Annotated in this window: 50 protein-coding genes, 1 tRNA gene and 3 rRNA genes (1 of these 54 only partly in view); 10 read left to right on the plus strand and 44 right to left on the minus strand. The window is 35.8% G+C overall.

Annotated features, from left to right (window positions below):
- Positions 1-206: 206 nt before the first annotated feature.
- From QJV49_RS06365 to QJV49_RS06375, 3 genes are all read right to left on the minus strand, one after another.
- Positions 207-842: a DUF421 domain-containing protein gene (locus tag QJV49_RS06365; RefSeq protein ID WP_225512509.1), complete on the minus strand. Its 636-nt coding sequence runs from the start codon at positions 840-842 to the stop codon at positions 207-209.
- Between the two features lie 16 nt (positions 843-858).
- Positions 859-1,290, minus strand: a complete 432-nt coding sequence (locus tag QJV49_RS06370; RefSeq protein WP_010906308.1) for a DUF3290 domain-containing protein — start codon at positions 1,288-1,290, stop codon at positions 859-861.
- 113 nt (positions 1,291-1,403) lie between these two features.
- On the minus strand, positions 1,404-1,781 hold the full coding sequence (locus tag QJV49_RS06375; RefSeq protein WP_225512508.1) for a pyridoxamine 5'-phosphate oxidase family protein: 378 nt from the start codon (positions 1,779-1,781) through the stop codon (positions 1,404-1,406).
- A 204-nt stretch (positions 1,782-1,985) separates the two neighbouring features.
- On the opposite strand from QJV49_RS06375, the gene QJV49_RS06380 reads away from it, so the two are divergent.
- On the plus strand, positions 1,986-2,852 hold the full coding sequence (locus tag QJV49_RS06380; protein ID WP_058204413.1) for an RluA family pseudouridine synthase: 867 nt from the start codon (positions 1,986-1,988) through the stop codon (positions 2,850-2,852).
- A 37-nt stretch (positions 2,853-2,889) separates the two neighbouring features.
- Here QJV49_RS06380 and QJV49_RS06385 read toward each other — a convergent pair whose 3' ends face one another.
- From QJV49_RS06385 to rlmH, 21 genes are all read right to left on the minus strand, one after another.
- Positions 2,890-3,699, minus strand: a complete 810-nt coding sequence (locus QJV49_RS06385; RefSeq protein ID WP_014570791.1) for a metal ABC transporter permease — start codon at positions 3,697-3,699, stop codon at positions 2,890-2,892.
- Entirely contained in the window at positions 3,692-4,429 is a 738-nt protein-coding gene (locus QJV49_RS06390) for a metal ABC transporter ATP-binding protein (RefSeq protein WP_012898617.1), read from the minus strand. The genes QJV49_RS06385 and QJV49_RS06390 overlap by 8 nt, the downstream gene beginning before the upstream one ends.
- Positions 4,430-4,605: 176 nt before the next feature.
- A complete protein-coding gene (locus QJV49_RS06395) occupies positions 4,606-5,448 on the minus strand; it encodes a metal ABC transporter substrate-binding protein (protein ID WP_225512507.1) in 843 nt (280 codons plus the stop codon).
- Positions 5,445-5,882: a zinc-dependent MarR family transcriptional regulator gene (locus QJV49_RS06400; protein WP_010906313.1), complete on the minus strand. Its 438-nt coding sequence runs from the start codon at positions 5,880-5,882 to the stop codon at positions 5,445-5,447. Before QJV49_RS06400 ends, QJV49_RS06395 begins: the two co-directional genes overlap by 4 nt.
- Positions 5,883-5,963: 81 nt before the next feature.
- Positions 5,964-6,239, minus strand: coding sequence for a competence protein ComGG (locus tag QJV49_RS06405; protein WP_225512506.1), 276 nt, complete (start codon positions 6,237-6,239; stop codon positions 5,964-5,966).
- A gap of 47 nt (positions 6,240-6,286) precedes the next feature.
- Positions 6,287-6,733, minus strand: a complete 447-nt coding sequence (gene comGF, locus QJV49_RS06410; RefSeq protein WP_370632039.1) for a competence type IV pilus minor pilin ComGF — start codon at positions 6,731-6,733, stop codon at positions 6,287-6,289.
- A complete protein-coding gene (gene comGE / locus QJV49_RS06415; RefSeq protein ID WP_225512504.1) occupies positions 6,696-6,992 on the minus strand; it encodes a competence type IV pilus minor pilin ComGE in 297 nt (98 codons plus the stop codon). The genes comGF and comGE overlap by 38 nt, the downstream gene beginning before the upstream one ends.
- Positions 6,964-7,395, minus strand: coding sequence for a competence type IV pilus minor pilin ComGD (comGD, locus tag QJV49_RS06420; protein ID WP_225512503.1), 432 nt, complete (start codon positions 7,393-7,395; stop codon positions 6,964-6,966). The genes comGE and comGD overlap by 29 nt, the downstream gene beginning before the upstream one ends.
- On the minus strand, positions 7,355-7,624 hold the full coding sequence (gene comGC, locus QJV49_RS06425) for a competence type IV pilus major pilin ComGC (protein ID WP_281449176.1): 270 nt from the start codon (positions 7,622-7,624) through the stop codon (positions 7,355-7,357). Before comGC ends, comGD begins: the two co-directional genes overlap by 41 nt.
- A gap of 127 nt (positions 7,625-7,751) precedes the next feature.
- Entirely contained in the window at positions 7,752-8,825 is a 1,074-nt protein-coding gene (comGB, locus tag QJV49_RS06430; RefSeq protein ID WP_225512580.1) for a competence type IV pilus assembly protein ComGB, read from the minus strand.
- Positions 8,719-9,657 (minus strand): competence type IV pilus ATPase ComGA, encoded by a 939-nt coding sequence (comGA, locus tag QJV49_RS06435; protein WP_225512501.1) that lies wholly within the window; start codon positions 9,655-9,657, stop codon positions 8,719-8,721. The genes comGB and comGA overlap by 107 nt, the downstream gene beginning before the upstream one ends.
- A 119-nt stretch (positions 9,658-9,776) precedes the next feature.
- Positions 9,777-14,693, minus strand: coding sequence for a PolC-type DNA polymerase III (locus QJV49_RS06440; protein WP_225512500.1), 4,917 nt, complete (start codon positions 14,691-14,693; stop codon positions 9,777-9,779).
- Between the two features lie 171 nt (positions 14,694-14,864).
- A complete protein-coding gene (locus tag QJV49_RS06445; protein ID WP_225512499.1) occupies positions 14,865-15,401 on the minus strand; it encodes a hypothetical protein in 537 nt (178 codons plus the stop codon).
- A gap of 6 nt (positions 15,402-15,407) precedes the next feature.
- On the minus strand, positions 15,408-16,739 hold the full coding sequence (locus QJV49_RS06450; protein ID WP_225512498.1) for an FAD/NAD(P)-binding oxidoreductase: 1,332 nt from the start codon (positions 16,737-16,739) through the stop codon (positions 15,408-15,410).
- 15 nt (positions 16,740-16,754) lie between these two features.
- Positions 16,755-18,605: a proline--tRNA ligase gene (locus QJV49_RS06455; protein WP_225512497.1), complete on the minus strand. Its 1,851-nt coding sequence runs from the start codon at positions 18,603-18,605 to the stop codon at positions 16,755-16,757.
- Between the two features lie 69 nt (positions 18,606-18,674).
- Positions 18,675-19,961 carry an RIP metalloprotease RseP gene (gene rseP / locus QJV49_RS06460; protein WP_225512496.1) on the minus strand — a complete coding sequence of 429 codons (1,287 nt, stop codon included), beginning with the start codon at positions 19,959-19,961 and terminating at the stop codon, positions 18,675-18,677.
- 18 nt (positions 19,962-19,979) lie between these two features.
- Positions 19,980-20,783: a phosphatidate cytidylyltransferase gene (locus tag QJV49_RS06465; RefSeq protein WP_225512495.1), complete on the minus strand. Its 804-nt coding sequence runs from the start codon at positions 20,781-20,783 to the stop codon at positions 19,980-19,982.
- Positions 20,783-21,517, minus strand: a complete 735-nt coding sequence (locus QJV49_RS06470; protein WP_225512494.1) for an isoprenyl transferase — start codon at positions 21,515-21,517, stop codon at positions 20,783-20,785. The genes QJV49_RS06465 and QJV49_RS06470 overlap by 1 nt, the downstream gene beginning before the upstream one ends.
- 364 nt (positions 21,518-21,881) lie before the next feature.
- On the minus strand, positions 21,882-22,214 hold the full coding sequence (gene yajC, locus QJV49_RS06475; RefSeq protein WP_003130588.1) for a preprotein translocase subunit YajC: 333 nt from the start codon (positions 22,212-22,214) through the stop codon (positions 21,882-21,884).
- Between the two features lie 94 nt (positions 22,215-22,308).
- A complete protein-coding gene (locus QJV49_RS06480) occupies positions 22,309-23,007 on the minus strand; it encodes a DNA alkylation repair protein (RefSeq protein ID WP_225512493.1) in 699 nt (232 codons plus the stop codon).
- 23 nt (positions 23,008-23,030) lie between these two features.
- Positions 23,031-23,510 (minus strand): 23S rRNA (pseudouridine(1915)-N(3))-methyltransferase RlmH, encoded by a 480-nt coding sequence (gene rlmH / locus QJV49_RS06485; protein WP_003130585.1) that lies wholly within the window; start codon positions 23,508-23,510, stop codon positions 23,031-23,033.
- 375 nt (positions 23,511-23,885) lie between these two features.
- On the opposite strand from rlmH, the gene QJV49_RS06490 reads away from it, so the two are divergent.
- The 5 genes from QJV49_RS06490 to QJV49_RS06510 all read left to right on the plus strand — a co-directional run bounded on the left by QJV49_RS06490 (position 23,886) and on the right by QJV49_RS06510 (position 29,170).
- On the plus strand, positions 23,886-25,112 hold the full coding sequence (locus QJV49_RS06490) for a S1C family serine protease (RefSeq protein ID WP_225512492.1): 1,227 nt from the start codon (positions 23,886-23,888) through the stop codon (positions 25,110-25,112).
- A 125-nt stretch (positions 25,113-25,237) separates the two neighbouring features.
- Positions 25,238-26,236, plus strand: a complete 999-nt coding sequence (locus QJV49_RS06495; RefSeq protein WP_225512491.1) for a glycosyltransferase family 4 protein — start codon at positions 25,238-25,240, stop codon at positions 26,234-26,236.
- A 125-nt stretch (positions 26,237-26,361) separates the two neighbouring features.
- Positions 26,362-27,702: a glycosyltransferase family 4 protein gene (locus QJV49_RS06500; protein WP_225512490.1), complete on the plus strand. Its 1,341-nt coding sequence runs from the start codon at positions 26,362-26,364 to the stop codon at positions 27,700-27,702.
- Between the two features lie 107 nt (positions 27,703-27,809).
- Entirely contained in the window at positions 27,810-28,034 is a 225-nt protein-coding gene (locus QJV49_RS06505; protein WP_003130579.1) for a YkuJ family protein, read from the plus strand.
- A gap of 134 nt (positions 28,035-28,168) precedes the next feature.
- Entirely contained in the window at positions 28,169-29,170 is a 1,002-nt protein-coding gene (locus tag QJV49_RS06510; protein ID WP_225512489.1) for a hypothetical protein, read from the plus strand.
- A gap of 40 nt (positions 29,171-29,210) precedes the next feature.
- Here QJV49_RS06510 and QJV49_RS06515 read toward each other — a convergent pair whose 3' ends face one another.
- Together QJV49_RS06515 and polA are read right to left on the minus strand one after the other, a co-directional pair.
- The gene (locus QJV49_RS06515; protein ID WP_225512488.1) at positions 29,211-29,963 is read right to left on the minus strand and encodes a tRNA1(Val) (adenine(37)-N6)-methyltransferase; all 753 of its coding nucleotides are present in this window, start codon (positions 29,961-29,963) and stop codon (positions 29,211-29,213) included.
- A gap of 148 nt (positions 29,964-30,111) precedes the next feature.
- Positions 30,112-32,745, minus strand: a complete 2,634-nt coding sequence (polA, locus tag QJV49_RS06520) for a DNA polymerase I (protein ID WP_225512487.1) — start codon at positions 32,743-32,745, stop codon at positions 30,112-30,114.
- Positions 32,746-32,982: 237 nt separating this feature from the next.
- On the opposite strand from polA, the gene QJV49_RS06525 reads away from it, so the two are divergent.
- Together QJV49_RS06525 and QJV49_RS06530 are read left to right on the plus strand one after the other, a co-directional pair.
- Entirely contained in the window at positions 32,983-33,795 is an 813-nt protein-coding gene (locus tag QJV49_RS06525; RefSeq protein ID WP_225512486.1) for a Cof-type HAD-IIB family hydrolase, read from the plus strand.
- Positions 33,792-34,715, plus strand: coding sequence for a LacI family DNA-binding transcriptional regulator (locus QJV49_RS06530; RefSeq protein WP_225512485.1), 924 nt, complete (start codon positions 33,792-33,794; stop codon positions 34,713-34,715). Before QJV49_RS06525 ends, QJV49_RS06530 begins: the two co-directional genes overlap by 4 nt.
- Positions 34,716-34,810: 95 nt before the next feature.
- Here the strand turns inward: QJV49_RS06530 and rrf are convergent.
- The 8 genes from rrf to rpsB form a co-directional block, all read right to left on the minus strand.
- A 5S ribosomal RNA gene (gene rrf / locus QJV49_RS06535) occupies positions 34,811-34,926 on the minus strand.
- Positions 34,927-35,009: 83 nt separating this feature from the next.
- Positions 35,010-37,910 (minus strand): 23S ribosomal RNA (locus tag QJV49_RS06540).
- Between the two features lie 138 nt (positions 37,911-38,048).
- Positions 38,049-38,121: transfer RNA gene (locus QJV49_RS06545), tRNA-Ala, on the minus strand.
- 93 nt (positions 38,122-38,214) lie between these two features.
- A 16S ribosomal RNA gene (locus tag QJV49_RS06550) occupies positions 38,215-39,761 on the minus strand.
- Together the 16S, 23S and 5S rRNA genes with 1 tRNA gene alongside form the textbook arrangement of a ribosomal RNA operon.
- Positions 39,762-40,126: 365 nt before the next feature.
- Entirely contained in the window at positions 40,127-40,618 is a 492-nt protein-coding gene (locus tag QJV49_RS06555; protein WP_225512960.1) for a sigma-70 family RNA polymerase sigma factor, read from the minus strand.
- A gap of 255 nt (positions 40,619-40,873) precedes the next feature.
- Positions 40,874-42,604, minus strand: a complete 1,731-nt coding sequence (gene ezrA / locus QJV49_RS06560) for a septation ring formation regulator EzrA (protein ID WP_225512961.1) — start codon at positions 42,602-42,604, stop codon at positions 40,874-40,876.
- A gap of 204 nt (positions 42,605-42,808) precedes the next feature.
- Positions 42,809-43,837, minus strand: coding sequence for a translation elongation factor Ts (gene tsf, locus QJV49_RS06565; RefSeq protein ID WP_225512962.1), 1,029 nt, complete (start codon positions 43,835-43,837; stop codon positions 42,809-42,811).
- A 123-nt stretch (positions 43,838-43,960) separates the two neighbouring features.
- Positions 43,961-44,728 carry a 30S ribosomal protein S2 gene (rpsB, locus tag QJV49_RS06570; RefSeq protein ID WP_011836067.1) on the minus strand — a complete coding sequence of 256 codons (768 nt, stop codon included), beginning with the start codon at positions 44,726-44,728 and terminating at the stop codon, positions 43,961-43,963.
- A gap of 357 nt (positions 44,729-45,085) precedes the next feature.
- Between rpsB and QJV49_RS06575 the strand changes: the two genes are divergently transcribed.
- A complete protein-coding gene (locus QJV49_RS06575) occupies positions 45,086-46,111 on the plus strand; it encodes a lactonase family protein (RefSeq protein ID WP_225512963.1) in 1,026 nt (341 codons plus the stop codon).
- A 232-nt stretch (positions 46,112-46,343) separates the two neighbouring features.
- Complete coding sequence (adhE, locus tag QJV49_RS06580) at positions 46,344-49,055, plus strand: bifunctional acetaldehyde-CoA/alcohol dehydrogenase (RefSeq protein WP_225512964.1); 2,712 nt, start codon at positions 46,344-46,346, stop codon at positions 49,053-49,055.
- Positions 49,056-49,139: 84 nt separating this feature from the next.
- Here the strand turns inward: adhE and QJV49_RS06585 are convergent, their stop codons facing one another.
- The 10 genes from QJV49_RS06585 to lmrP form a co-directional block, all read right to left on the minus strand.
- On the minus strand, positions 49,140-49,997 hold the full coding sequence (locus QJV49_RS06585) for an Rgg/GadR/MutR family transcriptional regulator (RefSeq protein ID WP_225512965.1): 858 nt from the start codon (positions 49,995-49,997) through the stop codon (positions 49,140-49,142).
- Positions 49,998-50,107: 110 nt separating this feature from the next.
- Positions 50,108-51,247, minus strand: coding sequence for an MFS transporter (locus tag QJV49_RS06590; protein WP_012898644.1), 1,140 nt, complete (start codon positions 51,245-51,247; stop codon positions 50,108-50,110).
- Positions 51,244-52,137 (minus strand): KxxxW cyclic peptide radical SAM maturase, encoded by an 894-nt coding sequence (kwcM, locus tag QJV49_RS06595; RefSeq protein ID WP_225512979.1) that lies wholly within the window; start codon positions 52,135-52,137, stop codon positions 51,244-51,246. The genes QJV49_RS06590 and kwcM overlap by 4 nt, the downstream gene beginning before the upstream one ends.
- Positions 52,138-52,143: 6 nt before the next feature.
- Positions 52,144-52,551, minus strand: a complete 408-nt coding sequence (locus QJV49_RS06600; protein WP_225512966.1) for a hypothetical protein — start codon at positions 52,549-52,551, stop codon at positions 52,144-52,146.
- A gap of 67 nt (positions 52,552-52,618) precedes the next feature.
- Positions 52,619-52,732, minus strand: a complete 114-nt coding sequence (locus QJV49_RS06605) for a KxxxW-cyclized peptide pheromone (protein ID WP_011836076.1) — start codon at positions 52,730-52,732, stop codon at positions 52,619-52,621.
- A 321-nt stretch (positions 52,733-53,053) separates the two neighbouring features.
- Positions 53,054-54,082 carry a SepM family pheromone-processing serine protease gene (locus tag QJV49_RS06610; RefSeq protein ID WP_225512967.1) on the minus strand — a complete coding sequence of 343 codons (1,029 nt, stop codon included), beginning with the start codon at positions 54,080-54,082 and terminating at the stop codon, positions 53,054-53,056.
- Positions 54,069-54,566 (minus strand): pantetheine-phosphate adenylyltransferase, encoded by a 498-nt coding sequence (gene coaD, locus QJV49_RS06615; protein ID WP_010906348.1) that lies wholly within the window; start codon positions 54,564-54,566, stop codon positions 54,069-54,071. Before coaD ends, QJV49_RS06610 begins: the two co-directional genes overlap by 14 nt.
- Before the next feature lie 47 nt (positions 54,567-54,613).
- Positions 54,614-55,153 (minus strand): 16S rRNA (guanine(966)-N(2))-methyltransferase RsmD, encoded by a 540-nt coding sequence (gene rsmD, locus QJV49_RS06620; RefSeq protein ID WP_225512968.1) that lies wholly within the window; start codon positions 55,151-55,153, stop codon positions 54,614-54,616.
- A gap of 170 nt (positions 55,154-55,323) precedes the next feature.
- The gene (locus tag QJV49_RS06625; RefSeq protein WP_225512969.1) at positions 55,324-56,544 is read right to left on the minus strand and encodes an MFS transporter; all 1,221 of its coding nucleotides are present in this window, start codon (positions 56,542-56,544) and stop codon (positions 55,324-55,326) included.
- A gap of 81 nt (positions 56,545-56,625) precedes the next feature.
- Positions 56,626-57,671 carry the 3' portion of a multidrug efflux MFS transporter LmrP gene (gene lmrP / locus QJV49_RS06630; RefSeq protein ID WP_225512970.1) on the minus strand. It continues 181 nt past the right edge of the window, so the window shows 1,046 of its 1,227 coding nt (coding positions 182-1,227); its start codon lies beyond the right edge, outside the window; the stop codon is at positions 56,626-56,628.

Here is a 57,671-nt window from a genome sequence, read left to right on the forward strand (position 1 = left end):
CGAAAGGGATTTATATTTTATTATAAAGATTTCTCTGGATTTTTCAATCGTTTTACTTCTAGTATCAAAATTCTATTTATAAATTTTATATCTTTATTATCAATATAGCAACAATAAATAATAATTTTTGAGACTTTTATCATTTGTAAATCCATGTATAATTTAGCTCATTCCAAATTAAAAAGAAAGGATTCGCTTTTTAATACCTACTTTGTGTATCCGTAGAGTTTAAGTTCACCTGATAAGTATTCTCCCAAATAAATTTCCTTAATTTGGTTATATCCTTGCAGATTAATTTGTTGTTCAAGCCAATTTTCATCTTTATCAATTAATTCGAGAACATCAAGATTTGCTTGTCCATCAACAATAATTGGATATTTAATATTTTCACCACCAAATTCAATCAATGTCAATTGGCCATTTTGCTCCAAAATAGCTCTTTTAACATTATGTATCTCATAAATACCGTTGGAACGTAATTTAAACATTAATTCATTAGCAGAAATTCCATTTCTGAGACATTCATTTACTCTCACTTTTCCATCTTGAATTAGAGTCAAGGGTTTACCATCAACGATTAATTTTACATAGCGATTGTGCTCCTTTGCAAATTTTAAAATTAACACTAACAGTGTCCATATGATTAGAACCAAGACAAATTGTAAGACCGTAATAGAATCATTATAGATGACTCCACCAATAATTCCTCCTAAAACATAGTTTTGAACTTGATCCATTGCTGATGAGGGAGCAAGATTACCTTTCCCCATTAAATTTATTTGAATAATTAAACAAATAATACCTAAAGCAAATTTTAATATTATTGGGCTGTATAATTGCATTATAACTCCTAATTTTTTATTTTTCGGGATTAATCAAGTAACTTTTGGTAAGAGTATATGATTGCTGATCAGCACTAAGATTAACTTTATAATAATCACCTTTTATCTTTACAATCACACCATCAGCTAATTGTGTGGAATTAACAAAAATATTATTTTTATTCGTTCTTTCATTTTTAGCAACTCTTTCAATAAATCCAACCATCTGTGAAGATTGAGTATGCTTAGATTGATTAATTTGATAATTTGAATATTGTATACCAATCTCTAAAATAATAAATAATAATAAAATAATACTAAGATCTCTATATTTTGTTTTAATTCTATGCTTAATATATATAGCAAATACAATAACAAGAACTACAAGACTCCCAAAAATAAAGATATATCGAAGATAATCGCTAAGTCCAGCTTGCGATTTTAAAAATTCGATATCATAAAATTTCATATTCTTCACCCCTTAATAACTATTATATTAAAAAAATGATTAATAAATCATTTTATAATTATTCAAAACTCATTTAATTTTATAAACAAAACTTCTAAGATGAAATATTATCTTTATAATAGTTGTTCTACTTCCGCTGGAGTAAGTTCAAGAACTGCTCGCAAAAATGGATACTTTTCTTTCATCATTTCAAATTCTGGACCATTTGAAATAAGTTTTGCTTTAGCACTCACCCTAAAGCCAATCCCTTGATAGCCATTTTTACCTTCGACTTCTCTAACCCCAAGCATCAGATAAATTGTATCATTCACTTTAATATCCTCTTCTAAATAATGCATCCCTGCTGCTGGTGCCAATATTCGTTCATCACTGGTTAGCTGTAAATAAGAAATCCATGTTCCTGTAACATGAGGACTTTCCTCTGCTCCCCATGAAGTGAGGGAAACTGAACCTTCATATTTTAATGTTTCTTTAAATTTTTTTGTTAGCATTTCTTTCTCTTTCTATAATTCACTCATAATATTTATTATTTTTTACATTTTGAGTTATCTTTATTACGTATTTTTAAGAAGATACTTTGATTATAACAAACCTAGAGTTAATTGAAAAGTAATTCTCTTGATAATCCCGATGCTGTCACCCTTTCAGTTTCTTATATTTTTGGGCCAAATAAAAACTTATAGTATAATGTGAATATGGAATATAACTTCATTTTACCCGAAAATTTTATAGAACAGCCTGTCTCTGATTTACTCGAAAAAACTTGGTTCATTCCTCGTAAACAAAGACACTTTCTAAGAATGAAAAAACATTGCTTAGTCAATAACAAGCTTATTAACGAAAATCAGCTCGTCCATGCTGGAGATAAAATCACTCTTATTTTTGATAATGAGGATTTCTCTAATTTATCTCTAAAATTCGGTTCAGCAAATTTAGCTGACATCCTTTATGAAGACGAACATTTGATTGTTGTCAATAAACCTGAAGGAATGAAGACCCACGGAAATACGGCTGATGAATTAGCCTTACAAAATCATGTTGCAGCGGCAATCAACCAAGAAGTTTTTGTTGTCCATCGCCTGGACCAAGCAACATCTGGTGCTGTTTTATTTGCAAAAAATCAATTTGTTCTCCCTATTCTTGGTAAAATGTTTGAAGAAAATAAAATTCATCGTGAATACTTGGCACTAGTCAAAGGTCATTTCCCAGAAAATCAATTTACCATTAATCGGGCCATTGGTCAGAATCGCCATGATAAAAATAAACGAATCCTTTCCGCAAAGGGTCAAAAAGCAGTGACTCATGTTGAGATTATCAAAAAATTTACTGACAAAACTCTTGTTAAATGTACCTTAGATACTGGAAGAACTCACCAAATACGTGTCCATTTATCTTCATTAAATCATCCTATCATTGGTGATGCTTTGTATGGTCAAAAATCACAGGAGAGAATGATGCTTCATGCTGGTAAAATTATTATTCCTCATCCGTTTGAAAATAAAATTTTAGAAATTTCAGCAATTAGTACTAGCTTCCTTGACATTTTAAATAAAACAAAATAAAAAGAAGTGATTTTTACCACTTCTTTTTATTTATTTCTTAGGCTCGAATCAATCGTTTTAAACTTGAAGTTACCAAGAAAAGGACGATGAAAATTAAAGTAATTGCGGCAGATGCTGGAGCATCCATATAGTAAGAGGCAATCAAGCCAGCATTTAAACCAATAAAACTTACAATAACCGAGATAAACAACACAGCTTTAAAAGATTTGCCTAGACGCATCGCAATTGAAGCAGGTAAAACCATAATTGCCGAAACAAGTAAAGCCCCCGCTGCAGGAATCATCAAGGCAATAGCAACCCCCGTGACAATATTAAATGCAATCGAAATCCATCGAACAGGAAGTCCATCAACAAAAGCTGTATCTTCATCAAAAGTCATCACGTAAAGCGGACGTAAAAAGAGAATAAATCCAAGTAAAACGACAGCTGCTAAAACAAAAAGCATAATCACTTGCGATAAGGAAATTGTGATAATTGAGCCAAATAAATATTGCTCCAAACTAACACTTGTTGCTCCTTTTGAGGAATTCAAAATCAAAAGGGCAATGGCAAGTCCTGCTGACATCAAAATGGCCGTCGCAATTTCCATATAGTTATGATAAATTGTTCTTAAATACTCTAGAAAAACAGCCGCAATTACAACTGTAATTAAAGTTGTAATCGTTGGATTCCAACTTAAGAGAACCCCAAAAGCGACACCGGCTAATGATACATGTGATAATGTATCTGACATTAAACTCTGTCTACGTAGTACAAGAAATACGCCAAGCAAAGGAGAAAATATTGAAATAGCGGTTGCTGCTAAAAGAGCGTTTCGCATAAAATCATACTGAAATAATTCAAACATCAGTTTCCTCCTTTAATTCTTGTTGCTTTTCTTGAGCTACTCTATCGCGGTCTGTATGCAAATCAAAGCAAGCAAATTTCCCATTTTTATCTTTCAATAAATGGATATTTCGGTCAGCATAATCTTTCACTTCTTCCGGATCATGAGTGACCATTAAAACAGATTTTCCATGTTTATGAGCCGCATGGTGCATCAATTCATAAAAGTCACTACTTGATACATCATCCATTCCTGTTGTTGGCTCATCAAGAATAAATAAGTCAGGATCACTAGCAAACATTCTTGCAATAGCAATTCTTTGCTTTTGCCCTCCAGAGAGTTCACCAATACGCTTATTTCTGTAGTCCCACATTCCTACTGAGTCAAGGGCTGCCTTAACGTGTTCTGAGTCGTGAGCTGTCATTTTTTTAAACCAACCTTGTCTCGGATAGCGTCCGCTCATAACAAATTCATGAACCGAACTTGGAAAACCAGCATTAAAACTTGCAACTTGCTGGGGAAGATAAGCAATCCTTAATTTTTCGCCTCGGTTGTTTTTGGGAGAAATTTTTATTTTACCTTTTTTAGGTTTTAAAATTCCCAAAGTTGTTTTTATAAGAGTTGATTTGGCAGCCCCATTCTCACCTGTTAATGTGACAAATTCACCAGAATCAACATGATAGCTGATATTTTCTAAAACTGGCTCTCTATCGTAATAGAAAGTCAAGTTTTCAACATTGATATATCTCATTTTTTCTCTTTATATCTCTAATAGTAATTCTTATTTCGGAGTTTATCTTACTAATCTATTTTTATTTCAAAAACACGAAACTCCCGTTCATAAGAACGAGAGTTTCAAGGAGTTTTATGAAAAGATTTTTTGGAAGAAATTCATTATAAATCCTTCATCTTAATTTTTCCTTAAACTCACTTGATAGTTTTCTTTAAAGCAGTCAAATTATCTTGCATCAGCGTGAGATAATTGTCGCCATTTTTTTTCTGCTCGTCAGATAATCCTTCGACAGTATTGATACCAATAAGGTTTGCACCTACTGATTTTGCTAAAGTCTCAGCAATTTTACTGTTAGCATTTCCTTCAAAATAAACATTTTTTAGTCCTGCTTTTTCCATTTCAACTTTTAAATTAGCTAGCGTTGATGCTGAAGGTTCTACTTCTGGGTCTAATCCAGCAATAGCAATTTCTTTCAAACCATAATCACGACTTAGATAAGCAAAAGCTTCATGTTGAGTAATAAATGTTTTTTGTTTAGCATTTTTCAAAGTATCAAATTCACTGTCTAGCTTTTTCAATTTAACTACATAACTTGCTGCATTTTTTTCAAAAGTTGCTTTATCATCTGGGAATTTTTTTCCAAGCTCAGAGGCAATGGTATTAACTTCAATAATTGCTTGTTTTGGACTAATCCAAGTATGAGGGTCGCCAGATATCTTATCAACATCCTTGCTGGCTTCTATTTTAATTCCCTTGCTGTTTACATTTTTCGCCCATTTTTCGAGGTCATTAGAATTATAAACAATAGCTTGGGCATTTGTCATTGTCGCAACTTGCTTTGCACTTGGTTCAAATTCATGAACTTCCTGATTAGCAGGTACAATATTTTCGACATCGACTTTGTCACCGACAATTGCCTTCGTAAACTCGTACATTGGCTCAAAAGTTGTGACAACTTCTGGCTTACTGGCTGATTTTTGACAACCTGCCAAGAGTAAAACTGCTGGAATAGCAAGTAACATCAATATCTTTTTCATTGAAATTCCTCCGTAAGTGCTGATAAGAATTTACTTATCACTTCTTGTTCTTCGTCAGTAAATTTGTTCCCTAATTCCTGGTAAGTACTCAGAGTTTTCTCGTGATGAGTAGCATGCTCCTTAGCAACCGGAACCGCTTTTTCTGTCAAACTCCAAAGGACCACGCGTTCGTCATTTGTGGCTCGACTTGATTTAATTAGTTCTTGCTCTTGTAATTTCTTTAGAGCTTTAGTTACTGCTGCTGGAGAAATCTTTAGTTTTTCGGCAATTTTAGCATTTGTCGATATTTGTTCTGCCAAAAGCATTAAAATATGTTCTTGAGTGCTTGTTAGTTTTACATCACTTTCACACTTACCAAGTAATATTTCATGCTTATTTTCTGCAAATTGCATGATTGTACCAAGAAACTGGTCGATTTGATTTGCTAAACTCATCGTATTTCGTCCCCCATAATTAGTTTACTGGTTAATTATATAGTAAAGAAAAAATAATGTCAACCAGTTAACGTTATTTTTTTAATTTTTTATTTGAAAGTTTGTGCCATCTTTTAGATGGATACTAAATTGATAAGTTTTTTCATCACTTGAATGGTCAGTAATTTTTGAACTGGCTGAAGAATCTGTCAGTAAATTGTAGGACAAATTCCCTGAATCAAAATGAATTTGACCTTGAGATTTTAAATCAGTCTTTAGAGCTACTGATACCATTAATTCAGCAGTTAGCTGCTCCTTTTCACGTCTTAATTGTCGAGCATCAGCTACTTGTGTCTGCAAATAAAACTGAAGAAACATTGAAAACATCAATAATAAGACCAGCGTATATAGAAGTATTCCTCCTCTTACTTGTCTTCTGGAAATTGATAAATAAATGTTCTTTCACCTCCTTGATTAAAATCAATTCTTATGGTTATTAAATTTTTAGTAGCTTGAATCTTAGCCGTTTTTATATTATAAAGCATTGGCTGATAACCCTGACCTTTGTCATCAGTCTTACGGAAATCATCACTCATAAAACCAAACCTTAGTTTTTTATCTTTAGTTACATACAGAAAATTCTGTTCTACTTTGTCTAATTTTGTTCCTGAGAGTTCAAAACGCATTTGCTGACAGAAAATTTGCCAATCTTTTATGCTATTACTTTGACTAATCGCCATTTGTTCTTTCAACATTTTTGTTAAACCTGAGATGACAAGGACTGATCCAGAAATTGCAAGAAGTGCCACCAAACACTCCAACAAGGTAAATGCCCTAACTTTGAAGTTCAAGTCGCAAAATTTCCTTTCCATGATTACTAATAATCAGTAAATTTTGGTTTTCATTTATCTTTATATCAGAACCGTTTATTGATAATTCTGTTAAGTGACTTTCAATCGCCATTTGTGCCACGTTTAAAGCTTCAATCTTTTGATTCTCTTCCGTATCTTTTTGTCTTACTTGCACAAGAGAGCTTATGATAAAGCTGACTAGAAAAGCGAGTAGAGCTATACTAATCAAACTTTCCAAAAGCAAATAAGCTTTAACTGATCTTCTTTTTAAATTTTCCACTGCCTATCTCCAATTGATAAGTGATGAGTTTTTTTTCGTAAGGTAAAGAAATTGTGAGTTTTTGTAAGCTAGAATTCTCTCCCTTATCGTCAAATTTAACTGTAAACTCTTTGACTTCTACCTCCTTTGGAATTGTTATTCTTCTATCTTCACAGTTTAATTCGTGATTTTTAACAACTAAACTTTCAGATTTTTGAAGCAGTGCAGCATCTTCTTGACTTCTTTTATAGAAGTCTTCAAACTGAAGAACAAACAATTCTCCCTTAAAAAGACGGACTGTTTGTATGATTTCTAAAGAAAAAAGAGTTGTGATAAAAGAAATAATCAGCAAAACTAGAAGAGACTCTAGCAAAGTAAATGCTTTAGTCATTAAAATTTCGTTCTTCATTTTTATTTTGTTCATAATAATTATCATAGGCAGAGATTTGTTTTTGAGTAATCATCCCAGCACCGAATAAGTCCGAAAGACTCGGTTTCTCATCATTATGATCTAATTCATAAAGTTGAGCCTGACTTTCAACTACTTTTACAACTGCTGACTCCCCTGTTTTTTGAACTTGTGTTTTTTCCTTAATTAAATTTGGAACAAAAAGTAATATCAAAATACTAATAATAGCCAGGACAATCAGCATCTCTATCAAAGTAAAAGCCTTTTGTTCTTTCTGATAACATTTTTTTCCCCAAACTCTAAAAATTAAAAATATTTTTTGAATTCTCTTTAAAATATAATCCTTTTTCTTTATCATCTCTTTTTCCTTTCTATATTCCGGAACCCATATTAGAGTAGATAGGCAATAGCATGGCTGCATATAATAAAACGATCATTAAAGCCACGAACACAAAAATGAGAGGTTGAATTAATTGCATTAACCAATCTATCTTTGTAAAAAATTGTTCCCAACATTCATCTGCATACAACGAAAGCTCCAAACCTAATTTATCCTTGATAGCTCCATATTCAATCATTAAAGAAAGCTCTGGTAAAAAAAGCTTAAGATTACTGACAGCTTGTTCAAAAGACCGACCAGCATTCAAGTCTAAATCAAGTTTCTCACCAACTTCTGAAAAAATTCTACTTTTTTGTTTTTTCATCAAGTTGATAATTTGTCGTAACTCGACACCTTGAGTAATTAGATTTCCCCATTCTCTTGAGAAGTAAGCGGTTAAGTATAAACGAATAAAAGGATGAATCAGTGGTAATTTAGCAAGAAATGTAAAATTCGTTATTGCTGATTTACGCTTGAAAAGAGTTACTGACAAAGCTGTCAGTAAAAACATAAAAGCTCCAAATGAAAAAAATACCAAGGGTAAATGATTAATTAACAGCGTAGTAAAGTTACTACCACTATTAAGTTGTGGTAATAAATAGTTTTTTAAGCCCCACATAATTCCAACCAAAAAAATTAATAACAATACTGGATAAGTGGCAACTTCCACTAATTTCTTTTTAACTTTAAGTTGCTTTTTTAAATGAAGTTCAACCAACTGCATTGTTCCTGACAAGTTACCATGCACTTCTACCAAAGCAAGTTGTGTCACTACATTTTTAGAAAATAAAAGACTTTCTAAAAGCTCTGATAAAGATTGACCAGAAGCGAGACCTTCTTTCATTTTCAAGGTAAATTCTTTTTCCACAAGTTTTGATAAAGATAAGAAATTTATCACTTCTCCTAAATTAAATCCACTATTCAAGAGATTTCCCATCAGTTGGATAAGTTTGGCTTGTTTAATCAGTCCTAATTTTTTCCCTCTTGGCTTCATTAGGTGTGAGATATCCATTTGTAAGTAGCTGATCAATTTTTTTATTCCAATTTTCTGATGACCAAGACTCAAATTCGTTTTTGGCAATGTCTAATATTCCTTTCCCAGCTATTAAACGCTGATAAACAACACTTGATAAAGCATTTTTTATTTCCCAATGACTTAAACCCAGCTCTGATAATCTCTGAATGACACCTCTAACAGAAGCGGCATGAACAGTTGAAAACACTGTATAGCCTGTCAAACTAGCCCGTAAAACTGCTTGAGCGGTCAATTTATCACGAATTTCACCAACGATTAACAAATCTGGACGATGCCTCAGTGATAATTTAATTAATTCATCATAACTGTTACCAATCACTTCGTTGACTTGTAATTGAATAAAATCAGAATCAATCAACTCAACGGGTTCTTCAATAGTGATAACTTGTAAACCTGTAAAATGACGACGCGCTAAATCAAACATTAAAGATGTTTTGCCCGAGCCTACTGGACCAGCAAAAAGATGCAATCCTCTTTTACAATCATAATTATCTAGTTCTTCATCAAACCAAAAATCAAGTTCTTTGTTTTGATCATGCAAGAGACGTATCACTAAAGATTCATTACCCTCGAAATCCCCCACCGTTGAAAGACGCAAACGTTTTGCATTACTTTCCTCTAATTCATACCAACAAGCTCCCAATTGAACTCGTCTGCGTTCACCCGTATTCATCCCAGCTAGAAACTTAAAGTGAGTAAGTAATGCTAAACCAACTTCTAACTCAATTTCTTCCACCAGAACACGCGCTGTCATTTGTCGAAAATAAAGTTTATACTTTTCTTTTGAAGCAATCAGATAAATATCTGATGCACCTCTATCAATTGCTTTTTGAATTAATTCTTTTGCCATTTTTGGTATCATACTAGACTATACGCAAATAATCAGTTAATGTAACAAAAAAGCCGAAGTTTTTTCGACATTTTGTTATTTCTAAAAATAAAAATACTCTCATCATTTAAGATAAGAGTATTTTATGAAAATCAAAAGAAATCATCAAATAGACTTAATTGATTATCATCAGGCATTCCTTCAAGAACACCCATATTGGTCATGTTTTCAATAATCGTTTGTGAAACACCACCACGCTTACGAAGTTCCATTTTACTTAAAAACTCACCTTCAGCTCGCGCTGCAACAATTTGTTTTGCTACGTTTTCACCCAATCCATCCATTGTTACAAATGGTGGAATTAAAGTATCGCTATCAATAACAAACTCAGTAGCCTCCGAACGATAAAGATCAATTTTACCAAAAGTGAAACCACGCTCTAACATTTCATTACATAGCTCTAAAGTCGTATAAAGGTTAGTTTCAACATTTGTTGCATCGAAACCTTTATCTTTAATTTCTTTCATTTTGGCTTTAACTGCTTCAAGACCTGCTCCCATAACCCCAATATCAAAGGCAGTCGCTCTAATAGAGAACCATGCGCAGTAATAGTAAATAGGATAATGGACTTTGAAATAAGCCACCCGCAAAGCCATCATGATATAAGCTGCCGCATGGGCTTTAGGGAACATGTATTTAATCTTTGAACAAGACTCAATATACCATTCAGGAACATCATGCTCTCGCATGGCTTCTACATATTTTTCACGTTCTTCAGCGGGAATTTTATTCCACATTCCCTTACGCACCCGTTCCATAATTGTAAAAGCAAGACCATTTTCTAGCCCCTTATGGATAAGATAGACCATAATATCATCCCGACAACCAATGACACTCGATAAGTCGGCAATCCCTGAACGAATTAAATCTTGAGCATTTCCTGACCAAACGTCCGTCCCGTGTGAAAGTCCAGAAATTTGGAGTAAATCTGCGAAGTTTTTCGGTTTAGCTTCGGCAATCATGTTCATTGAGGTGAAGGTTCCCATTTCAGGAATTCCCAAAGTTCCTAATTTTACCCCTAATTGTTCTTCAGTTAAGCCCAAAGATTCTGTCCCAGTGAAAAGCTTCATTACTCCTGGGTCATCCATTGGGATATCTTGAGGAACAATACCAGAGAGACTTTGTAATTTTCGAATCATTGTGGGGTCATCATGTCCAAGTATGTCAAGCTTTAAGATGTTGTCATGAATCGCATGGAAATCAAAGTGAGTCGTTTGCCATTCGGCATTAACATCATCGGCCGGAAATTGAACAGGAGAAAAATCATAAACATCCATATAATTTGGAATAACGATTATCCCACCTGGGTGTTGTCCTGTTGTTCGCTTAACACCGGTTGATCCCGCAGCTAAACGGTCAATTTCTGCATTTCCATAATATTGATCATAATCACGTTCATAACCTTTGACAAAACCAAAGGCAGTTTTTTCAGCAACCGTACCAATTGTTCCCGCCCGAAAGGCATAATCTTCGCCAAAGATATCTCGAACGTCCAAGTGAGCAAGGGGTTGATCATCACCAGAGAAGTTCAAATCGATATCGGGAACTTTGTCTCCCTTGAAACCTAAGAAAGTTTCAAAAGGAATATCATGTCCATCTTTGATGAGTTTATGATTACATTTAGGGCAATTTTTGTCTGGCATATCATAACCAGAACCGAAAGATCCATCATCATAGCATTCAAAATATTGACATTCCGGACAACGATAATGTGGAGCCAAGGGATTTACTTCGGTAATCCCAATCATTGTCGCAACAAGTGATGAACCAACAGAACCCCGTGAACCAACAATATAGCCTCGGTCATTAGAACGTTTTACAAGCTCTTGTGAAATAATATAAACAACCGAGAAACCATTTCCTAAAATCGATCGAAGTTCTTTTTCAAGTCGTGCGTCAATAATATCTGGCAATGGATTACCATACCACTCATGTGCTTTTTCATAAGTTAAGCGAACAATCCGTTCTTCGGAGGTTTCTCCTCCATCAAAAACCATCTTAGGTGTGTATAAATCATCCCGAACTGGAGTCAATACATCAAATTCATCAGCCATCTTTTGCGTATTGTCAATGACAATTTCACGCGCAGTCTTCTCATCAAGAAAACTAAAGGCCTCAAGCATTTCATCAGTTGTTCTAAAATGAGCTTCAGGTAATGGAAGAGGTTTGGCATGCTCCCCGTGCCCTTGAGTCCAGTTAATTTCAGCTCCAAGACCAAGTGAGCGGACAATAATTTCTCGATAAATAGCATCTTCTGGGTTCAAATAATGTAAATTACCTGTTGCCAGAACTGGTTTGCCTAAAGTCTTACCAATTTTTATCAAATCTTTAAGCGTTTGTTCTAATTCTTTTTCTGATTTGAAAGAACCACCGACAACGAGCGAACGATAAAGAGCTGGTGGAAATACTTCGATAAAATCATAAAACTTGGCGATTTCAAGCGTTTCTTCAAATGTTTTATTGATTGCTGCGTCAAAAACTTCACCAATTTCGCAGGCCGATCCGACTAACAATCCTTCGCGGTTGGCTTCTAAAACAGAACGTGGAACCCGAGGAAGACCAGCATAATATTTAACATTCCCAAAACTAACAATTTTGAAGAGATTTTTTAGACCTTCTTGCGTTTTGGCATATAAGGTGACATGTTTTGGACGAACTTTTTTATAAGAATCTTCACTGACCAATTTATCATTAAGTTCTAAAAGACTTGTCCATCCTGTATTTCTAGTACGTAATTCTTCCAAAAACACAAAGAGCAAACGTCCGGTTGCTTCCGCATCAAAATTGGCCATATGGTGATGTTCAAGTCCGATTTGGAATTTCTTAGTCAATTGACCCAAACCAAAACGTTTCATTTCGGGATAAAGATTACGGGCAAATTCGAGGGTATCAACCACCGGTTGCGTGATAATCGGCAAACCGTTTCGTGAATAGTTCATATTCATGAAGCCCACGTCAAATGTTGCATTGTGCGCAACAAGAATTGTTCCTTCACAAAACTTTTGGAATTTTGTTAGAACTTCATATAATGGTTTGGCATTTTTGACATGGTCATCTGTAATTCCGGTTAATTCTGTTGTAAATTCGCTCAAACGATATCCTGGATTGATAAATTCATCAAATTCATCAATTGGATTTCCTTTGTGCATTTTTGTTGCCGCAATCTGAATCAGATCATTATGAACTGCCGAAAGTCCTGTTGTTTCCACATCGAATACAACATAAGTTGATTCATACATATCAACGTCAGTTTCATTGTAAACAATCGGAATTTTATCTTCAACAAGATTGGCTTCGACGCCATAGATTATCTTGACACCATTCTTCTTTCCAGCCGAGTGAGCCTCAGGGAAAGATTGCAAACCACCATGGTCAGTAATTGCAATAGCTTTATGTCCCCATTTAGCAGCTTGAGCAACCAAACTAGAAGCAGAAGGAATGGCATCCATTTGACTCATATTAGTATGCGCGTGAAATTCAACACGTTTTTCATCTGATTTGTCTTCACGAACATTTTGTGTCGGAATTTCAATCAAATCAGTCAATTGTAGGACTAGATCATTTTTGAAATTGTCCCGTTGAACATTCCCGCGGACACGACACCATAGTCCCGCTTTAATTTGTTTGGCTAGCTGAATTTCTTCTTCGCCACGTAGCCATTTCTGAACGTAAAAACTTGAAGTGTAATCAGTCATCTCAAATTCAAGAAGATAACTAATATTTCCTGTTTTACGTGATTTAATTTCACGGAGTTCGCCTTTAAAGACATATCCTTCAAAAACAACTGGTCCGTTAGTCGAAAATTCACTGACAGAACGCATCGGAGTGACGGGCTCATTATTTTTGATTTCACGACCTAATTGAATTTTATCTGATTTTACAGCCTTGATTTGAAGAGCAACACGATCAATGGTTGGTTTAGGTTTAATTTCCACAACCGCATTAGCGGTCATCACCAAATCATCTTTGTATTTGTCGTGTTCAATATTTCCTTGCACACGTAACCAAAGAGCATCAGATAAGCTGTCAGTAAAATTATCTTCTCCATCAGTACGGTCAGTTATAATTTTTTCATTCATAGCTTTGACAGTGCTGACAATTTGGTCAAATTGTGCAATTTCTTCATCCTTACGACCCCATTTTGAAATCATAAAAGTTGAAGTTTCATCAGCCATTTTTAATTCTAAAATATGATTGACTTTTCCGGATTCTTTTCCCGTAAACTCACGGTGTGCGGCTTCAAAAACAAGTCCCTCAAAAATAACCCCAAAACCTTCACCAGCAATAAAAGACATGCTAGTAATTGGGCTTTGTCCACTAATTTTTCGACCAAAGAAAATCCCGTCAGAAAGTGCCGTTTCCACAAATTCTGGTTTTGCTTCTCTAGTATTTTTGCTTTCTCGTTCTTCTGAACGTTGTTTTTTGATTTCAGAAATTTGGGCTTGTTCTGCAGTTTGAGCTGCCAAGCGAGCCGCAACTTTTTCAGCGTGAGCAGCTGCTTGTGTTTCTGTCAGCTCTTGGTCAACTATAGGGGCTATTCTTAATTCTCCAAAACCGAAAGACTTAAATTTTTCCTCGAGAATTGGAAAATATTTTTCCACAAAAAAGTCCATTTGCGGATTATCTTCCACCATTAAGTGAATTTTTTCCTCTTCTTTTTCAAGATGATACTTCTTAAAAATACTTGAAAAAGCAGAATCGCATAATTCTGGAAGTGTAAGTGCATATTGATAATAATCATTAAGATTTTGCTCATCAATATTTTGATTTCGACTGCTGACAGAAATTTCTGTACGAGCAATTGTAGAAAAAGCAGTTTCTGTCAGTTCTGTCAGTAATTTATATGTATCAATTGGTAAAATCTCATCAAAAATTAACTGAAAGTGCCATAGCTTACTTGCCGTATGCACTTCAACATTTTCAATATCAGCATGCTCAAATTGGCTAGAACGACGCAAATTTGGTGGCATTTTGATTTGTTCCATCAATTTTTCAAACAGATTTTCCATGTTTTTTGACCCTTTATCTTATTTTTTCTATCCTTAGCAAATAGAATTTCATTTCTCATTATAGCATAAAAAAATGTTGCTTTTCACTCTTTTTCAAGAATAAAATAACTGACAACTCTGTCAGTTATTTTATTTTAGAATCAATAGTTATTGACGCCTTTGTCAGTAACTTTATTTACCAGCTGAATGTTTGGTCTCATCCATTTTCCAAAAATAGAGAGCTTCTTCAATATTTTGTGCTTCGCCACGTTTCATGTAGCGAATCATATGACTTACGACCTCTGTTGTTTTAAACTGTGAGGGAATTCGATTGAAATGATTTAGTTCAGTTTGAATTTTTATTTCTTCTGCTTTAAGCTTATTCAAATCAGCATTTAAAGATTTCATTTTTAGAGAAGTTCCGCCCCCTAAAGCTAATTTTTCTTTAAACTTTTTGGAATCATATCTGAACAAAAGACAAAAAATGAATAAATAGACAACTGAAATCACCAACAAAAGAACTAATGATAACTTTAAAAGTATTCCTACTCCTAAAATAATAAGAAAAATTATTAATTTTAAAATCAATGATAGAGTTTGATGAGTATGAATTTTTTGCTTATCGGAGTATTCAGCAAAAGATTCAATGCTTTGTTGAACTTTCTGCAAATCCTCAAGTAAATGAAGTACTTTTTGACAATAAATTATCTCTTTATTAGTCGGTTCCACCAGAATCTACCTTTCATTCTCCCTTACCAGTCGAGCCAGTATGCGATTGAAACCACGTGGGTCTTTATAACCATGTTCGAAATAAAAATCTGTAAACTCAATCTCTTCAATTTTTAGCTCTTGCTGAATCGCTAGTGAGAAAATATTTACATATTCCGCCATATCACTGGTTTTCCCAATACATTGTAAGCCAAGAATTCGATGAGTACGTCTTTCATAAATCATCCAAATATTACTTGGCGAATGTCCATCCAAATGTTCATTTAGTAAATGAACTGCATCTGCATCATAACCAGAATCAACCGCCTGTTTTATTGTAATCCCAGTCATAGCCATCACTAAATTTTTCATCGGAACATGGTATGTCCCCTGAGTACTATTAATTTTTTGATGAGGAGTAAGCAAATTAATCGCCGCAATTTCACCATCACGCACAGCATCAGACGCATGTGGAAGATAATAGTTTTTTCCCAACAAATTAACATAACTTGTCGAAACATCTCCTACAGCAAAAACGTCTGGACAACTTGTTTGCATGTACTCATCAACGACGACTGCTCCCTTATCGCCTAATTCAACCTGTTGATTAAGCAGATAAGAATTTGGACGAAAACCAATCGTAAATATTACGCCATCAGCAGCTATTTCTTGACCTGTCGCTGTATGAATGACAGTATTCTCTCTATCAGCTCTGATTTCTGTCACCTCCGTATTCAAAAGAAGACGCGTTCCCTCAGCATTCATCCAACTTTCCAATAAATGACTTGCTGGTTCATCAAAATAATCATTCAAAAGATTTTTATTGCGATGAATAAGTGTTGTTTGAATCCCTCTTTCTTGAGTAATTCGCGCAACTTCAACTCCAGTCATTCCTCCACCAATTACCACAACATTTTTAGCCGCCTTTAGGAATTCATCTGTTTTTATCGCATCATCCATACTCTTTAAAAAGAAAAGTTTACTTTTTTCATCAAAAGGAACTGAAGTCATCGCTGGATAAGAACCTGTGGCTAAAATTAATTTATCATAGGGAGCACGTTTTGTCTTTTTAGAATCTACTCTCCGATAAAATAAGCTTTTATTTTTTGTATCAATCTCTTCAACGAAAGTTTCTAACTGCATGTTTAAACCAGCATTTTTTAGTTCTTCTACCGAAGAGTAACTAGATTGATAAAGGACAGATTTTTGACCCGCCAGATAAGAAATAATTCCTTGAGAAACAAAAGAAACCTGATTACGCTTATCATAAAGCGTAATTTCGGCTTCTGGATATTCTTCAAGCGCCCGTAATCCGGCACAAATTCCGGCGTGGGAGCTTCCAACAATAACAATTTTCATAGTAAATCTCTTTTATTATTTACTTAAAATTTCAATGGTATTGACAAGTTCATCTTTGTTAATTTCAACAACTTCACCTGTTGCACGAATTTTAACTTCAACAACGCCCTCGGCAGCTTTTTTACCGATTGTCACACGAACTGGCAAACCAATCAAATCGCTGTCAGCAAATTTAACACCTGCACGTTCATTGCGGTCATCTACTAATACTTGATAACCTTTGCCACGCAATTTTTCTTCAAGTTCAGAAGTCAATTCCATTGCTGCTTCATCTTTAACATTAACTGGAACAAGATGAATATCAAATGGTGCTAATTCTTTAGGGAAATTAATTGACCAGCTAAATTTAAATTCTTCTCTTGGTGTTTTTTCAACATAGATACGAGCAAATTGTTCCAAAATAGCTGAAAGCAAACGACTTACACCGATTCCGTAACAACCCATGAGCATTGGAATTGAACGACCATTTGCATCAAGAATAGTGGCATTCATTGCTTCTGTATAGCGGGTACCTAATTTAAAGATATGTCCAATTTCAATCCCACGCGCAAATTTCAAAGTTCCACGGCCATCTGGTGAAATTTCTCCTTCATTGACTATACGTAGATCAACAAATTCTTCAACCTCAAAATCACGTCCAAAGTTAGCATTTTTATAATGGAAACCATCAACGTTAGCTCCAACCACAGCATTTTTAATTTGTTCAACTTTGCGGTCAGCAATAATCTTGACATTTTCAAGTCCGATTGGTCCAAGTGAACCAAAATGAGCTCCAAATTTTTCTTCAACTTCTGCTTCACTTGCAGCTTCAATAAACGATGCTCCAAGATAATTGGTCAATTTTACTTCGTTAAGTTGATCATTACCATTTAACAAGATAACCACTAAGTCATCATCTGCGTGGTAAACCAATGTTTTAACTGTTTGTTCTTCATCAATTTCAAGGAATTTTGAAACTTCATCAATTGTTTTAGCACCTGGTGTCGCTACTTTTTCAAGTTCAAGTTCTTCAGTATAAGCTACATTTGGTTCAAATTGACTTGTTGCCATTTCAATATTTGCCGCATAATCGCCACCTTCAGCATAGACAATTGTATCTTCACCGGCTATCAACCATTTGCCAAGTTCTTCTTTGATTTCTGAAAGGACAGATTCTGGAATTTCTTCGATTGATGTAATATTCTTACTCAAAACGATCCATTTTTCAAGATTAATTCGGTCATCTGTAATGGCAATAAATTCTTGACTATCTTTACCACCCATAGCCCCAGCATCGGCAATAATTGGTTTAAAGTTTAAGCCAGCACGTTCAAAGATTCTTTCGTAGGCTTTTTTGTAATCATTATAAGTCTCATCCAATGAATCTTGGTCAGCATGGTAGCTATAACCATCTTTCATCAAAAACTCCCGACCGCGTAATAGTCCATAACGTGGACGTTTTTCATCACGGAATTTTGGCGCAATTTGGTAAACATTAAGTGGTAATTTTTTATAAGAAGTAATTTCATCACGGACAAGAGAAGTCATTGTTTCTTCATGTGTTGGTCCTAAAATAAAATCAGAATTATCACGGTTTTTTAATTTATATAAATCTTCACCGTATGTATCATAACGGCCAGATTCACGCCAAAGGTCAGCTGTCAAAAGACTTGGGGCAAGAAGTTCTACTGCACCAATTTCGTCAAACTCTTCACGCATGATATTTTTCAACTTTTCAAGTACGCGGTTTGCTAATGGCAAGTAAGCATAAATTCCTGCTGAAACTTGACGAACATATCCTGCGCGCATAAGTAAAGCATGGCTGATAACCTGGGCATCAGAAGGCATTTCCCGAAGTGTTGGTATAAGCATTTTTGATTGTTTCATAATTTTAAAATTTCCTTTATGAGTATGGTTCAGCTTCTTTCCTTTTGAAATAGAAGACGAATAGATATATTAATTTACAAAGGCTCGGAGAATATCATTCCATGTTACTGCTACAAAGAGCACAAGCATGAAGACAACTCCCAGCATTGTGATGATTGATTCCTTTTCTTGTGAGAGTGCTTTGCCACGAATTGCTTCAATAATATTTAAGACAATTTTTCCACCATCAAGTACTGGAATAGGGAAAAGATTGACAATCCCTAAATTAATTGAAAGCATAGCTAAAAGATAGACAATAGCTGGAAAACCTGCTCTTGCAGCTTGACCACTCAGCTGATAAATAGCAACTGGGCCACCAAGTTTGTCAAGACTCGGTCGTGCAATCAAACTTCCTAAAGCTTTAAAGATTGCTGTAGCTGATTGGCCTGCTTGAACAAAGCCACCTGTAATCTTATCAAAGAAACCTGTTTTCATTGATTGCATAATGCCAACACGGTAACTTCCGTCCATTTTTTTAGGTGTAACTGATAAGGTTTCCGATTTGCCTGAACGGCTAACTTCAAGTTTTAATTCTTTTCCTTTAGAACCTGAAATTTCAGTAACAACATTGTTCCAATCTGCCGTTTTAGTTCCATTGACTGCTTCAATTTTATCACCAGCTTTTAAGCCTGCATTGTAAGCGGGTGTTCCTTTTTCAACTTGGCCAATAGCATTAGTAGTTGAAGGAACGCCTCCTTGAACAAAGGTTAGGACGATAAAAGCAATGGTTCCTAAAATAAAGTTATTCAAAGGACCACCGAAGTTTGTCAACATTTTATGAAAGATACCGGCTGATTGATATTGAACATCGAGTGGTGCAATCCGAACTTCTGTTCCATCTTCTTCAATGATTGTTGCATCATGATCAACAGAATAACGTTTGATTTCCCCAAAAACTTCTCCTTCAATGAAAAGTTCTTTTTCAAAATCATATTCAGTAATCAACATTGGAATTGCTTCTTCTAATTCAACATGTTCTGACAGATTAATTCTTCTGACGATATTACTGACAGAATTTTCAGCTTCTAGATTTATTACTTCAGAGTTACTGACAACAAGACTTGCAGCTTGTCCTTTTTTGATTTCAGTCTTGTCATCACCCCAACCAGCCAAACGAACATAGCCACCGAGGGGAAGAATTCTTATCGTGTAAAGTGTCCCATCTTTTGCTTGGTGAGCAAAAATTTTCGGGCCCATTCCAACGGCATATTCACGCACTAAAATTCCTGAACGTTTTGCCCACCAAAGGTGGCCATATTCATGGATAGCGACAATAATACCAAAGATAATAATAAAAGTAATCAGTGTTTCTATCAATCGACTTCCTCCTTAAAATTAGAATAGTCCAAGTAGATGCATAATCGGGAAAACAAAAATCAAATTGTCAAAGCGGTCAAGAATTCCACCATGACCTGGTAAAATTTTACCTGAATCTTTTACGCCAAAATGACGTTTAATACTTGATTCCACAAGGTCACCAATTTGACCAACCACTGAAAAGATAATTGTAAAGATGACAAGTTTTATGTAGCCAATTTGCGGTAGCTCTTTAGTAAATAAGAAATACATGACTAAGGCAACGACAACTGCTGAAACAATTCCTCCAACTGAGCCGATAACTGTTTTATTTGGTGAAACAGACGGTAAAAGTTTTTGAGGGAATCGGTCTTTAAGTGAGCGCCCAAAAGCATAGGCCCCAATATCTGTCGCCCAAACGATAAAGAGAGCTAAAAAGACAATGTAAACACTTGTTTGACGTGCTGTCAGTAAATTTTGAAAACCAATTCCTATATAAAAAGCAGAGAGGAAAGGAAAGCCTGCGTCAACAAAGGAATATTTCCCATTTGAAAGTACCATTCCTGTTAACATTGCAAACAAGAAAAGCGTAAAGAGCATCACTCCGCCATCAACATTCAGCCCTAACCAATGTTTACCAACTGGTAAAGCAAGTGAAAGAGCGGCTAAAGTGGCTAAAATCCCTTCAAATGATAATAATTGAAGCTTGTACATCCGAAACAACTCTTGCATCGCAATGATAACAAGCAAAGCGACTAAGATTTGAAAGTAAGCTCCTCCTAGAAGCAAGAGGGCTAAAAAAATTCCTCCTGCAACTACACCTGTAATAATTCGTTGCATCATTATTTGACTCCTCCATATCTGCGGTCACGCTTTTGGAAAGCAGAAATAGCCTTGTCCAATTCTTCTTCATCGAAATCTGGCCAAGCAGTTTGCGCAAAATATAATTCACTATAGGCTGACTGCCAAGTCAAGAAATTAGACATTCTTTGTTCACCAGATGTTCTAATAATCAGGTCTGGGTCACGAAGATTTTCAGGCAAAACAGCAGTTTGTAAATGTTTTGACAACTCTTCTTCTGTCAGTGAACTTAAATCCTGACCACTTTTAGCAAGTGCTTGAATGGCTAAAACAATATCACGACGGCCACCATAATTCATTGCAAAATTCAAAATCATTCCGTTGTTTTCATAAGTTTCTTCAGTCGCACGGTCAATTGAATCTAAAGTTGCTTTTGGCAACCCTTCACGTTCACCAATCATCCGAATCTGAATATTTTCTTCTTTTAAAACTGGAACATATTTACTGTAAAAATCGATAGGTAAACTCATGATAAATTTTACCTCATCCACTGGTCTTGTCCAATTTTCTGTGGAAAAAGCATAAACAGTCATCACTTTAATTCCACGTCTTGCACCATGAATGGCAACATCTTTCAGAGAATCCATTCCAGCTTTGTGACCAAAAATTCTTGGTTTACCCTTCTTTTTGGCCCATCGTCCATTACCATCCATGATAATCCCGATATGCTCTGGAAGTAATTCTTCTTTTTCTTTATTTTTTAAGCTATTAAACATAGTACCTCACATGAGAATTTTATGCAAAAATATTTTCATAAATTCACCATTATACGCTTTGGTTGTTAAAGTTTTATTAATCATAAGTTTCTGAATAAAAGATTTATCTTTCTTATCCTTCACTTATTTAATCCAAACCTTTCTCTACTCTTCTTCTCAAAAAAGACAGTATTACCTTTCCATTTTACCATATTTTAATATAGATTTGTATCTCCAATTTTCTTGGTCAGTAATAATATATTATTCTATTAAGTAAATTCAACTGACTGACAAGTCTGTCAGTAAAATATGTTATAAAAAATCCTGTCAATTACTGACAGGAAAATAAATTTAATCCTTTTTTTCATTAAAAACAGAAAAGAGATTAGTTTTCTTCAATTGGGCTTTCCACTTTTGTTTCAGCTGGTGTTTCTTCAACAACAGTTGTTTCTGGTGTTACACCACTTTTAACAGTTTTTACGGCTGCACGGTCGAAAGTCAAAATCACACCTTCACAATCAAGTTCAATTGTTCCTTTTGCTGAATCAATGCTTGAAAGAATTCCGTGTAATCCACCAATTGTTACGATTTCTGAACCTGGTTGCATAGCATCCAATTGTTCTTGGCGTTTAGATTGTTGTTTCTTTTGTTGACGGTTCATGAAGAACATCATCCCACCCATAACGACAACGATAAAAATAAGAGATAAGCCTGACATTTCTGTCTCCTTTATAAGTTTTATTCAAATTTAAGTTCATTTTCGAACATTCTTCTTATTCTATCATAGTTTGAAAACTCTGTCAAATCAAGCTTTAGAGATGTTTACTTGCTTCTCGAATTGAAAGTTTCGCCATTTTATTTTCATGTTCTTCAATAAATTTTCTGACCCAAGCAGAATTTGTTTTTGCCAAATCTCGCAAAGCCCAACCTATTGCTTTCGTAATAAAAAATTCATCAGCAAAAGAACTTCCTAAAAGATTTTTTTCAATATTATATGAAAGTAATTCTAAATCTGTTTGATTTTTAAAGCTTAATTGACAGTCAATTGCAATTCGTCGAATCCAAAAATTTTCGACTTGAGCCCATTCTTTTACGAGAGACTTGACCTGTTCATAAGCAGTTGAGTCATTTTCGGTCGCTTGTTTACGACCTGTCAGTAAAAGCTGACCTACCAATTCATCTAAAGCGTCAACCGTATCCCACCATGATTTACTGACAGTCAATTTTTTTATCTTTTCCATGTCATCAAAAATAAGCCATTTCTTCATTTGATGAAGATAATCTAAAGCCAGATATTGAAATTCACGCTCAGGCAAATTCCAAAATTCAAAAACAAGCTCCCAATCAATTTGCTTATCTGCCTTTTTTTCCTTTAGAAAATCTTTTGACAAAAGACGTCTTTCTGGCGTTTTTAAACCAATAAATTCAAACTGGTGACGCAAATATGCTGCTTGTTTTTCAGCATTTTCTTCATTCTTATGTTGGCGAAACTCTTCTATAATATTAATCATTTCATTCCTTTCCTTTCAAATTTTTACTTATGATAAGCCGAACCTCGATTAATCATTTGTGCCCGATAAATTTGTTCTACTAAAACCAGACGCATTAGTTGATGAGGAAGTGTCATCCGCCCAAAAGAAATTTGCAAATCACTTCGTTGATAGACTTCCTTTGAAAGTCCTAAAGAACCACCAATTACAAAAACAAGATTTCCTGTTCCGTAAACTTCAGCTTTCTTCACAAAATCAGCCACTTCCTCTGATGACATTAATTTTCCTTGAATGGCTAAAATCGCTAACTGATCTCCTGCTTGAATCCGTGATAAAATTTTCTCACCTTCACGTTTTTTTAAAGCCTCTGCTTCTTTTTCAGAAGCATTATCTGGAATTTTCTCATCTGCTAGCTCAATAATTTCAAGTGGCAGCATCGTTCCCATTCGTTTAACATATTCAGCAATTCCATCTTTTAAATACTTTTCTTTAAGTTTTCCAACAACTACTAATTTAATCTTCATTTTTATTTTTCTCTCTAAATTAAAACTTTATTACTTAAAAATTAACAACTTTTCCCCAGTTTTTTGATTACTTTTACACTTTCAAGAATAAAAACATTTATAAATTCTTAAATTTATTTTATAATTTTACCCTTTTCCCCCATTGAAAACAAGATGAAAACATGATTTATCAACATTTTTTTACTTTTTTCCACTTTTCTGTGGAAAACTTTATTAAAATATCCACTTATCCTCATTAATTTTTAGATTATCCACAAAAATGTGGAAAAACTATATTAGTTTGATTTTTGTTACTATTAAGGTATTATTAAGTGAGAGTAGATATAATTACATCATAGAAATGCTACAAAGAGTAATAATTGAAAGGAATTATTTATGGCAAAAGCTAATATAGGAAAATTGCTATTAACAGGTGTCGTGGGCGGAGCCATCGCACTTGGAGGAAGTGCAATCTACCAAAGCACTACAAATCAACTAGGGAACAATAGTCGTTCTAACACCACAAGTACCAAGGTTAGTGATGTTTCGGTAAATGTCAATACCGATGTTACCTCTGCAATTAAAAAAGTTTCAAATTCTGTCGTTTCTGTTATGAATTATCAAAAAGATAACTCACAAAGTAGTGATTTCAGTTCAATTTTTGGCGGAAATAGTGGTTCAAGTTCATCAACTGATGGCTTACAGCTTTCTAGTGAAGGCTCTGGTGTGATCTACAAGAAATCTGGTGGAGATGCCTACGTTGTAACTAATTACCACGTAATTGCTGGTAATAGCTCACTTGATGTTCTGCTTTCTGGTGGACAAAAAGTCAAAGCTTCTGTAGTTGGTTATGATGAATACACAGACCTTGCTGTTCTTAAAATCAGTTCTGAACATGTCAAAGATGTGGCGACATTCGCTGATTCTAGTAAATTAACAATTGGTGAACCTGCCATTGCCGTTGGCTCACCTTTAGGTAGTCAATTTGCTAACACCGCAACTGAAGGAATTTTATCTGCAACAAGCCGTCAAGTGACTTTGACCCAAGAAAATGGTCAAACAACTAATATCAATGCAATACAAACAGATGCTGCCATTAATCCTGGTAACTCTGGAGGTGCTTTGATTAATATTGAAGGACAAGTTATTGGAATTACTCAAAGTAAAATTACAACCACTGAAGATGGTTCGACTTCTGTCGAAGGTTTAGGATTTGCTATCCCTTCTAATGATGTTGTAAATATTATTAATAAACTTGAAGCCGATGGTAAAATTTCACGTCCTGCTTTGGGTATTCGAATGGTTGACCTTTCACAATTATCAACAAATGACAGTTCACAATTGAAATTACCAAGTAGTGTAACAGGTGGGGTTGTCGTTTACTCCGTCCAATCTGGCCTTCCTGCTGCCTCAGCTGGTTTGAAAGCCGGGGATGTAATTACAAAGGTTGGCGATACGGCAGTAACTTCTTCAACAGACTTGCAAAGTGCTCTTTACTCACATAATATCAATGATACAGTAAAAGTTACTTATTATCGTGATGGTAAATCAAATACAGCAGATGTTAAACTTTCTAAATCAACCAGTGATTTAGAAACAAGCAGTTCATCTTCTTCTAATTAATAACTTAATAATTTAATAAAAGTCTTCTGTAAATAGAAGGCTTTTTTCATACTAAAGTCTGAAATTTTTAAAAATAATAAATTTCCATTTTTCTTTTATTGATTTATGGTAAAATAAAGTTAAGCATGAAAATTTTACTTTACTTAGAAGCCGAACAATTTTTGAGACATTCAGGAATTGGTCGTGCAATGAAACATCAACAACGCGCCCTTGATTTAATGGGCATTGACTGGACAAAAAATCCTGAGGATGATTATGATATCCTCCATTTAAATACTTATGGCTTTAGCAGTTGGAAAATGTTAAAGAAAGCAAAAAAAGCTGGAAAAAAAGTAATCTTTCATGGTCATTCGACCAAAGAAGATTTTCAAAATTCCTTTATTGGCTCAAATATTGCTGCACCTTTCTTTAAACAATATTTAATGCACTTTTATCGTGCTGCTGATTTAGTCATTACACCAACTGATTATTCTGCTAGTTTGCTCCGTTCTTATGGAATTAAATGTCCAATCTTACCGATTTCAAACGGAATTGATTTGGCTAAATATTCTCGAAGTGAAGCCAAAGAGCAAGCCTTCCGTGAATATTTTTCACTAAAAGCTGAGCAAAAAGTTGTCGTGACAGCTGCCCTTTATTTTAAACGTAAAGGGATAGATGATTTTATTAAAGTGGCTGAAAGAATGCCCGATGTGACTTTCATTTGGTTTGGTTATCAAAATCTTTGGACTATTCCAGGTTGGATTCGTCGAATTGTTAAAAAAAATCATCCGAAAAATGTTCTTTTCCCAGGTTATATCAAGGGAGATATTTTTGAAGGAGCCATGTCATCTGCAGATGCCTTCTTTTTCCCTTCTCGAGAAGAAACTGAAGGAATCGTTGTTCTTGAAGCACTTGCTAGTCACCAAAAAACTGTCGTTCGAGACATCCCAGTTTATCATGGCTGGCTTGATTCAACTTGTGTAAGTATGGCAACAGATGTTGAAGGTTTTGTCAATCAACTTCAGGATGTTTTAGATGGAAAGGTTGACAAGACAAAAGAGGCTTATCAAGTAGCTGAAAGTCGGACAATTGAAAAAGTTGCCCAACAATTAGCTGATGCTTATCAGCAAACTTTAGAACTTTAATTTTTAAAAATTACTGACAGAAAGAAAAAGTAGTTGCTGACCAAGCTGTCAGTAAAATTTTCTTACTAAAATTCTTGTCAGTAAAAAAATAAAAAATTTACAGAAATATAAACGGGAATTTATTTATGAGAGTTGGACTTTTTACAGATAGTTACTTTCCACAAATCAGTGGAGTAGCAACAAGTATTCGCACTTTGGCCCTAGAGCTTGAAAAATTAGGGCATGAGGTTTTCATTTTTACAACAACAGATCCAAATGCTGATGTGGATCACGAACGTAATATTATTCGGCTACAATCCATTCCTTTTGTGAGCTTAGCTGAACGTAAAATTGTCCTCAAAGGTGTTTTTGCTGCTTATTTGATTGCTAAAGAATATGATTTAGATATCATCCATACGCAAACTGAATTTGGAATGGGAATTTTAGGTAAAATGGTTGCTGCTCAATTGCGCATCCCTGTCATTCATACCTTACATACCAAATATGAAGATTATGTTTATTACATCGCCAAAGGACGCTTAATCCGTCCAAGTATGGTTAAGTACATTATTCGTAATTTCTTGCGTGGAACTGAAGCGATTATTTGCCCAAGTGAAATGGTTTTGGAAACTGTTAACAGTTACGGTATCACTCTTCCTAAACGTGTCATTCCAACAGGAATCGAAATTGATCGCTTTAAACGCGATGACATTAAGCCTGAAGAAACAGCAAAATTAAGAGCCGAGCTTGGACTGATAGAAAATGAAATCATGTTGCTCAGCCTCTCACGGATTGCGGCTGAAAAAAATATCCAAGCTGTGATTCATGCACTACCGGATATTTTAGAAGAGTTTCCCGTGAAACTTGTAATTGTTGGTCATGGACCATATACCGAAAATCTTAAAGAATTAGTCAAAGAACTTAAACTTACTGATAAAGTTGTCTTCACAGGTCCTGTTGAAAATGAGAAAACAGCCTATTATTATAAAGCTGCTGACTTTTTCATTTCTGCTTCTACTTCAGAAACTCAAGGATTAACTTATCTTGAAGCAATGGCAGCAGGGACAAGAGTCTTAGCTGCTAAAAATCCTTATTTGTCTGAATTAATTAATGATGATGAATTCGGACGACTCTTCATTGGTGATGATGACTTAGCTGAAGTGACCAAAACGGCAATTCGTGATTTACATCCAATTGATAAAGATAAATTTGAAAATAAACTTTATGAAATTTCAGCAGAAAATTTTGCTAAAAAAGTTTATCTCTTCTATATTGACACCATTATTGAATACAATAATCTTAAGTCTATTGAAGCGGAACATTTTCCAATGAAAATGGAAGATACGATTCGTCAAATGCCAGTTACTGTTAAACGTTCACTTAAGAGAGAACAAATTCGAGCAAAATATTTTGCCAGAAAAGCCAGTAAACTTGCCAAAAATCTACAAAGTTATGTTAAAATAGATAAGGACAAAGAACAGGACTAATGGGGTCAATCCTAAGAACTGTCCCTTTGAAAAACAATTGGAAGTAAAAAACAATTTTATAAAAACAGAGTTTTGCTTTGCAGAACACCGAAAGGAATTTTTAAGAAATGAAATCACACTTGTTAGCAATTATGAATCGCTTAAACCGTTTGGTTGAAGGTGGTGACCCAAAAGAAACTTATAATTTTGAACGTGAAGGCGAAGTAATGCTTACTGTAAGTTACAGTCCAGAAGATGAAGCTTTTGCTTTGCGTTATCCTAAACAAAAAGATGCTTCTTTGTTTGATGATATCGATCTTGTTGCCATTGAAATTTATGATATGATTTATTAAAAAATACTGATGGAGAGCTCAGAATAATCCTAAGCCTTTCATCAGTTTTTTTCTTACTTCTTGTGTTTCTTATATTTTATTGCTCTTTTAGATTTTTTATAGTAAAATATCAATAAAATATATTGGAGATATTTATGAAAAAGAAAACTTGGATATCCTTGGGACTTGTGGCTCTTTCAGTTCTCACTCTTTCGGCTTGCTCAACTAAAAACTCTGACGAGGCGAAAAAAGCTTTTATTTCAGATACAGTAGCGTTGAACAATTCAAAAGAATACAATTCACAAAATGTCAAAATTGCTGTCAATGATTTCAAAGTTCATGGTGACGATAGCTCTGAATTCAATCAGCTCTTTAGCAAAGGGGCTGGATTTGATTTTAATATTGGGCTTGATAAGACCAATCAACTTGCGATCATTGATGGAAAAATATCCCTCGCTAAAAAAGATTATGATTTGGGACTTATGATGTCACAAAAAGGGATTTATATTAGTAGTTCAGATATTAAATCACTTTATAATAATAATAAAGCAATGATTCCAAGTTCAGCTGGCGATGCTACAACCATCTATGGCGCAATGATTGACAGTCTTGATAAATCTTACTTACTCATTGATTCACAAACGATTGATTCAAGTGCTCAGTCTTCTAAAGACAATTGGGAATCTACGCTTAAGCAACTCTTTGGATCAACTTCAAAAATGAGTGAGGCTGATTTAGAGAAACAGTATAAAGAGATTCCCAATTCTGATTTTACTAAATTCGGTGATAAAGTAACCGTGAATTTTTCTGGTAAAGATATTGAACTCAAAGATTTAATTGATAATCTCAGTACTACTTACTCTATTCCTAAAGAACAAAAGGAGCAATTAATCAAAGAAAGTAAAAATGTTGATATTAGCAAACTTTCAATTAAATTAACTGTAGATAAAAAAGCACATAAAATGACCGGAGGAATGACCGGTAGCATTTCTAATAAAAAAGAAAAAACAAGTGCTGACATTGATATTTCTTTAGCATCAACACGGGGAAAACTAAAAGAAACGCTTAAAGAGCCCGCTTCAGCAGATATTAACACACTCGAAGAACTACAAAATGCAGCCATTAAAAAATTAATGACCCAAGCAAGCGCAGCATAATTAAAAAAGTTACTGACAGAAATTTCTGTCAGTAACTTTTTTAATGTTTGCCATAATAAATTTCATCAATTTCGTCAGTGTAGGTTCCGTCATCATTATGAACAATCAAAGGTGGTAGAAAAATTTCGCCTCCCTCTTTGCCATCTTTAATTGCATCAATTAGCAAAATATTTGCTGGTTGATTTGCTTTAGGATAAACAAATTGAATCCATTTAGGTTGCAAATTATTAGCACGCATTTTGTCTACAATTTCTAAAAAACGCTCTGGTCTATGAACCATGGCAATATGTCCGTTTGTTTTGAGTAATTTTTTACTGACAGAAAAAATTTCATCCAGATTTGTCGTCAATTCATGACGAGCCAAAGTATAATGCTTACTTTCATTCAAATGACTTTCATCTGAATCTACTTTAAAATAAGGTGGATTACAAAAAATCAAATCTGCACTTGAAGTATGAAGATGCTCAAGCGCCTGATTAAGATTATCATTAATGACAGACATTCTGTCAGCAAGACCATTGAGTTCAATTGAACGAGTTGCCATATCAGCCAAACGATCTTGAATCTCTAATTCAATAATTTGAGCATTTGTTTTAGAACTCGCAAAAAGTCCGACAGCCCCATTTCCCGCACACAAATCGACAATTTTACCCCGTTTTGGTAAGCGCGGAAAACGTGCCAACAAAATCGCATCAATGCTAAAAGAAAAAACCTCTCGGCTTTGAATAATTTTTACCCCACTATTGGCGATTTCATCAATTCTCTCATCCATGTTCAATTCGATATTTTCCATAGTTTTATTATAACACAGACCCTAACACATCTTCTAACAGTACCCGTCAAAAAACGATAATCAAACCAAACTGATTATCGTTTTTATTTATTATTTTTTGATCAATAAATGCGAGGAGTGAACCGTTCAGTTCTAGCACAACCATTTATTATTTAGCCTCATACCAAGTCTTACCAGTATTTTCGTCTACTTTTAATGGGACAGCAAGTTCAATCGCTTCTTCCATCGTTTGTTTTACCAAGGCTTTAATTTCATCTAATTCCTCTAAAGGAACATCAAGGATAATTTCATCATGTACTTGTAATAATAATTTTGATTTAAAATCACGTGCACTCAGGGCTTTATCCAAATTAATCATCGCAATTTTCAAAATATCGGCTGCTGAACCTTGAATTGGTGAATTAATAGCCGTCCGTTCCGCAAAGCCACGAACATTAAAATTACGAGCATTAATATCTGGAATCTTACGACGACGGTGACTCATTGTTTCAACAAAACCTTTATCTCGTGCCTCGCGGACAATATTTTCCATATAGTTTTTAATTCCAGGATAACGTTCAAAATAAGTTTCTATATAGTTTTTAGCATCTTTTCTTGTAATTCCAAGATTTCGTGCCAAACCAAAATCGGAAATTCCATAGACTACTCCAAAGTTGACCGCTTTGGCATTTCTACGATCATTAGCAGTCACATCTTCTGATTTTTCAATACCAAAAACACGCATAGCCGTTGAGGTATGGATATCAGCTCCATGTTTAAAGGCCTCAATCAAATGTTCATCCCCAGAAATATGTGCCAAAACCCGCAATTCAATTTGTGAATAGTCAGAACTCAATAGAAGCGAATCTTTGCTTGGGACAAAAGCTTTACGAATTTTTCGTCCCTCCTCAAGTCGAACAGGAATATTTTGTAAATTCGGGTCAATTGAGCTCAAACGTCCAGTTTGAGTCAAATCTTGAACATAACGTGTATGAATTTTTCCATCATCCGCGATTTGAGGAATCAGACCTTTCACGTAAGTTGATTGCACTTTATTGATTTGACGGTATTCCAAAATTTTTGCTACAACAGGAGATAAAGCAGCTAGGTCTTCTAAAACATCCACTGCCGTTGAATAACCCGTTTTTGTTTTCTTCCCAACAGGTAGCTGTAATTTTTCAAATAAAATCACGCCCAATTGTTTTGGTGAATTAATATTAAATTCTTCACCAGCCAAGTCATAAATTTCACGCGTCAAAGAAGCCAATTTTTCTTCATTTTCTGCACCAATTTCTTCCAGTGTATTTTGGCTAACAGCAATCCCTGTAATTTCCATTTTCGCTAAAACTTCTGCTAATGGTAATTCCATATCAGACAAAAGGTGCTCTTGTTCATTTTCAACCAATTCAGCCATCATTTTTTCTTTGGCCAAGGCAAGCACTTTAATCTTACGAGCTAAATGTTCAAATAAAATCTCATCATCAGGTAAAGCAATTTTTGTCCCTTTGCCAAAAATTTCTTCATCCGTTGCCAAATGTCCGCTATTGAAAAGTCTTGCAATCGTCGAAATTTTATTATCTTCTGTTGTTGAAATTAGATATTTTGCAAGCATTGCATCAAATTTGACCAAAGGTAATTCGATATCCAAGTGACTCAAAAGTACCCGATTTTTCTTGAAATCATAAGTATTTTCAGGGAACTTCATTTTTGTCAGTAAATCTATATTTTTAGAAACATAAATTTTCTCAGCATTTCCCCAGGCAAAAGCCACAATTTGCTCACGATGATAATTTTCCCCTAAAGTTTCCAAATAAAAGAAATCATCAGCATTTACCTTTTCACTGATAGAGCCATCAGTAACTATTTCAAAATCAATTTCGTCAACAACTTTTTCGTCAGTAACTTCTCCACCAGCCTCAGCCAATAATTTACTTTTGAATTGAGCAAATCCCATTTCATCATAAAATTGACTAAGTTCATCAACCTTTTTACCTTTTAAAAGCGTATCATCTAAGCCAATTTCAATTGGAGCTTTCGTATTTATCGTTGCCAATTGTTGTGACAAAAAGGCCATTTCTTTGTCAGCAATTAGATTTTCTTTCATTTTGCTGGCTTTCAAAGAATCAACATTTTCATAAAGATTTTCAAGCGACCCAAACTCTTGTAAAAGTTTAAGACCAGTTTTTTCGCCAACTTTTGTCACGCCAGGGTAATTATCAGAAGAATCGCCCATTAATGCTTTTAAATCAATAAATTGGGCTGGAGTCAATCCCATTTTTTCTAAAAGATAATCAGGTGTAAACTCCTCAAACTCAGCAACACCCTTCTTAGAAATTTCAACTCGCGTATTTCCATCCACAAGCTGAATCATATCCTTATCACCTGTCACAATAGTAACATCAAAATTAACATTTGGGGCTTCCGCCATTTTGTCCAAAGTCCCAATAATATCATCAGCCTCATAGTTAGCTAACTCATAATGACGAATTCCCAATTTCTCAATCATTTCCTTGATAAAAGGTAATTGCTCACGAAATTCATCTGGTGTTTTTGAACGTCCGCCTTTGTAGTCAGCAAACATTTCCGTACGAAAAGTTGTTTTTCCTGCATCAAATGCAATTAAAACATGTGTGGGCTCAACTCTTTCCATCAAAGAAGAAAGCATTGTATGAAATGCGAAAATAGCATTAGTATGTAAACCATTTGGCGCTTTAAAGCGATCTATCTGATTATATAGTGCAAAAAAGGCTCGAAAGGCAACCGATGACCCATCAATTAGTAAAAGTCTGTTCTTGTTCTCCATTTTATTTCCCATCTCTTCCATATGGCTATAATTTTATTCATTCATTTAAGTAAATATTATCTTAAAACACATAAAAACCAGCTTTACTAAATTATAACATTTTCAACTCTTCTTTTGGAACTGCTCAACTTTAAGCATACTCATTAAATCATTCTAAAATAAATAATCAAAAAATCTTGACATGGAACGCGTTCCATAATTTAAAATAGACTTAATCAAACAAAGGAGCTTAATCACATGAAAATTAAACACATTTTTACAGATATGGATGGAACATTACTTGACTCACATGGAAGCCTATCAGACACGAACCACTGGTCTATTTATTACAGTGACCTTCCAATCACATTAGTTTCAGCCCGCAGTCCCTTGGAAATGAGCGATATTGTAGAAAAACTACAACTCACAACGCCTCAAATCGCCTTTAACGGGAACTTAACCTTCACTCAAAATCAATTTGGACTACAAATTATTGATAAAAATACTCTCACTTCAGAGACAGTCTCACAACTCTTAGATTATATCTCAACAGAATTCCCTAATATCAGCTTAAATTGGTATAGTCTTGCACACTGGTACATTAACAAACAAGACAAAGGAACCTTTATACAAAAGGCAATAACGGGTGTAGAACCTAAAATCAAAGCCTTTGATGGTCAATCAGAAATATACAAAATAATGATGATTATCTTTGATACCGACGAACTCCTACAACTCCAATCCCAACTAAATGATCTAAACATACCCAATATTTCGGTTCAACAAAGCGGACAATGGTATTTAGAAATTACATCTAATAATAAAACAAAAGCCGACGCTGTACAATCGATACTTGATAATAAAAATTTAGACTTTCAGGAAATTGCCGCTATTGGTGATGGTCATAATGATATTCCTCTTCTCCAATCCGCTGGACTCGCTATCGCCGTAGATAATGCTAACCCTGAGGTCAAAAAACATGTTAAAATGGTTGTAGCAAAGAATACTGACCATGGTGTAGCGGAGGCAATCTCAGCCATCAATACCCTTAATGAACAGGTGATACAATGACTTCCTTATCCGACTTATCCAAACTTAGCGGTTATTCAAAAGCAACAATTTCACGGGCTCTCTCAGGAAATGGCTATGTCTCAAATGAAGCTCGTGAAATTATTTTGAACCTAGCTAACGACCTTGACTATACTCCCAATGCCATTGCTCAAGAATTATCGGCTGGTACTACCAAAAATATTGGAGTTGTTCTCCCATATGTCAAACACCCTTTTTTCAGTCAAATCTTAGAAGGAATTCTTGATAAAAGTTTTGAAACTGGTTATAAAATTGTAATTCTTCCTTCAAACTACGACCAAAATTTAGAAATACAGTACCTAGAACAACTGCGAAAAAAAGCATTCGAAGCTTTGATTTTTACCTCAAGAAAAGTTTCTGAAGAAACTGTACTTAAGTATCAGAAATATGGCCCTATTGTTCTATGCCATAAACCTCATAGTAAAAAAATAGCCGCTAGCTATGCTGAAAGAAGTGCAGGCTATAAAAAAGCATTTAAATGGTTAAAAGATCAAAACTGTGAAAATATTGGTTTTCTTTTTTCACGCTACAAAAGCCCAACGACCTCCGTGACCCTTCAAACTTACAATGAAATTTATAAACAGAAAGTTAGAAGTGAGCAAATAAAAACAGGTGCTGTTTCTTCAATAGATGGTTATAAATTAGCCCCTAATCTGATGCAATTTGATAGTATTTTTGCCAATTCTGACGATATAGCAGCAAATGTCTGGCGTTGGTTTGATAACTACAACATTTCAAAGCCTATTATTATTGGTCAGGAAGCTTTAATTGCAGGTCAACTACTCAATATTCCAACAATTGATAATCACTTTCTAGAAGTCGGGCATCACGCATTTGAACTCGCTATCTCATGCGAAACTAAACAACTTGCCATTGAGTCGGAATTCATTCTTAAGCGATAAAAAAGCCCTTTTGGGCTTTTTTATCTATTTCCTAACACTTTTATCTTGACTATTGTTAGCAGAATAAAAAAAGGAGCCCTAGCTCCTTCTGTTTCACTTGGCCACTTGCCTATCTCCCAGGGGGCAACCCCCAAGTACTTCCGCCGTAGATGGACTTAACTTCTGTGTTCGACATGGGAACAGGTGTATCTCCATCGCAATGATGACCAAATCATTAAATGTTACCTTGAACATTCAAAACTAAATAACAATTCTTCTAACTTCTAAACCTTAAGCTTTTTATATTTGACTCTTTTGGTAAAGTCCTCGAGCGATTAGTACTGGTCCGCTCCAAGTCTCGCAACTCTTCCACTTCCAGCCTATCTACCAGATCATCTCTCTGGGCTCTTAATTCTTACGAATGGGTAATCTCATCTTGAGGTGGGCTTCGCACTTAGATGCTTTCAGCGCTTATCCCTTCCCTACATAGCTATCCAGCCGTGCTCCTGGCGGAACAACTGGTACACCAGCGGTAAGTCCATCCCGGTCCTCTCGTACTAAGGACAGATCCTCTCAAATTACCTACGCCCGCGACGGATAGGGACCGAACTGTCTCACGACGTTCTGAACCCAGCTCGCGTGCCGCTTTAATGGGCGAACAGCCCAACCCTTGGGACCGACTACAGCCCCAGGATGCGACGAGCCGACATCGAGGTGCCAAACCTCCCCGTCGATGTGAACTCTTGGGGGAGATAAGCCTGTTATCCCCAGGGTAGCTTTTATCCGTTGAGCGATGGCCCTTCCATGCGGTACCACCGGATCACTAAGTCCTAGTTTCCTACCTGCTCGAGTTGTAGCTCTCGCAGTCAAGCTGGCTTTTACCTTTACACTCTACGATTGATTTCCAACCAATCTGAGCCAACCTTTGAGCGCCTCCGTTACTCTTTAGGAGGCGACCGCCCCAGTCAAACTGTCCGTCAGACACTGTCTCCCTGGCCGATTATGCCAGCGGGTTAGAGTAACCATAAGTCAAGGGTAGTATCCCAACAACGCCTCAATAGAAACTAGCGTCCCTATTTCAATGGCTCCTACCTATCCTGTACATGACTTACAGGTACTCAATATCAAACTACAGTAAAGCTCCATGGGGTCTTTCCGTCCTGTCGCGGGTAACCTGCATCTTCACAGGTACTAAAATTTCACCGAGTCTCTCGTTGAGACAGTGCCCAAATCATTACGCCTTTCGTGCGGGTCGGAACTTACCCGACAAGGAATTTCGCTACCTTAGGACCGTTATAGTTACGGCCGCCGTTTACTGGGGCTTCAATTCATACCTTCGACTTACGTCTAAGCACTCCTCTTAACCTTCCAGCACCGGGCAGGCGTCACCCCCTATACATCACCTTGCGGTTTAGCAGAGAGCTGTGTTTTTGATAAACAGTTGCTTGGGCCTATTCACTGCGGCTGGCTTTTACACCAGCACCCCTTCTCCCGAAGTTACGGGGCTATTTTGCCGAGTTCCTTAACGAGAGTTCTCTCGATCACCTGAGGCTACTCGCCTCGACTACCTGTGTCGGTTTGCGGTACGGGTAGATATGACTTTACGCTAGAAGCTTTTCTTGGCAGTGTGACATCAGAGAGTTCGCAACCGTAGTTGCTTCCCCATCACAGCTCAATGTTAGAGAGAAATGCATTTGACACATCTCACACCTCACTGCTTAGACCAGAATCCATTAACTGGCATCTCTTAGCCTACTGCGTCCCTCCATCACGATCATATCTAGTACTGGAATATCAACCAGTTGTCCATCGACTACGCCTTTCGGCCTCGCCTTAGGTCCCGACTAACCCAGGGCGGACGAGCCTTCCCCTGGAAACCTTAGTCTTACGGTGGATAAGATTCTCACTTATCTTGCGCTACTCATACCGGCATTCTCACTTCTTAACGCTCCAGCACTCCTCACGGTATACCTTCTTCGCGGTTAAGAACGCTCTCCTACCATTGATAAAATATCAATCCAAAGCTTCGGTAATATGTTTAGCCCCGGTACATTTTCGGCGCAGGGTCACTCGACTAGTGAGCTATTACGCACTCTTTGAATGATAGCTGCTTCTGAGCTAACATCCTAGTTGTCTGTGCAACCCCACATCCTTTTCCACTTAACATATATTTTGGGACCTTAGCTGTTGGTCTGGGCTGTTTCCCTTTCGACTACGGATCTTAGCACTCGCAGTCTGACTGCCGAACATGTGTATTAGCATTCGGAGTTTATCTGAGATTGGTAATCCTAGACGGACCCCTCACCCAAACAGTGCTCTACCTCCAATACACTTACATTTCGACGCTAGCCCTAAAGCTATTTCGGAGAGAACCAGCTATCTCCCAGTTCGTTTGGAATTTCTCCGCTATCCACAAGTCATCCAAACACTTTTCAACGTGTCCTGGTTCGGGCCTCCAGTGCGTCTTACCACACCTTCACCCTGCTCATGGATAGGTCACTAGGTTTCGGGTCTACATCATGATACTAAGTCGCCCTATTCAGACTCGGTTTCCCTACGGCTCCGTCTCTTCAACTTAACCTCGCATCATAACGTAACTCGCCGGTTCATTCTACAAAAGGCACGCTCTCACCCATTAACGGGCTCGAACTTCTTGTAGGCACACGGTTTCAGGTGCTATTTCACTCCCCTCTCGGGGTTCTTTTCACCTTTCCCTCACGGTACTGGTTCACTATCGGTCACTAAGGAGTATTTAGGGTTGGGAGATGGTCCTCCCGGATTCAAACTGGATTTCGCGTGTCCAGCCCTACTCAGGATACTGCTAGGTATAAGCGCTATTTCGTCTACGGGATTATTACCCTCTTTGATTAACCTTCCCAGGTTATTCGACTATAATGCTTAAGTCCACGTTGCAGTCCTACAACCCCAAGAAGCAAGCTTCTTGGTTTGCCCTTCTTCGCGTTCGCTCGCCGCTACTTACGAAATCGTTTTTACTTTCTCTTCCTGCAGGTACTTAGATGTTTCAGTTCTCTGCGTTACCTTTACATGAGCTATGTATTCACTCATGAATAACTGCTAGTAGCAGCTGGGTTTCCCCATTCGGAGACCTAGGGATCAATGCGTACTTACTGCTCCCCCTAGAATATCGTCGTTAGTCACGTCCTTCTTCGGCTCTTAGTGCCAAGGCATCCACCGTGCGCCCTTATTAACTTTGCCATGATGATTTAAAATCATCGTTTTTCAAGTATAAGTTTGTAAATTCTTTAAAATTCACAGCTTTTGGTTTATTTATCGTTATTAGATATTGTTATTTAGTTTTCAATGTTCAAGTGATTTTAACGTCTTGTCTGACAATGGAGCCTAGCGGGATCGAACCGCTGACCTCCTGCGTGCAAAGCAGGCGCTCTCCCAGCTGAGCTAAGGCCCCACAATCAAGAAGTTGATTCTTGCTTAGGTTTATGACTAAACCCCTCAAAACTGAATAAAGTTGAATGCTCACGTCTTTGTATATATTCCTTAGAAAGGAGGTGATCCAGCCGCACCTTCCGATACGGCTACCTTGTTACGACTTCACCCCAGTCATCGGTCTTACCTTAGGAAGCGCCCTCCTTGCGGTTAGGCAACCTACTTCGGGTACTCCCAACTCCCGTGGTGTGACGGGCGGTGTGTACAAGGCCCGGGAACGTATTCACCGCGGCGTGCTGATCCGCGATTACTAGCGATTCCGACTTCATGTAGGCGAGTTGCAGCCTACAATCCGAACTGAGAATGGTTTTAAGAGATTAGCTAAACATCACTGTCTCGCGACTCGTTGTACCATCCATTGTAGCACGTGTGTAGCCCAGGTCATAAGGGGCATGATGATTTGACGTCATCCCCACCTTCCTCCGGTTTATCACCGGCAGTCTCGTTAGAGTGCCCAACTTAATGATGGCAACTAACAATAGGGGTTGCGCTCGTTGCGGGACTTAACCCAACATCTCACGACACGAGCTGACGACAACCATGCACCACCTGTATCCCGTGTCCCGAAGGAACTTCCTATCTCTAGGAATAGCACGAGTATGTCAAGATCTGGTAAGGTTCTTCGCGTTGCTTCGAATTAAACCACATGCTCCACCGCTTGTGCGGGCCCCCGTCAATTCCTTTGAGTTTCAACCTTGCGGTCGTACTCCCCAGGCGGAGTGCTTATTGCGTTAGCTGCGATACAGAGAACTTATAGCTCCCTACATCTAGCACTCATCGTTTACGGCGTGGACTACCAGGGTATCTAATCCTGTTTGCTCCCCACGCTTTCGAGCCTCAGTGTCAGTTACAGGCCAGAGAGCCGCTTTCGCCACCGGTGTTCCTCCATATATCTACGCATTTCACCGCTACACATGGAATTCCACTCTCCTCTCCTGCACTCAAGTCTACCAGTTTCCAATGCATACAATGGTTGAGCCACTGCCTTTTACACCAGACTTAATAAACCACCTGCGCTCGCTTTACGCCCAATAAATCCGGACAACGCTCGGGACCTACGTATTACCGCGGCTGCTGGCACGTAGTTAGCCGTCCCTTTCTGGGTAGTTACCGTCACTTGATGAGCTTTCCACTCTCACCAACGTTCTTCTCTACCAACAGAGTTTTACGATCCGAAAACCTTCTTCACTCACGCGGCGTTGCTCGGTCAGACTTTCGTCCATTGCCGAAGATTCCCTACTGCTGCCTCCCGTAGGAGTTTGGGCCGTGTCTCAGTCCCAATGTGGCCGATCACCCTCTCAGGTCGGCTATGTATCATCGCCTTGGTGAGCCTTTACCTCACCAACTAGCTAATACAACGCGGGATCATCTCTGAGTGATGCAATTGCATCTTTCAAACTTAAAACTTGTGTTTAAAGTTTTTATGCGGTATTAGCATTCGTTTCCAAATGTTGTCCCCCGCTCAAAGGCAGATTCCCCACGCGTTACTCACCCGTTCGCTGCTCATCCAGTCGGTACAAGTACCTTCCTTCAGCGCTCAACTTGCATGTATTAGGCACGCCGCCAGCGTTCGTCCTGAGCCAGGATCAAACTCTCAAATAAAGTATTTAAGTCACCGTAGTGACTGGCTTGTCTTTCATTATTGATTGACAGATTTTTGATGTCCTTAGACATCACATGAGTCATTCTTCTTTATTCAGTTTTCAATGGTCTAGCTTGTCGCTCTTCGACTCACGTCTCTCGCGACAACTATTATATTCTATCAAACCTACTCCGACTTGTCAACAATTAACTGTCCCTTTTACGGTTTTTTTTATTCTACGTTCGCTTTTCTTACTTCTTGTATTCGCTTTAATTCACACCAACACTCACTTTCTAATATTTAAAAAAATAAGTCAATTGCGACTTATTTTTTTATTCTTTTATTAAAAACTCCCTATCTTTATTAAAAGATAAGGAGTTCCCCTTCAATCTTCATCTTCTGAAAATAATATAGCCTTTATTTTTTCTCGCAGACGATACCGTTCCATCCGACTCAATTCTTCCCCTCGCATTTGTCTAAGTAACAACTCTTGATAATGCGCGCTCAAACCTTCATATACTTCTGCCATCAAATGATTAAAAACTACTTCATTATCTGGACCAGTCTCACCTGAATATATCCAGTCTGAGCATTCATAAACGTCTAAACCTATAAAATGATCATGACTTCGTTTTTTTGCATAACTCCGTCTTAATTCATCAATTAATCTTTGATGATACTTTACCTTAAATTTTGTATGGAGCTTCTGGTTATTGCTCTGTTCCTCTAATAGAAGATGTAGAATAATCATCCCTTCTTGAAGATAATCTTCTATTTTCCATGTTCTAATGCGAATTTGTTTCATTAATTTCATCACTATAGGTTTCATTTCTGAAAATAGACTTTCAAAATCTTCTTCTTCCAAGTAGTATGTCATTGGAAATTTCTCCTTTTATTTTTTATTTAATTGGTTGATTACTATAGAGAAAGTGGAGGAGAATGAATATCCAGTAAACAATCAGGAAGTATCTTATTATAATGAGCTATTTTCATTTTTTATCCTTTCAAGACATTTTTGATAGCTTTATTTCATTATAATAATTTTTGCGTGTTTTACCTAACGATATTATGCGAATATTCAGAATTCGTAATTCAACAAATAAAAGCAAGGTAATAGCCTTGCTTTTTTATTTTATAAATAATCAGGAGTAGGTTTATTTTTGAAATAAACCCCCGAAATTCTTGAAGCCGCTCCAGGTTCTACAAGTTCTAATGTTTTAGAAATTTCATCAAACGAGCCATCGTAGTCACGACTATTCTCAAAAAGTTGTAATGCTCTCGTAATACCTTGTGCAACTTGGTCATTTGAAGCCTTATAGCGGTTAGCATATTGAATCAATTGCTCAGCTAATACCGCATGATCAGTCAAATTAGTTGTTGCTTCTTTCAAAACATGCATATCTTCGGTGCTCACATCAACAAGATGATTAATTGTATCAATATTAATACGTACGCGTCCCAACTCTTTGAAAAGATTTTGTACTCGATCCCCTGTTGTAAAGAACAAGTCGAGGTAATCTTTAGGAAGGCCTGGAAGATTACATTTTTCGACATAACGTTTTATTGTACGAAGTTCAGAATCAAACCGTTCTGCAATTTCTTGAGCTGCTCGTTCTTCATCTCTAAGTCCTGTAAGAGTCTCACTAATCTTAATTTGATTCTTCTCGATATCTTCAAGGGCATTGACCACTGAATTCACCCTACGTGAGAGAATTGAATAAGGCATTGTCTTAGCTTGGATATTTCCTAGAATATCATCAACATCTGAATCAAGAGATTCTAAATGTTCTTGATATCCTCTAACATACCCTTTTTCATTTCCAGAAAGAATATAGGCCTGTGTAACATGGTCAATTTCAAGGAGAAGATTTTTATTGTTCGTTCTAATATGTTCAATGTATTCTTTAAGAACTGATGAACGTTTCTCAACGTTTCGACGTGCACTATACTCTCTTTCAAAAATAGCATAAAGTTCTTCAACTTTTTCTTGAATTAAACCAAGCTCAGCTTCTACTCGGTCTAGTTCAAATTGTTCTAACAATGAACTACTTTCAACGAGATGGTTGTGTAAATCATCCATTCTTTCTTTAATATCAACATTATCTGGAAGAATGTATTCTTCTGCGACAAATTTGTCACTTGCTTCTTGCAACTCTTCAAGTCGTTTAGGAACATCTTTTTCAATCGTTTTAATAAATGATGGAATTTGTTCTGTAATTGCTCTTAAAGCAATAGTATGTTCTTCAGCAGTTTCTAAAACTTCCGCCGCTTCAATCGGGTCACCTGTTGAATTCAGAGTTACAAACTGAGAAAATTCTGTTTCGATATTAGCCAAATGTTTTTCAAGTTCCGTAATAACTGTTCCATACAAATCTGCATTATCGGCAATATCACTACGTAAGTTATCATATAAATCAAGAGACTCTTGAATTTTATTTGAATTACGTTTTTCTTGTTCAACAAGTTGAGCGACTCCTTGTCGAATTCCTTCAACATCGCCTTCCATTAATTCAATTTGTGCTTCACTATCCGCTACAGATTCACGAGCACGGAAAAAATGGAATGAATCATTTAATTGTTCAGCTTCAAAAATATGTTCTTCTAAATCAGCAAAAGAATTTGAAGATAAATCAAGCCACTTTTGATTCCATTCCCGGAAAATCGTTTGTGATTGTCCGACGAGATGCATTTTTTTAACAGAATCAATTTCTTCTTGAACAGGTAAATCGAAAAGCGATTCTTTTCGCTCTTCTAAGGCTAATATACGGTCTTCTGTTTTCTTCCGCATTAATAATGCAAAAGCATAAAAGGCTACGAGAATAACTAATAAGACAACAATGAGGATAATGACAGTACTTGACATGCTTTACTCCATAAAATGATTTAATTACTTAAAAATAGTTTAATTACTTAGGTCAGATAGATTTTAAATGGATAGAAAATCTCAAATATAATTATAGCATATTGCGTCAAAGAAATACACTATTTTCTTAGTTTTATAGTCGAAAATCATATTTTTATGTTTAAAGTAAAAAAGACAACCTTCAGTGGTTGCCTTTTAAGTAAATTAAAGTCCCGCTTTAGCTGCTTCAACTTCTGCTGCGAAGTCTGTTTCAGCTTTTTCAATTCCTTCACCAACTTCAAAACGTGTGAATGCAATTGCTTTAGCTCCTTTTGATTCAAGGAAAGCTTCAACCGTTTTGCTATCATCCATGATGTAAAGTTGTGCAAGAAGAGCAAATTGTTGGTCAACTTTTGTGTTGTCAACGATGAATTTTGCCATTTTACCTGGAAGAATTTTATCCCAGATTTTTTCTGGTTTTCCTTCAGCTTTAAGTTCTTCTTCAAATGAAGCTTTCGCTGCTGCAAGAACTTCTTCTGTCAATTGACTCTTAGAACCAAATTCATGGTGTGGAAGTTCCGGCTTGTTAACAAGTACACGGCTAGCGTTGTCTTCATCAATCTTGTGATTCATTTGTGCCAATTCAGCTTTAACAAATTCTGAATCAAGTTCATCAGCTGAAAGAACTGTTGGGTTCATTGCAGCAATATGCATTGATACTTGTTTAGCAAGTGTTTCATCGGCGCCTTCAATAACAGATATAACACCGATTTTACCACCGTTGTGTTGGTAAGCACCAAAGTGTTGACCATCCGTTTTTTCAATAACTGCGAAACGACGGAAAGTAATTTTTTCTCCGATTGTAGCAGTCGCTTGAACAAGCTCTGCCTCAAGAGTAATACCAGAAGCTGTTTTAATCGCCAATGCTTCTTCGTTAGTTGCTGGTTTATTGGCTGCAATAAGTTCTGCTGTTTCTTTAACCAAAGCAACAAATTGATCATTTTTAGCTACGAAATCTGTTTCTGAGTTCAATTCAACAATCGCTGCAACATTACCGTTTACGGCAATCCCTGTAAGTCCTTCAGCGGCTACGCGGTCAGCTTTTTTAGCTGCTTTTGCAATCCCTTTTTCACGAAGAAGTTCTGCTGCCGCTTCCATATTTCCGTCAGTTTCAACAAGAGCGCGTTTAGCGTCCATGATCCCTGCACCAGTTTTTTCACGTAATTCTTTTACTTGAGCTGCTGTTACTGCCATTTTGTAAATCTCCTATGTGTTTTTTTCTGTCAGTATTGACAGTAGTTATATTTTAAAAAAACAGGTGAGGCGTAAGGCCTCGCCTGTTGTAGTTACTTAATTAGTATAAGTTGAAGTTAAAAATTATTTACCTTCAACGATTTCAGCAAGTTCTTCAAGTGATTCTTCTGAAGCTGCTTCTTCTGCTACGAAATCTTCCGCTGCATCTTCACCTTGGCGTCCTTCAATGATAGCGTCTGCCATTTTAGCTGTAATCAATTTAACAGCACGGATAGCATCATCATTTGCAGGAATAACTACGTCAATTGGTTCTGGATCTGCGTTTGTATCAACCATTGCTACAACTGGGATTCCCAAAGTTTTAGCTTCTTTAACTGCGATTTGTTCAGCATGTGGGTCAACGATGTACATAACATCTGGAATACGAGGCATATCAGCGATACCACCGATGAATTTTTCAAGGCGTTCGCGTTCTTTGTTAAGAAGAACTACTTCTTTCTTAGGTAAAACTTCGAAAGTTCCTTCTTCTTCCATTTTGTTGATTTCTTTAAGGCGTGTCACACGTGTTTGGATAGTATTCCAGTTAGTGAGCATACCACCCAACCAACGGTGGTTTACATAGTATTGACCAGCGCGGAGAGCTTCTTCTTTAACTGCTTCTGCAGCTTGTTTTTTAGTACCAACAAAAAGAACTACTGCACCTTCTTGTGAAGCGTTTTTCACATAGTTGTAAGCATCGTCAACAAGTTTTACAGTTTTTTGAAGGTCAATAACGTGAATACCATTACGTTCTGTGAAGATGTATGGTTTCATTTTTGGGTTCCAACGACGAGTTTGGTGACCGAAGTGAACACCAGCTTCAAGAAGTTGTTTCATTGAAATAACTGACATGTTAATGTCTCCTTTTAAAATAGTTTTTCCTCTTTCATCTGTCATCCGCAGCCGCAATACTTGCGTACACTACGACTTTGTCGAGACGAAATGCGAGATGGTTGCATAGCAACTCTATCATTATACATTGTTTGACCTATTTTTGCAAGTATCTATTCATGCTTCTATTGTTCAGTAAATCTATTTTTCTAGCCACTCCCATTGTCTAACAAATTTAATTGTTAATTTAGGCTCTATAATCACTAAAAGAGTAAGTTTTCAAATTTTTTTCTAAGAAAAAAATTAATATTTTGCTGAAACCGCTTTTTTTGTGATAAAATAATTATAGTAAATAAATTAGTTTGTGAGGAGAGAAATATGAAAGAAAAAATCCTTTTAGGTGGCTATACAAAACGTGTATCTAAAGGCGTTTATAGTGTTCTTTTGGATATTAAAGATGCTGAATTATCATCATTAAATGAAGTCGCTGCGGTTCAAAACCCTACTTATATCACTCTCGATGAAAAGGGACACCTATATACATGTGCAGCTGATAGTAACGGTGGTGGAATCGCTACCTTTGATTTCGATGGCGAAACTGCCACTCATCTCGGAAATGTCACAACCACAGGTGCCCCACTTTGTTACGTTGCTGTCGACGAAACTCGTCAATTAGTTTATGGAGCAAACTACCACCTTGGTGAAGTTCGTGTTTATAAAATTCAAGCCAACGGCTCTCTTAGTTTAACGGATACAGTTAGGCATAATGGTTCTGGACCACGTCCAGAACAAGCAAGCTCACATGTCCATTATTCTGATTTGACTCCTGACGGACGACTCGTTACTTGTGATTTAGGAACAGATGAAGTTACAGTTTACGATGTTATTGGAGAGGGTAAACTTAATATAGCCACGATTTATCGTGCAGAAAAAGGAATGGGCGCTCGCCATATTACTTTCCATCCAAATGGTAAAATTGCTTATTTGGTCGGAGAGTTAAATTCAACAATTGAAGTTTTAAGCTACAATGAAGAAAAAGGACGCTTTGCTCGTCTTCAAACAATTAGCACTCTGCCTGAAGATTATCATGGAGCAAATGGTGTTGCTGCCATCCGTATTTCATCTGACGGTAAATTCCTTTATACTTCCAATCGTGGACATGATTCTTTGGCAACTTACAAAGTTAGTCCACTTGGTACAAAACTTGAAACTATTGGCTGGACAAATACTGAAGGTCATTTCCCACGTGATTTTAATTTCAACAAAACCGAAGACTATATCATTGTTGCTCATCAAGAATCTGATAATTTATCTCTTTTCTTGCGAGATAAAAAAACCGGGACTTTAACTTTGGAACAAAAAGATTTTTATGCTCCTGAAATTACTTGTGTTTTACCTCTATAAAATTCTATTTTTTCACAAAGTTTGGCTGATAAACTACTAAATATTGCTAATTCCTATCAAAGAATTAGCAATATTTTTTTCTCCAACAAAGCTTGTTATAAACCGTTTTTCTAAACTTTTGATGAGTTTTTTTGTAAAAATTATCACAATATCGCTTGACATCTATAAAAAACTTTGTTAAACTATTCACGTAAAAGAAAGTGAATGAAATCACAAAGGAGAACCTACAAATATGGCAACTAAAAAAGCCGCTCCAGCTGCAAAGAAAGTTTTAAGCGCTGAAGAAAAAGCCGCAAAATTCCAAGAAGCTGTTGCTTATACTGACAAATTAGTCAAAAAAGCACAAGCTGCTGTTCTTAAATTTGAAGGATATACACAAACTCAAGTCGATACTATTGTCGCTGCAATGGCTCTTGCAGCTAGCAAACATTCTCTAGAACTCGCTCATGAAGCTGTTAATGAAACTGGTCGTGGTGTTGTTGAAGATAAGGATACCAAAAACCACTTTGCTTCTGAATCTGTTTATAACGCAATAAAAAATGATAAAACCGTTGGTGTCATTTCTGAAAACAAAGTTGCTGGATCTGTTGAAATTGCAAGTCCTCTCGGTGTACTTGCTGGTATCGTTCCAACAACTAATCCTACATCAACAGCAATCTTTAAATCTTTATTGACTGCAAAAACACGTAATGCTATTGTTTTCGCTTTCCACCCACAAGCTCAAAAATGTTCAAGCCATGCAGCAAAAATTGTTTACGATGCTGCGATTGAAGCTGGTGCACCGGAAGACTTTATTCAATGGATTGAAGTACCAAGCCTTGACATGACTACCGCCTTGATTCAAAACCGTGGACTGGCAACAATTCTTGCAACTGGTGGTCCAGGAATGGTAAATGCCGCACTCAAATCTGGTAATCCTTCACTTGGTGTTGGAGCTGGTAATGGTGCAGTTTATGTTGATGCAACTGCAAATATTGAACGTGCCGTTGAAGATCTTTTGCTTTCAAAACGCTTTGACAATGGGATGATTTGTGCAACTGAAAATTCAGCTGTTATTGATGCTTCAGTTTATGATGAATTTATTGCTAAAATGCAAGAGCAAGGCGCTTATATGGTTCCTAAAAAAGACTACAAAGCTATTGAAAGTTTCGTTTTTGTTGAACGTGCTGGTGAAGGCTTTGGAGTAACTGGACCTGTTGCCGGTCGTTCTGGTCAATGGATTGCTGAACAAGCTGGCGTCAATGTTCCTAAAGATAAAGATGTTCTTCTTTTTGAACTTGATAAGAAAAATATTGGTGAAGCACTCTCTTCTGAAAAACTTTCTCCACTACTCTCAATCTACAAAGCAGAAACACGTGAAGAAGGAATTGAGATTGTACGTAGCTTACTTGCATATCAAGGTGCTGGACATAATGCTGCAATTCAAATCGGTGCAATGGATGATCCATTCGTTAAAGAATATGGCGAAAAAGTTGAAGCTTCTCGTATCCTCGTTAACCAACCAGATTCTATTGGTGGGGTCGGAGATATCTATACTGATGCAATGCGTCCATCACTTACACTTGGAACTGGTTCATGGGGGAAAAATTCACTTTCACACAATTTGAGTACATACGATCTATTGAATGTTAAAACAGTGGCTAAACGTCGTAATCGCCCACAATGGGTTCGTTTGCCAAAAGAAATTTACTACGAAAAAAATGCAATTTCTTACTTACAAGAATTGCCACACGTCCACAAAGCTTTCATTGTTGCTGACCCTGGTATGGTTAAATTTGGTTTCGTTGATAAAGTTTTGGAACAACTTGCTATCCGCCCAACTCAAGTTGAAACAAGCATTTATGGCTCTGTTCAACCTGACCCAACTTTGAGCGAAGCTATTGCAATCGCGCGTCAAATGAAACAATTTGAACCTGACACTGTCATCTGTCTTGGTGGTGGTTCTGCTCTTGATGCTGGTAAGATTGGTCGTTTGATTTATGAATATGATGCTCGTGGTGAAGCTGACCTTTCTGATGATGCAAGTTTGAAAGAACTTTTCCAAGAATTAGCTCAAAAATTTGTCGATATTCGTAAACGTATTATTAAATTCTACCATCCACATAAAGCACAAATGGTTGCAATTCCTACTACTTCTGGTACTGGTTCTGAAGTGACTCCATTTGCAGTTATCACTGATGATGAAACTCATGTTAAGTACCCACTTGCTGACTACCAATTAACACCACAAGTTGCCATTGTTGACCCTGAGTTTGTTATGACTGTACCAAAACGTACTGTTTCTTGGTCTGGTATTGATGCGATGTCACACGCGCTTGAATCTTATGTTTCTGTTATGTCTTCTGACTATACAAAACCAATTTCACTTCAAGCGATCAAACTCATCTTTGAAAACTTGACTGAGTCTTATCATTATGACCCAGCGCATCCAACTAAAGAAGGACAAAAAGCCCGCGAAAACATGCACAATGCTGCAACACTCGCTGGTATGGCCTTCGCTAATGCTTTCCTTGGAATTAACCACTCACTTGCTCATAAAATTGGTGGTGAATTTGGACTTCCTCATGGTCTTGCCATCGCCATTGCTATGCCACATGTCATTAAATTTAACGCTGTAACAGGAAACGTTAAACGTACCCCTTACCCACGTTATGAAACATATCGTGCTCAAGAGGACTACGCTGAAATTTCACGCTTCATGGGATTTGCTGGTAAAGATGATTCAGATGAAAAAGCTGTGCAAGCTCTGGTTGCTGAACTTAAGAAACTGACTGATAGCATTGATATTAATATCACCCTTTCAGGAAATGGTGTCGATAAAGCTCACCTTGAACGTGAACTTGATAAATTGGCTGACCTTGTTTATGATGATCAATGTACTCCTGCTAATCCTCGTCAACCAAGAATTGATGAGATTAAACAACTCTTGTTAGACCAATACTAATAATCTATTGATGAAAGTAATTAAAACGCCCATATAAATTTATCTGGGCGCTTTTTTAATAGAATATAAATTAATGTCAAAGGATTATAATTTTTCAATTTCTTCAAAAAGAGCTTTTGCTTCTACTGAGTAACCGTAATCTCCCAAGGTTTGCGCGTGTTTTTTCATTTCTTCAATCGCTCCGTTTTGTTTTTGCAATACTTTATAATGAGCTTCATGATATTTTAAAATAATTTTTTCATAGAAAAAATTGATACTTATTCCTATTTCATTTAAGTGATTGATATATTTAAAAGCTTGCATCAAATTTTCTCGACGTAACCAAGTATCAATAAGATTTAAAAATGTTCTTATTACGATCTGCTGATTGAGATGAATTGAGTGATAATAATTTGCTTTTCCTAAAATTTGCATTCCATAATACTCTAAAGCATTATCATCAAAATGTCGAAGACAATTCCCAAAAATCCATAGTTCATAGCGTCCCCATTCGCTGATAGATTCAAGGTAGTTCATCAAAAAGTCAGTATCTTCCTTAAAAACAATAGAACCTTTTGCCATTGCTAAGTTGATTTTAACCACTATTTTATTAATCTGATAAAATTTATTATCAGGTTTCTGTTGGCATTTTTCTTCCCAAAAATTTTGAATTTCCTTTATTACTTTGATATTTTTTTGCGCATAAGCCACAGCCAACTCGTGACGGTAGTTGTATTCATCTGATTGTTCATATTCGTTATAAAGGTTTTGAAATTCATCTAAATAGACATTTGAGTTTTCTAAAACGGTAAATAGTTTACCCACCGTAATCTCTGTTTCTCCTTTTTCAAATTTTGCGAGCTGAGATTCTGAAAAATCGCCACCAGTCATTTCTTTTAATTTCAGATGCTTCGTTTCTCTGATAAAAGCAATTATTATTCCGGCTTTTAAATTTTTTTCCATTTCATTTTCCCTTTGTCATATATTCCAAATTTATTAAATTATTTGAAATTATTATACAACTTTGCTTTTAGCTTGTAAACTAGATAAAAAAACTACTGACAGCTTTTCTGTCAGTAGTTTTTTATTTTTCTAAAATAAATATTTTTTCTAGCTAAAAGATAAATTAGGAGAATAAGTAAGGAAATCAGACCAAATATTAAATAAATAAATTCTACAGTTAAATTTTGGGCAATTAGACCGCTTGATAAATCAGCAAAAATAAAAAACAGAGATAAAAATGTATCATATATTGACCAGAAAACTACTCGATTATTTTTTATTAGTTTATTAAATTCCCCAATGAAAAAGTTATTATAGCCACCATTTATTAATCTAAAAATAGAAAATAAAACAATAGTAGTAAATACCGATTTTGTAAAAAATAAAAGAATTGATATTAATGGTAATAGCATAACTATCGATAATTTTTTCCACTTTATTCGACTCCCAATTGCCATACATACATTAAAAGTAAACAAAACAAGCCCTAAATACTTAAGTGGAAAATAATGATATTTCAATAAAATACTACTCCAACTATTGACAGACATGATGAGTGTTGTGACAGTTATTCCTAATAAAATGAATAAGTTTAGCTTAGACGATACTTTTAATCCCTTTCGTAATGTCCTTATATTAATAGTTATTTTTTCTTCTTGTTTTTCTTCTCTTTTTTCTAATTTTATAAAACATAAAAAAATGGTTGAAAAAACAATAAATGCTACTGATATTATGATTGGTAAAAAACGATTGAAATGTAGTATGGCTGGTGTGATAATTGTCATCACTGATATTGCAAGATATTGTATTGAACTGCTGCCTTCAAGATATTTGCGATATGTAACATCATCTGGAAATTGTTCATAAGAAAAAGTTTGCATTACTCCAGAAGATAGAGCTTCTGATATCCCAAGTATGACCGCTGCTAAGATTGCTAAATAAAATTTTTCAAATAAAAATAGGGTAAAAGCAATAATTGACAAAATATTATTAAGTAATAATACTTTTTTTCTATTTTTTTGTTCAGCATAAATACCTAGCGGTAGATTTAAAATCACTCCTATTATTTGCGTCATTGCACTAATAATCATAATCTCAGAATATCTATAACCCAAAGCATTCATAATTAATATGCTAATAAAAAAATAGGGAAGGAGGGACAAAAAGAGTTTAAATAGAAAAAGTTGTTTATATTTGATTATGATTTTCATAGCTGACAAGTTTTATCTTTCGTAAAGTTAGGATTTAATGTTCTTTGTAATTTGGGATAGCATCCCCCCTCGCAAATTCTTAACATTGAGCACTTTAAACAATCTTTATTTTCTGTTTTAAATTCTCTAACTTCTGTATAATTTGAATCGTTTTTCCATATTTCAGTCAATGTTTGATGAAAAGCATTGGAAGTATGCTTTTCACCTAAAAATGCAATACAAGGTAAGACATCCCCGTTAGATAAAATCTCCATTTTCGTATGCTTCGCTCTACAACCAAAATACATATTTTCAAATTCCGATAGATTTTTTCCCTCCTCAATTAACTCTGGAAAAGCCGTAAAATAAAAACATCCTTCAACTGAAAAATTGAAATTATCTATTTTATTATCTAGTAGATATCTTCTAACTTTTTCTTCTAATTTTCTCAGGTCTGATATATTGTATATTTTTGTTATTTTTGTAAAACCAGTCACTTCGGAGTAGTCCGCAATAGAAAAACGGTCAATTTCGTTTTTAATCGCAAACTTCAAGAGCTCCATAATATCCTCTTCACTTTGATTAGAATAAACCGTATTTAATCTGACTTTCTTTTTTCTTTCATGAAAAAGCTTTATTAATTCTATTCCTCTTTTTGCCCTTGTACCCATGAGTTCAAAATTTTTAAAATCATCTATTGATTCAAGAGATATAACTGGGGTAATATAATCAGATTGGCAAATAATATCTATTGTTGATTTTTTTATCTCTTGACCATTTGTTGTTATTGTTGTCACTACTTTCAATGAATCAATAATTTTTAAAAGATTATCTATGTCTTTATATTTCGTTGGCTCCCCACCTAATATAGAAAATGATAAAATTCCATTTTCTTTTGCTTGACTTAAAATCTTTTTTCAATCATCTGCAAGATGAACATTTTCGTCTTCTCTGTTTGCAAGAAAGCAAAAGCCACAATGAAGATTGCAATACATACTAGGATAAATCACTAACTCTATTTGATTTAATTTTTTCAGCTCTTTAATCTTACTTTGTATTTTATTAATAATTGAGAAAGAAGATACCTCTTTTTCTTCTATCTCTCCTTTTTTATAAATTTTTTCTCGTAAAATTTTTGTTAGAGAATCAGCATTAAAATATTTTATGTATTCGTTAAATGCTTTTTCTTTTCCCATTTCTTTTACTAAAGATAAAAAAATAGACTCACTTTCTGACAATTCTAATCTGCTAAAATTATTTTTATTTATTAAAATTCCGCCGTTTTTCTCAACTCTAAATAATAATTCATCTGATAAAACGTACATATTAACATCCTTTCTAAATATTACTCAAAAAAAGGCGACTAAACGTCGCCAATTCTGCTATCAAATTTTATTTGCTAGCAGCCCATCCATCTCCCTTAGCCATTGAACTATTTTCCAATACATTTTTAAGCATTGCCAAAAGCTCTGGTTTGGTTGATTGTTCTTTAAGTTCTTTTTGCATAATAAATCTCCTTTTAATATAGACAGATACCAATTTTGATTCAATTGGTATCTGTTATTTTATCAAAATTATTGATAGTATAAATTTTATTTGGAATATATGCCAAAACTCTATTAATTGTTAAGTTCATGAGAAAACCCACGTTGTTACTATATTGGCTCTCTTTTTTTCTTCTTTATTTTTATTACTCTATCTCCAGTTTTTACTTTCAAAACCCCAATTCTAAACTTTTTATAAAAAAATTTATTTTATTTATCTTTTGTCATATATTCCAAAAATATCCGATGAAAAAACTACTGACAGAAAAGCTGTCAGTAGTTTTTATTTTTCTAAATAATCTAAAGCGTCCTGAATTGTTTTGACGGGAACGATTTTCATCTTCGTTTTTAGTTTTTTAGCGGCGGCTTTGGCTCCAAGGTAATTGTTGCTACTTTCCTTTTTGGTGCCTGAATCAGGCACTAAGAAGACTTTTGCCCCTTCTTTACTCGCTGTGGCTACTTTTTTATCAACACCGCCGATTTGGCCAATGCTTCCGTCGTGTTCAATCGTTCCAGTTCCAGCAATTTCGCGACCGTTTCGCAAATCTTTTCCTGTCAACTGACTGTAAATTTCTAGTGTAAACATCATCCCCGCAGAAGGACCGCCAATTGAACCCGCGTTGACAGTAACTTTCGGATTCGTCACGACTTCAGTATGGTCAACTAGGCTAATCCCAATTCCTGTTTTGCCATTAGCAATTTTGATGTATTTGCCAGTTGACTTGTGCTTTGTGCCGTCAATTCTCGTGTATTCAATCGTTACTGAATCACCGACTTTTTGTTTGGAAACATAAGCAATCATGTCGGCACTTGATGTAAACTGTTGACCATTGACTGCTGTAATCGTATCTGCAAGTTCTAGCTTATTTTTAAAGGTCGAATTCTTGGCAATATCAAGGACATAAACGCCTTCATATTTAAGTTCATAAGGTTTATTAGCTAATTTAAAAGCTTGATAAATCGCTGTATTCTGTGCGGTTTCCATGTAAAACTGGTTGACACGGTTGAACTGTGCGTCATTAAGACCTCCAGTCATTTCTTGCTCACTGTAAATGCTTGTAAAACTATTAAAATGGCTGTAAATCATTGTAGCAAGATTTGCTCGTGCAATTTGGACAGTCGTCAGGAAAAAATCACCTTTATGTTCATCTTTTTTGCCTTCAACTTTGACCATTTTTCCTAAGGGCTCGGTTGTTCCAGGCATCTCTACATAGTAATTAGTTGGATAGACTAAAACAAGTAAAGCAATAATAATTAGACCAATTGAGATTCCCCATTTTATTTTGGGATTAAGTTTTTTATTTTTTTTCATCTAATTTCCTTAATTCACGACTCACATTTTCTGGAACCCAAGCGCTGACATCTTGCCCAAAGGCATGTAATTCTCGCATCCGTGTGGAATTTAATGGTTCGAGTTCTGGTTTTGCTAAGAAAAAGATGGTTTCAATGCCTGTCATCTCCATATTAAAATAGAACATATTTTTTTCATATTCTAAATCTTGGCTATTACGCAGAGAACGAACCAGAGCTGTCACGCCAAGTTTTTTAGCAATATTCACTGTCAAATCACGTTCATGTTTGATGACTTTGACTTTATGAGTTACTGACAGACTTGTCAGTGCTTCTTCTAGCATTTCCACTCGTTTATCAGTTGGAAAAAGTGGATTTTTTTGGTCATTTTTAAAAATTCCAACATAAAGTTGATCAAAATGTTGACTGGCACGTTTGATAACGTCTAAATGACCATTTGTCAGTGGGTCAAAAGTTCCTGTAAAGAGTCCAATTTTTTCTGTCATTACTTTTTTCTTTCTTAATTTACTGACAGAATTTCTGTCAGTAAAAGTCAAAATTCATAAATTGAAATTTTAGAAATTCCATAAGTTTTTTGTCTGGTCAGCTCTAATTTCCCAATTTGGTCAGGGAGTTCAACTTCCTTGTCTGTTTCACAGACGACAATTACATTTTCTGTCAGTCGTTTTTTGTCTTGCAAAAGTTCTAAGTTTTCAACAATTTGTTCCTTAGCATAAGGTGGGTCTAAGAGGACTAAATCAAAAGTCTCTGACAAGTTTGATAAGACTCGTTCTGCTGACATTTTTAATAATTGAAATTTTTCAGGCTCTTTGGTCATCTTAATATTTTCCAAAATGACTTGTTGAGCTGCTCTGTCTTTTTCGACAAGAATGGCGTGATCCATTCCTCTTGAAATGGCTTCAATTGCCAAACTGCCTGAGCCTGCAAATAAATCAAGAACACGTCCCCCTTCAAAATAAGGGCCAATCATATTAAAAATGGCTCCTTTAACTTTATCGGTGGTTGGTCTTGTTGTTTTTCCTGCCAATGTTTTCAGCGGTCTTCCGCCATAATTTCCTGAAACTACTCTCATGAAAATAATTATATCACAAAATTTCAAATGGAGAGCCGAATCTCCCTGTAAGCCTTGGTCTAAAGGTTCTGTCAGTAAAAATTTTCTTATTATTTTACTGACAAAAAAATAAGTTTCTCAAATCAGAATTTCATTCTAACTTTTGAAACTTATTTTTACCTATATTTAACTCATGAATGACTTTCATGCATCCGAATTGCTCCTAGTGAGGGCAGCACCCCTAATACAATAATGAAAAACATGAAGATGGTCATCCCAATATTTCCATAAAGACTTGAGAGGGACACAAGGATTCCTGACAAGACCGAAGCAATAGGCTGAGTCACTGAAAAAGCTCCTGTATAAGTTCCCACTTGGTCTCCGTCCATTAAATCGGCCCGCAGAGCCTGTGAAAATGGAACCAAAATCATTTCACCAATTGTTGCTATCAATGCTGCAACCAGTTCCCAAGTTAAATCACGACCAAGAAATGCAATCATGAATCCCAAACCTTGCAAAATAATTCCAATGGATATTCCACTACTTCGTGACCAATTTTTAGTTAGTTTATTGACTCTCCCCATAAACAATACGATAACTAAGGTATTGACCATTAGGAAAATTGTCAACATCCGTTGTCCATAAACTTCAATTCCAAAAATCCTTGCTGTTCTAAAACTATCACTCAAATGGACGGGAAGATAATAATCAATTTGATTAAAAATCATCGCAATAAAGATAGAAGCAAATAAATAATACATGAAAATACGGTCTTTAGCAACTGTGAAATAAGCTTTAATAATATTTGATTCTTGCTTATGCTGCTGAGTATCTGGATTGAAGGATTCATCAATCCAAAAAATTACAACCAAACAACTAACGATTTCTTCAATTGTGATAGCTAAAAGTAACCAAACCAAATAATCTCGGAAAAACCAGCCTGAAAGTCCTGAACCAATCATGATTGCAAAATTGATAATCCAATATTGAATACTATAAACGACTCGCCGATTTTCACTTGTTGTCAAATCTACAATCATCGCTTGACTTGCGGTGTTAAAAAAGCCAAAACCAAAATTGATAATAAGAAATCCTAAAAAAGTGACCCAAGGATTGAAGTAAAAAGATGAGTTTGCAAATGTTGCTAAAGCTCCACCAAAACCAGTAATGGCAGTTGAGAAAATCATCACAGGTCTTCGTCCCTGAACGTCGGACAAATGGCCAGCATAAAGCCCAACCAAGAAAACCATGACTGAACTAATGACTAAAAGTAATCCCGTGATTCCTGCTCCCATATATTTATTGTAGTAAATTGTCATTGAGCCACCCACTGTACTAAAGCAAAGCGTCCCAAAAAAATTCATAATTAAACGAATTTTAAGCGTTGGATGTAATCCAAAAAAATCTTTCATTTTATTTCTTTCTGTTTTTATCAATAAAAAATCTATCTTGACCCCTCTTCAAGATAAATTCTTTTTTTAGAGGTCATTTTTTTAATTAATTTTTGTTTTCTGGTGTCTATTTACAGCAATAAGTACTAAAATAATCGCTAGAACTTCAGTTAATGCTAAGACTAAAGAAACTCCTGTTGCTTTAATCATTGGTGAAATCGAAACAAGTAAACCGGCAAGAATGGAGGCAATTGGCATCTTAATTGCGGCAACGCCATTGTAAGAACCAATTTTTTCTGGATTCATCAAATCTGCACCTAAAGTTTGAACACTTGGTGTATAAACAATTTCACCTAAAGTATAAACGATACCGGCAATGAAAATAGGTGTAAACGTCGTTGTCAAAAATGAAAAAATCATCCCAATTGCCATAAATAAACTCCCCCAAATAAATCCTTTTTGGTGTGACCAGTCCTTGGTCAAGCGATTTAGGGTGGTCATTAATAGAACCACTAACACACAAGCTAAAATCAAATAAATCGTAAGCATCCGTTGTCCATAGATTTCAAAACCAAAAAAAGTGATTGTTTTAAAACTATTTGATAAATGAACAGGCAAAAAATTATCAAATTGCATGATAATAAAAGTAGTCCCAATATTAGCTCCCATAAAAATCATATAAGTCTTATCTTGTAGCACTGTCTTATAGGCCTGAAAAATATTTTCTGCTTCCTCTTTGGCCTTTACAATCGGTCTAAAAGTTTCAGTCATTACAAAAGTAGTTAAGAAAAATGAGACTAAGACGGTTAAAAGTAAAATCACTAAAAGTGCTTCAAATGCTGGTCTAAAAAGCCAAGCACCTAATGCTGCTCCTAAAATAACTGACAAGTTTTGCGCCCAATAATCCAACATAAAAACAACTTTACGATTTTCAGCATTCGATGCATCAATAATCATGGCATTTCCTGCAGTAATCACAAAATTATAACCAAAACTAATTAGTAAAAAAGCAATAAAAGTGGACCACGGATTCACGTGACCAGGTAAGTTTGAGGCAATAGCTAAAAGAGCACCCAAAAGTTGAATCACTGTCCCAAAAACCATCACTGGTTTTCGACCATTTCGGTCAGCAAAAAAGCCTGCAAGAA

Source organism: Lactococcus sp. NH2-7C, from assembly GCF_029953655.1.
GTDB lineage: Bacteria > Bacillota > Bacilli > Lactobacillales > Streptococcaceae > Lactococcus > Lactococcus lactis.

Bases quoted from the DNA above. Each gene is read 5' to 3' on its own strand.
- QJV49_RS06365 (WP_225512509.1), bottom strand. From the start codon at position 842: ATGCAATTATACAGCCCAATAATATTAAAATTTGCTTTAGGTATTATT.
- QJV49_RS06370 (WP_010906308.1), bottom strand. From the start codon at position 1,290: ATGAAATTTTATGATATCGAATTTTTAAAATCGCAAGCTGGACTTAGC.
- QJV49_RS06375 (WP_225512508.1), bottom strand. From the start codon at position 1,781: ATGCTAACAAAAAAATTTAAAGAAACATTAAAATATGAAGGTTCAGTT.
- QJV49_RS06380 (WP_058204413.1), top strand. From the start codon at position 1,986: ATGGAATATAACTTCATTTTACCCGAAAATTTTATAGAACAGCCTGTC.
- QJV49_RS06385 (WP_014570791.1), bottom strand. From the start codon at position 3,699: ATGTTTGAATTATTTCAGTATGATTTTATGCGAAACGCTCTTTTAGCA.
- QJV49_RS06390 (WP_012898617.1), bottom strand. From the start codon at position 4,429: ATGAGATATATCAATGTTGAAAACTTGACTTTCTATTACGATAGAGAG.
- QJV49_RS06395 (WP_225512507.1), bottom strand. From the start codon at position 5,448: ATGAAAAAGATATTGATGTTACTTGCTATTCCAGCAGTTTTACTCTTG.
- QJV49_RS06400 (WP_010906313.1), bottom strand. From the start codon at position 5,882: ATGAGTTTAGCAAATCAAATCGACCAGTTTCTTGGTACAATCATGCAA.
- QJV49_RS06405 (WP_225512506.1), bottom strand. From the start codon at position 6,239: ATGTTTCTTCAGTTTTATTTGCAGACACAAGTAGCTGATGCTCGACAA.
- comGF (WP_370632039.1), bottom strand. From the start codon at position 6,733: ATGGAAAGGAAATTTTGCGACTTGAACTTCAAAGTTAGGGCATTTACC.
- comGD (WP_225512503.1), bottom strand. From the start codon at position 7,395: ATGAACAAAATAAAAATGAAGAACGAAATTTTAATGACTAAAGCATTT.
- comGC (WP_281449176.1), bottom strand. From the start codon at position 7,624: ATGCTGATTGTCCTGGCTATTATTAGTATTTTGATATTACTTTTTGTT.
- comGA (WP_225512501.1), bottom strand. From the start codon at position 9,657: ATGATACCAAAAATGGCAAAAGAATTAATTCAAAAAGCAATTGATAGA.
- QJV49_RS06440 (WP_225512500.1), bottom strand. From the start codon at position 14,693: ATGGAAAATCTGTTTGAAAAATTGATGGAACAAATCAAAATGCCACCA.
- QJV49_RS06450 (WP_225512498.1), bottom strand. From the start codon at position 16,739: ATGAAAATTGTTATTGTTGGAAGCTCCCACGCCGGAATTTGTGCCGGA.
- QJV49_RS06455 (WP_225512497.1), bottom strand. From the start codon at position 18,605: ATGAAACAATCAAAAATGCTTATACCAACACTTCGGGAAATGCCTTCT.
- QJV49_RS06465 (WP_225512495.1), bottom strand. From the start codon at position 20,783: ATGATGCAACGAATTATTACAGGTGTAGTTGCAGGAGGAATTTTTTTA.
- QJV49_RS06470 (WP_225512494.1), bottom strand. From the start codon at position 21,517: ATGTTTAATAGCTTAAAAAATAAAGAAAAAGAAGAATTACTTCCAGAG.
- yajC (WP_003130588.1), bottom strand. From the start codon at position 22,214: ATGTCAGGCTTATCTCTTATTTTTATCGTTGTCGTTATGGGTGGGATG.
- QJV49_RS06480 (WP_225512493.1), bottom strand. From the start codon at position 23,007: ATGATTAATATTATAGAAGAGTTTCGCCAACATAAGAATGAAGAAAAT.
- rlmH (WP_003130585.1), bottom strand. From the start codon at position 23,510: ATGAAGATTAAATTAGTAGTTGTTGGAAAACTTAAAGAAAAGTATTTA.
- QJV49_RS06490 (WP_225512492.1), top strand. From the start codon at position 23,886: ATGGCAAAAGCTAATATAGGAAAATTGCTATTAACAGGTGTCGTGGGC.
- QJV49_RS06495 (WP_225512491.1), top strand. From the start codon at position 25,238: ATGAAAATTTTACTTTACTTAGAAGCCGAACAATTTTTGAGACATTCA.
- QJV49_RS06500 (WP_225512490.1), top strand. From the start codon at position 26,362: ATGAGAGTTGGACTTTTTACAGATAGTTACTTTCCACAAATCAGTGGA.
- QJV49_RS06505 (WP_003130579.1), top strand. From the start codon at position 27,810: ATGAAATCACACTTGTTAGCAATTATGAATCGCTTAAACCGTTTGGTT.
- QJV49_RS06510 (WP_225512489.1), top strand. From the start codon at position 28,169: ATGAAAAAGAAAACTTGGATATCCTTGGGACTTGTGGCTCTTTCAGTT.
- QJV49_RS06515 (WP_225512488.1), bottom strand. From the start codon at position 29,963: ATGGAAAATATCGAATTGAACATGGATGAGAGAATTGATGAAATCGCC.
- polA (WP_225512487.1), bottom strand. From the start codon at position 32,745: ATGGAGAACAAGAACAGACTTTTACTAATTGATGGGTCATCGGTTGCC.
- QJV49_RS06525 (WP_225512486.1), top strand. From the start codon at position 32,983: ATGAAAATTAAACACATTTTTACAGATATGGATGGAACATTACTTGAC.
- QJV49_RS06530 (WP_225512485.1), top strand. From the start codon at position 33,792: ATGACTTCCTTATCCGACTTATCCAAACTTAGCGGTTATTCAAAAGCA.
- QJV49_RS06555 (WP_225512960.1), bottom strand. From the start codon at position 40,618: ATGACATACTACTTGGAAGAAGAAGATTTTGAAAGTCTATTTTCAGAA.
- ezrA (WP_225512961.1), bottom strand. From the start codon at position 42,604: ATGTCAAGTACTGTCATTATCCTCATTGTTGTCTTATTAGTTATTCTC.
- tsf (WP_225512962.1), bottom strand. From the start codon at position 43,837: ATGGCAGTAACAGCAGCTCAAGTAAAAGAATTACGTGAAAAAACTGGT.
- rpsB (WP_011836067.1), bottom strand. From the start codon at position 44,728: ATGTCAGTTATTTCAATGAAACAACTTCTTGAAGCTGGTGTTCACTTC.
- QJV49_RS06575 (WP_225512963.1), top strand. From the start codon at position 45,086: ATGAAAGAAAAAATCCTTTTAGGTGGCTATACAAAACGTGTATCTAAA.
- adhE (WP_225512964.1), top strand. From the start codon at position 46,344: ATGGCAACTAAAAAAGCCGCTCCAGCTGCAAAGAAAGTTTTAAGCGCT.
- QJV49_RS06585 (WP_225512965.1), bottom strand. From the start codon at position 49,997: ATGGAAAAAAATTTAAAAGCCGGAATAATAATTGCTTTTATCAGAGAA.
- QJV49_RS06590 (WP_012898644.1), bottom strand. From the start codon at position 51,247: ATGAAAATCATAATCAAATATAAACAACTTTTTCTATTTAAACTCTTT.
- QJV49_RS06600 (WP_225512966.1), bottom strand. From the start codon at position 52,551: ATGTACGTTTTATCAGATGAATTATTATTTAGAGTTGAGAAAAACGGC.
- QJV49_RS06605 (WP_011836076.1), bottom strand. From the start codon at position 52,732: ATGCAAAAAGAACTTAAAGAACAATCAACCAAACCAGAGCTTTTGGCA.
- QJV49_RS06610 (WP_225512967.1), bottom strand. From the start codon at position 54,082: ATGAAAAAAAATAAAAAACTTAATCCCAAAATAAAATGGGGAATCTCA.
- coaD (WP_010906348.1), bottom strand. From the start codon at position 54,566: ATGACAGAAAAAATTGGACTCTTTACAGGAACTTTTGACCCACTGACA.
- rsmD (WP_225512968.1), bottom strand. From the start codon at position 55,153: ATGAGAGTAGTTTCAGGAAATTATGGCGGAAGACCGCTGAAAACATTG.
- QJV49_RS06625 (WP_225512969.1), bottom strand. From the start codon at position 56,544: ATGAAAGATTTTTTTGGATTACATCCAACGCTTAAAATTCGTTTAATT.